This window comes from Halomonas sp. 25-S5 (assembly GCF_029889845.1).
GTDB lineage: Bacteria > Pseudomonadota > Gammaproteobacteria > Pseudomonadales > Halomonadaceae > Halomonas.
This window is the reverse complement of sequence record NZ_JARANV010000009.1, coordinates 1-57113: the sequence shown is the minus strand read 5'-3', so window position 1 is coordinate 57113 and position 57113 is coordinate 1. Positions and strand designations below refer to the sequence as shown.

Here is a 57113-nt window from a genome sequence, read left to right as displayed (position 1 = left end):
GATCAGCGCGCGGGTCAGGCGATCCAGCCGCCAGTCGCCGAACGCCACCACGCGGGCCTCGGCCGGGTCGGGCGGCCCCTGGCCGGCCCGGGCGCGACGCAGTACCGCCTTGATCCTCGCCAGCAGCTCGCGAGGGTTGAAGGGCTTGCCCAGGTAGTCGTCGGCACCCAGTTCGAGGCCCAGGATGCGGTCCGTCTCGTCGGCGCTGGCGGTCAGCATGATGATCGGCACGTCGCTGTCGCGACGCAGCTCCCGACAGAGGGTGAAGCCGTCGTCACCGGGCAGCATCAGGTCCACCACCAGCAGGTCCGGCGTCTCGTCAACCAGCAGCGCGCGCAGCGCCGGGGCGTCCTCGGCGGTCAGCGCGCGATAGCCGTGGCGCCCCAGGTAATCGGCCAGCAGCTCGCGGATCTCGGGGTCGTCGTCGACCACGATCAGGGTCACGGGCGTCGTGGTCATCCCCGGCCCCCGAAGCGCTCGAGCAGCCGCGCGGCCACGGCCTGGTCATCGTGATGGCCGATGCACTCGGCCCCGGGAACCCGGCCAGCCAGCTCGGGATGGGCGTTGGCCATGATATGGGCCTCGCCGGCCAGGGCGAGCATCTCGGTATCGTTGAGGTTGTCGCCGAAGGCCAGGCACGCCTCGGAGCCGAGTCCCAGGCGCTCGAGCAGCGCGGCGAGGGCGGTGCCTTTGTTCACGCCCTCGGCCATGATCTCCAGCGAGGTGGCCATCGACCAGGTCAGGTGCAGCCGCTCGCCATGGCGGGCGCGGATCGTCGCCGCAAGCCGCCTGACCTCGCCCGGGTCGCCGATATACAGCACCTTGCCGACCCCCTCGCCATCGAGCTCAGCGGGGTCGGCGACCCGGTAGCCGAAGCCGGTATGGGCATGCAGCGCCAGCAAGCCAGGCGCCTCGGCATCGATCAGCCACTCGTGCTCGTGGTAGAGGTTGAGGCGCACCTCGGGGGGGCGCGGCAAGGCGATCAGCGCCCGGGCCAGCGAGGCCTGCAGGTGGCGGGCACTGACCAGGCGATCCTCGCTGTCGTGGAGATAGGCGCCGTTGGTGCTGATCACATGCACCGGCACGCCCAGGCGCTCGCGGAAGCGCTGCATGTCCCGGAAGTGGCGGCCCGAGGCAAACGCCAGGTGGTGGCCCTGCCCGGCCAGGGCTCGCAGGGTGTCGACGGTCGTCGGGTGCAGGTCATGGTCGGCCCCGAGCAGGGTGCCGTCGAGGTCGGAGACGATCAGTCGTGGGGTCATGGAGCCTTCCGCATGTCGTGAAGTCTTCAAGGCTACCGAAGGCGCCCCCGCCTGTCTTCTCTGCCCGGTGCCGACCGTACCTGCCCCGGGGTGCGTGCGGCGGACGCCACCACCGCGCATCTGGCCGGGGCGCCATCGCAAGCGACTGATTCCGTTTGGTGCCCCGGTACGCCGTTTGGCGCTGGGGTCGCGAATCCGTATAGTAATCCCCCTACTCGCCAACCGATCGTGACCATGCTGCAGAACAACTCGGCTCTTGCCCAGCTCAAGCAAAAGATCCGCTCCAACACCCCTCGCGTCGAGGGCGTGATCAAGGCCTCCGACAGGGGCTTCGGTTTCCTCGAGACCGACGACGGCAACTCCTACTTCGTGCCGCCCCCCGCCATGAAGCTGGTGCTGCATGGTGACCGCGTCGAGGCCATCCTCCACGAGGAGGGTGACAAGACCTCGGTCGAGCCCGACACCCTGATCGAGACCGGCATGCAACGCTTCATCGCCCGGGTGCAGAAGCGCGACGGGCGCCTGGCGGTGATTCCCGATCACCCCTCGATGAAGACCGCCCTCAAGGCCCGCATCAAGCGCAGCCTCGATGAAGACAGCATCGCCGACGGCGATTGGGTGGTGGCCCGCCTGGTGCGCCACCCCCTCAAACCCGACGACCGCGCCTTCTTCACCCAGATCGACGAACTGGTGGCCAAGACCGACGACCCGGCCGTGCCGTGGCGCGTGACCCTGGCCCGCCATGCCCTGGAGCAGGAGTGCCCGGACGCCGGCGACGACTGGCCGCTGCGCGACGAGGGCCTGGCGCGCGAGGACCTGACCGCCGAGCCCTTCTTCACCATCGACGGCGAGAAGACCCGCGACATGGATGATGCCCTGCGCATCCGCTCCCGCGAGGATGGCGGCTGGTCGCTGACGGTGGCCATCGCCGACCCCACCGCCTACGTGGAGGAAGGGCATGCCGCCGACCTGGAGGCTCGCATCCGGGCCTTCACCGTCTACCTGCCGGGCCAGAACGTCACCATGCTGCCCGAGCAGCTGGCCGATGACCTCTGCTCGCTGTGGGAGGACAAGGATCGCCCGGTGCTGGCCTGCACCCTGGAGATCGGCGCCGACGGCAGCCTCGGCGACTATCGTTTCTTCGCCGCCACCGCGCGCTCCCATGCCAAGCTCGCCTATGACTGGATCTCCGACTGGCTCGAGGGCCAGGGCGACTGGGCGCCGGTTGATGCGATCGGCGAACAGCTCAAGGCCCTGGCGGCCATGACCGAGGCGCGCAGTGCCTGGCGGGCGGCCCACGCCCTGGTGTTCAAGGACCGCCCCGACTTCGTCTTCGACCTGGACGAGGCCGGCAACGTGCTGGACATTCGCACCGAGCATCGGCGCATCGCCAACCGCATGATCGAGGAGTCGATGATCGCCGCCAACGCCTGCTGCGCGCACCTGCTCGCCGAGCATGTCGGCCACGGCATCTTCAACGTCCACCGCGCCTTCGAGCCGGAGAAGGCCGAGGCCGCCCAGGAGTTTCTGGCCAGCCAGGACATCCAGGTGGAGCGCGAGCAGCTCACCGAGCTGCCCCGCTACACCGAGCTCAAGCGCGAGCTCGAGGGCCGCGACGACGCCTGGCTGGATGCCCGCCTGCGCCGCTTCCAGGGCTTCACCAGCATGTCCGCTCAGCCCGGCCCGCACTTCGGCCTGGGGCTGGCCGCCTATGCCACCTGGACCTCGCCGATCCGCAAGTACGGCGACATGGTCAACCATCGCCTGATCAAGCGGGTCCTCAAGGGCGAGCAGGCCCCGGCCGAAGCCAGCCAGCAGCTCACCGAGCAGCTCACCGAGCGTCGCCGGCTGAACCGCATGGCCGAGCGCGACGTCAAGGACTGGCTCTACGTGCGCTACCTGACCCCCGCCGCCGAGGCCCAGCAGACCTTCGAGGCCGAAGTCATCGCCGTCAACCGCGGCGGCATGCGAGTACGCCTGACCGCCAACGGGGCCACCGCCTTCATCCCGGCCCCGCTGATGCATAGCGATCGCAACAAGGTGGCGATCGACGACAAGGAGGGGCGTATCCAGATCGAGGACGAAGAGCGCTTCAAGCTCGGCGACGTCATCCGCGTGATGCTGACCGAGGCCCGCGAGGAGACCCGCTCGCTGGTGGGTCGCCCCGCGGACTGACCGCTCGGCAACGACAGGCAGCACTGGACGGCGACCCTCGGGTCGCCGTCTCGCGTTGCGGCTGTCGCACAACTGTCGCATGGCCCCCCTAGGCTGGCAGGGCATATCCACGCCAGGAGGGCTCCTTGCATATCGTCGACGTCACCATGTTCCACGCGCCTGCCAGCGGCGGGGTGCGCACCTACCTCGAGGCCAAGCATCGCGTGCTGGCCGCCCGGCCGGGCCTGCGCACCAGCCTGCTGGTGCCGGGCGCCGAGCGCGGCTCGCTCGGCGGGGTGCATACCCTCCCCGCCCCGCAGATTCCCCTTGGCCAGGGCTACCGCTTCCCGCTGCGCCGCCGCCCCTGGCGCGATGCCCTGATGACGATGGCCCCCGACCTGATCGAGGCCGGCGACCCCTATGTCACCGCCTGGGCCGCCGTGGACGCCGGCCAGGCCCTGGGGGTGCCCACGGTAGGCTTCTTCCACTCCGACCTGCCGAGGCTGATGGGCGATCGTTTCGGGGCCGGTGTCCGCCAGCGCCTGCAGCGCTACGTGGGCGACCTCTATGGCCACTTCGACAGCGTGCTGGCGCCCTGCACCGCCATGGCCGAGCGACTGGCCGACTGGGGCGTGGAACAGGTGCGAGTGCAGCCGCTGGGCGTCGACCTCGAGGCCTTCCACCCGCGGCACCGTGACCCGGGCCTGCGCCTGAAGCTCGGGCTGGGCGACCACCAGCGGCTGCTGGTCTTCGCCGGTCGTCGCTCGCCGGAGAAGCACATCGAGGTGCTGCTCGACGTGATGCAACGGCTGGGTGCCGATTACCACCTGCTGCTGATGGGGCCGGGGATGCCCAGTCGCGTCCCCGACAACGTCAGCGTCGTGTCCCGCTACTGCCCACCCAGCGAAGTCGCCACCGCCCTGGCCAGCGCCGATGCCATGCTGCATGCCGGCACCCGCGAGACCTTCGGCCTGGTGGCCCAGGAGGCCATGGCCTGCGGGCTACCGGTGGTAGCCGCGAGGGCTGGCGCCCTGAAGGAGTATGTGCCGCTGGGTGCCGGGGTCCTCTGCCGCCCACGTGATCCCGACGACATGGCCCGCGCCGTGCACGAACTCTTCCTCAATGACCCTGTCGCCATGGGCCGGCATGCCCGCCGACACGTCGAGCGCCACTTCGACTGGGAGCGGGTCATCGATGACCTGCTGGGACACTATCGGCAACTGCATCACGGCAGCGAGCGCCATGCCCTCCACCGAAACGGCTGATTCTCGCCGCTCCTTGCCGCGCTGGCGGCCACTGCATGGCCTGCTGATCGTATTGGCACTGATGGCGCCGCTCCTGGTTACCTCCGGGCTGGGTGGGCCCGGCACCCTGGAAGCAGTCGAGCGCTTCCCGCTGGGCGTACTCGCCCTGATGCTGCTGATGGCATTCGCCTGCTGGAACCTCAACGCCGCCCGGCTGCGCTTGATGCTGGCTGGCCGAGCCGGCCGGCTTGGGCAGCGTGGTGCGCTGGGCATCGAACTGGCGTCCAAGTTCGCCCTGTGTGCCACGCCCGGGGGCAGCGGAGGCCCGGCCACCCTGCTGGTCCTGCTGGCCCAGCGCGGCCTACCGGCCTCCAAGGGGGCCGCCGTCTTCCTGCTCGACCAAGGCTGCGACCTGCTGTTCTTCCTCGGCATGCTGTCGGGGCTGGTGGCCTACTCCCTGCTGGGCGACACCCAGTGGCCCCATCAAACACTGATCCAGATAGCCCTGGCCGCATTGGCCCTGGTGGCCGTGGGCGTGGCGCTGGCGATGGGCTACTTGCCAGGACTACTACGCTATACCGCAGCACCGGGTGCACGCTGGCTGAGCAGCTCTCGGCGCCGCTGGCTGGTCCGCCGCCTACTGACATGTCGGCAGGCACTGCGGGCCACATTGCGACTCCCCGTCACGACGCTGCTGGCGATACTGGTGCTCACCACGGCACATTGGCTGCTGCGTTACAGCCTGCTCTACCTGGCGGTGCTGGGCGCCGGAGGGCATGCCGACTGGTTATGGACCTTCCTGACCCAGATGCTGGCCATGGCCGCGAGCCAGTTCAGCTTTCTGCCCGGTGGCGCCGGGGCCGCCGAGCTAGGGGTCGGCGGGCTGCTGCTGCCGCTGATGGCGCGCGAACAGGCCGCCGCCGCGGTACTGGTCTGGCGCCTGGTCTCCTACCACCTTTATCTGGCTGCAGGGGCCCCGGCGTTTCTGTTCTGGGCCTATCGGCTGACGCGACGCACCTCGTCCGGACGAGCATGAGGGTCGTCTCAGTTGTTGATGGTCGGCTGAGCCGAGCTGTTGGCCAGCCACATACGCGAAAGGGCACCCGAAGGTGCCCTCTCGCATTGCCGCCTGCTGCCGGTGAACGGCTTACCAGCCGGTCGCTCCCTTCAGCGCGTCGCCGATCTCGGCCAGCGAGCGCACGGTCTTCACGCCTGCGGCTTCCAGGGCGGCGAACTTCTCGTCCGCGGTGCCCTTGCCACCGGCGATGATGGCGCCGGCGTGGCCCATGCGCTTGCCGGGAGGCGCGGTGACGCCGGCGATGTAGGAGACCACCGGCTTGGAGACGTTGGCCTTGATGTAGGCCGCGGCCTCTTCCTCGGCGGTGCCGCCGATCTCGCCGATCATCACGATCGCCTCGGTTGCCGGATCCTTCTCGAACTGCTCGAGGATGTCGATGAAGTTGGAGCCCGGGATCGGGTCGCCGCCGATGCCCACGCAGGTGGACTGGCCGAAGCCGTGATCGGTGGTCTGCTTGACGGCTTCATAGGTCAGGGTGCCGGAACGCGACACGATGCCGACCTTGCCCGGCTGGTGGATGTGCCCCGGCATGATGCCGATCTTGCACTCGCCCGGGGTGATCACGCCGGGGCAGTTGGGGCCGATCAGCCGCACGCCCAGCTCGTCGCACTTCACCTTGACGCCGAGCATATCCAGGGTCGGGATGCCCTCGGTGATGCAGACGATCAGCTTGATGCCGGCATTGGCGGCCTCGAGGATGGAGTCCTTGCAGAACGGGGCCGGCACGTAGATCACGCTGGCCTCGGCACCGGTGGCAGCCACGGCTTCCTTGACGGTGTTGAACACCGGCAGGCCCAGGTGCTCCTGGCCACCCTTGCCCGGGGTCACGCCGCCGACCATCTGGGTGCCGTAGGCGATCGCCTGCTCGGAATGGAAGGTCCCCTGTCCGCCGGTGAAGCCCTGGCAGATGACCTTGGTGTTCTTGTCGATCAGGATGCTCATTACTTGCCCTCCGCTGCCTTGACGACCTGCTGAGCCGCATCGGTCAGGCTGGTAGCAGCGATGATGTTCAGACCGCTGGAAGCCAGTTTCTCGGCACCCAGCTCGGCGTTGTTACCTTCCAGACGCACCACCACCGGCACGTTGACACCGACCTGCTCGACGGCACCGATGATGCCCTCGGCGATCATGTCGCAACGCACGATGCCGCCGAAGATGTTGACCAGCACGGCCTTCACGGAATCGTCGGAGAGGATAAGCTTGAAGGCCTCGGCCACGCGCTCCTTGGTGGCACCGCCGCCCACGTCGAGGAAGTTGGCCGGCTGGCCGCCGTTGAGCTTGATGATGTCCATGGTGCCCATGGCCAGGCCGGCGCCGTTGACCATGCAGCCGATGTTGCCTTCCAGGGCCACGTAGTTCAGTTCCCAGGCGGCCGCTTCGGCTTCGCGCTCGTCTTCCTGAGACGGATCGCGCATCGCCTGCAGGTCCGGGTGGCGATAGAGGGCGTTGCCATCCAGGCCGATCTTGGCGTCGAGGCAGTGGAGGTTACCCTCGTCGGTGACCACCAGCGGGTTGATCTCGAGCAGTGCCAGGTCCTTGTCGTGGAACAGCTTGGACAGGCCCAGGAAGATCTTGGTGAACTGCTTGACCTGGTTGCCGGTGAGGCCCAGGGCGAAGGCCAGTTCACGCGCCTGGTACGGCTGCGCGCCGACCAGCGGGTCGATCTCGGCCTTGAGAATCTTCTCGGGCGTCTCTTCCGCGACCTTCTCGATCTCCACGCCGCCTTCGGTGGAAGCCATGAAGACCACGCGACGGGTGCCACGATCGACCACCGCGCCCAGGTAGAGCTCGTTGGCGATGTCGGTGCAGGTCTCGACCAGGATCTTGGCGACCGGCTGACCATGCTCGTCGGTCTGGAAGGTCACCAGGTTCTTGCCCAGCCAGGACTCGGCAAAGGCCTGGGCCTCCTCCGGGCTCTTGATCAGCTTGACGCCACCGGCCTTGCCGCGGCCACCGGCGTGGACCTGGGCCTTGACCACCCACTTATCGCCACCGATCTTCTTGCAGGCCTCCGCAGCCTCCTCGGGGGTGTCGACGGCGAAGCCTTTGGAGACCGGCAGGCCATAGTCAGCAAACAGCCGCTTGCTCTGATACTCGTGAAGGTTCATCGATTCATGCCATTGGTTGCATGTGACTCGAACGATGACGCGGCTCGCGGCCTCTGGGCAGCGGTCGCCGTGTCACCACCGTTCGCCTCCGATACTTGGCCGGAAGCGATGCGCCACCTGCCGGTGGCGCTTGTTGTCCTTACTTCTTCTTCTTGCGGTTGGCCATGTGGATGGCATGGCCCTCCACCGCCAGGGCGGCCTCGTGCACCGCCTCCGACATGGTCGGGTGGGCATAGCAGGTCAACGCCAGGTCCTCGGCGCTGGAGCCGAACTCCAGGGCGATCACGCCCTGGGCGATCATCTCGCCGGCGTGCTGGCCGACGATATGCATGCCCAGCACGCGGTCGGTTTCGGCATCGGCGATGATCTTGGCCTGCCCCTCGGTGGCGTTGTTGGCCATCGCCCGGCCGCTGGCGGCGAACGGGAAGGCGCCCGTCTTGACCTCGATGCCCTTGGCCTTGGCCTCCTGCTCGGTGAGGCCCACCCAGGCCACTTCCGGGAAGGTGTAGATGACGTTGGGGATGGCATCGTAGTTCATCTCGGCCTTGTGCCCGGCGATGATGTCGGCAACCATGATGCCTTCCTCGGAGGCCTTGTGGGCCAGCATCGGGCCGCGCACGCAGTCGCCGATGGCGTAGACGCTCGGCACGCTGGTGCGGCACTGGTCATCGACGTGGAGGAAGCCGCGCTCGTCGGTCTCGATGCCCACGCCGTCGGCGATCACGCCCTTGGTATAGGGCTTGCGGCCGACACAGACGATCAGCTTGTCGAAAGTCATCTCCTGCTCGCCTTGGGCGTCGGCGTACTTGACGACCACCTCCTCGCCCTTGACCTCGGAGCCGGTGACCCGCGCGCCCAGCTTGATGTCCAGGCCCTGTTTCTTGAGCAGCTTCTGGGTCTCCTTGGCGATGGCCCCATCGACCATCGGCAGGAAGTCATCCATGGCCTCGAGCACTGTGACCTCGCTGCCCAGGCGGTTCCACACGCTGCCGAGCTCCAGGCCGATGATGCCGGCGCCGATCACACCCAGGCGCTTGGGCGTCTCCTGGAACTCCAGGGCGCCGGTGGAATCGACCACCAGGCCTTCCTTCAGCGGGGTCGGCGGAATCTCCACCGGCACGGAGCCGGCCGCGACGACGATGTTGTCGGCGTCATAGGTGGTGGCCTTGCCGTCCTGGTCGGTCACCTCGACCTGCTTGGAGGAGACCACCTTGCCGGTGCCCTCGATGGCCGTGACGCCGTTGGCCTTGAACAGACCGGAGATGCCGCCGGTCAGGTTCTTCACGATCTTGTCCTTGCGGGCCATCATCTTCTTGACGTCCATGTTGACGTCACCCGCCTCGATGCCCATGTCGGCGAAGTCGTGCTTGGCCTCGACGAACTTGTGGGAGGTCTCGAGCAGCGCCTTGGACGGGATGCAGCCCACGTTCAGGCAGGTGCCGCCGTGGACGACCTTGCCTTCCTTGCCGATCCACTTCTCGACACAGGCGACCTTCAGCCCCATCTGGGCGGCGCGGATGGCGGAGACGTAGCCGCCGGGGCCCGCACCGATCACGATCACATCAAACTTGTCAGCCATGTTGGCTCCTTCGTTGCTTGTCGCTGAAGAACGTAGTGGGTCCCGCGGCTCAGATGTCCAGCAGCAGGCGTGCCGGATCCTCGAGCAGCTCCTTGATGGTGACCAGGAACTGTACCGCATCCTTGCCGTCGATCATGCGGTGATCGTAGGACACGGCCAGGTACATCATCGGGCGGATCTCGACCTTGCCGTTTACCGCCATGGGACGCTCCTGGATCTTGTGCATGCCCAGGATCGCGGTCTGCGGCGGGTTGATGATCGGCGTGGACATCAGCGAGCCGAAGATGCCGCCGTTGGTGATGGTGAAGGTACCGCCCTGCATCTCGTCGATGCCGAGCTTGCCGTCACGGGCCCGCTTGCCGAAGTCGACGATGCCCTTCTCGACGTCGGCGATCTTCATGCTGTCGGTGTCGCGCAGCACCGGAACCACGAGGCCACGCTCGGTGGAGACCGCCACGCCGATGTCCTGGTAGCCGTGGTAGACGATGTCGGTGCCGTCGATGGAGGCGTTGACGTCCGGGAAGCGCTTGAGGGCCTCACTGGCGGCCTTGACGAAGAAGCCCATGAAACCGAGCTTGACGTCGTGGGACTTGAGGAAGGTGTCCTTGTACTGGGCCCGCAGGTCCATCACCGCGCCCATGTCCACCTCGTTGTAGGTGGTCAGCATGGCGGCGGTCTGCTGGGCCTGGACCAGGCGCTTGGCGATGGTCTGGCGCAGGCGGCTCATCGGCACGCGTTTCTCGGGGCGCTCGCCTTCCACTGCCGGAGCGGCCGCGGCGGCCGCAGCCTGGCCACCGCCGGCCGGCTTGGCCCCTTTCTTCGCGGCCCCTTTCTTCGCGGCGCCTGCCTTCACCGCCCGCTGCACGTCTTCCTTGAGGATGCGGCCGCCCTTGCCGGTGCCCTCGATGGCATTGACGTCGAGGTCGTGCTCGGCGACCAGCTTGCGCGCCGCCGGGGCGAGGATCTTGTCGCCCACCTGCTCGTCGCTCGCGCCGTCGTCGGCGGAGGCCGCAGCCTTGCCTTCACCGGTCTCCGGGGCGGCATCACCGCCGGCGCCTTCGCTGAAGGTCGCCAGCACCTGCTCGGAGGTGACCTGGCTACCCTCCTCGGCCTTGATCTCGGTGAGCGCACCGTCGGCCGGGGCGACGACCTCGAGCACGACTTTGTCGGTCTCGATCTCGGCCAGCACCTCGTCGCGCTTGACCGCCTCGCCGACCTGCTTGTTCCAGCTGGCCACGGTGCCTTCCTGGATCGACTCGGGGAAGGTCGGCGCCTTGACCTCGTGGGTCTTGCCGCCGGGAGCCGGCTTGGCCTCGGCGTCGTCCTTCTTCTCGGCCTTGGCGTCATCCTTCTTCTCGGCCTTGGCATCGGCCTTCTTGGCCTCAGGCTTGTCTCCGCCCTCGGCCTTGCCCTCGCCGATCCTGCCCAGCACCTGCTCGGACTCCACGGTGTCGCCCTCTTCCACCAGCGCCTCGCTGAGGGTGCCGGCCTCGGGGGCCACGACCTCGAGCACTACCTTGTCGGTCTCGATCTCGACGATCAGCTCGTCACGCTCGACGCTGTCGCCGGGCTTCTTGTGCCAGGCCGCCACACTGCCCTCGGCGACGGATTCCGGAAAGGTGGGTGCCTTGATATCGGTAGCCATGTCGTATCCCTTGTCTGTTCTCTCTCGTCCCGGTGGGCGCCTCAGAGGTTGAAGGCGTCTTCCACCAGCTGGCGCTGCTGTTCGGTATGCACGGACATGTAGCCCGCCGCGGGTGCCGCGGATGCCGGGCGACCGGCGAACTTGAGCTTGCCGCCCAGGCCGTCACGCAGCATGTCGGCCACGGCCCGCATGTGGTGCTGGCTCGAATACCAGGCGCCCTGGTTGAGCGGCTCCTCCTGACACCACACCACGTCGGTCACATTGGTGTAGCCCTTGATGGCCTCCAGCAACTCCTCCTTGGGGAAGGGGTAGAGCTGCTCGATGCGCAGGATCGCCACATCGTCGCGGGCGTTCTCCTCGCGCCAGTTGGCCAGGTCGTAGTAGACCTTGCCGGCGCAGAGGATGATGCGCTCTACCTTCCCGGCCTCGAGGTTGCCCTGGTCGGGGAGCACCATCTGGAAGCTGCCATGGGCCAGCTCGTCGAGGGTCGAAGTCGCCGACTTGTGGCGCAGCAGGCTCTTGGGTGTCATCACCACCAGCGGCTTGCGCAGCGGGCGGATCACCTGGCGGCGCAGCAGGTGATAGATCTGCGCCGGGGTGGTCGGCACGCAGACCTGCATGTTGTGCTCGGCACACATCTGCAGGAAGCGCTCGAGACGCGCCGAGGAGTGCTCCGGGCCCTGCCCCTCGTAGCCGTGGGGCAGCAGCATGGTCAGACCGCACAGCCGTTCCCACTTGGTCTCGCCGGAGGAGATGAACTGGTCGACCACCACTTGGGCGCCGTTGAAGAAGTCGCCGAACTGGGCTTCCCAGATCACCAGGTGATTGGGAGCGGTCGTCGCGTATCCGTACTCGAAAGCCAGCACCGCCTCTTCCGAGAGGAAGGAGTCGTGGATGGTGAAGCGCGGCTGGCCGTCGGCCATGTACTGCAGCGGCACATAGGCCTTGCCGTCCTTCTGGTTATGCACCACCGCATGGCGGTGGGAGAAGGTGCCGCGACCGACGTCCTGGCCGGTGAGGCGCACCGGGTGGCCATCGTCGAGCAGCGTGGCGTAGGCCAGGGTCTCGGCAAAGCCCCAATTGACCGCCAGGCCACCGGCCTGCATCTTGCGCCGGTCGTCGTAGATCTTGGCCACCTGGCGCTGCACCTCGACCCCGTCGGGGATCTCGCACATCTTGCCGGCGAGACGCTGCAGACGCTTCATGTCCACGGTGGTATCGGCATGGCCGGTCCATTCGTGGCCGAGATACGGCGTCCAGTCGACGAACAGCGACTTGTTGGGCTCCTGCACCAGGGCGTTGGCCACGTGGTTGCCGGCCATCAGGTCGTCGCGGTACTTCTCCATCATCGCCTTGGCGTCGTCGTCGCTGAGCAGCCCCTGGCTGACCAGCCGCTCGATGTAACGGGCCCGCGAGGACGGGTGATCCTTGATCTTGCTGTACATCATCGGCTGGGTGCCGGAGGGCTCGTCGGCCTCGTTGTGGCCGCGGCGGCGATAGCACACCAGATCAATGACCACGTCATGATGGAACTGCTGGCGATAGTCCAGCGCCACCTGGGTGGCATGCAGCACGGCATCGGGGTCATCGCCGTTGACGTGGAAGATCGGCGCCTGGACCATCTTGGCGATGTCGGTGCAGTACTCGGTGGAGCGCGAGTCCAGGGGATGCGAGGTGGTGAAGCCCACCTGGTTGTTGATGACGATGTGCACCGTGCCGCCGGTCTTGAAGGCACGGGTCTGGGACATCTGGAAGGTCTCCATGACCACGCCCTGGCCGGCGAAGGCCGCGTCGCCATGGACGTTGATCGGCAGCACCTTGTTGCCGACCGGGTCGTCGCGACGGTCCTGCCGGGCGCGCACCGAGCCCTCGACCACCGGGGCAACGATCTCCAGGTGGGACGGATTGAACGACAGCGCCAGGTGCACCTCGCCGCCCGGCGTCATGACGTTGGAGCTGAAGCCCTGGTGGTACTTGACGTCACCCGAGCCGCGCTCGATGACCTTCTTGCCGTCGAACTCGTCGATCAGGTCCGAAGGGTTCTTGCCGAGAATGTTGACCAGCAGGTTGAGGCGGCCGCGGTGGGCCATGCCGATCACCACTTCCTTGGTGCCGTAGCCGCCGGCGCGCTGGATCAGCTCGTCCATCATCGGGATGAAGGCTTCGCCGCCCTCGAGGCCGAAGCGCTTGGTCCCCGGGAACTTGGAGGCCAGGTAGCTCTCCAGGCCCTCGGCGGCGGTCAGCCGCTCCAGCATGTGCTTGCGCACGTCCGGGCTGAACTTGGGTGCCGAGCGCACCGACTCGAAGCGCTGCTGCAGCCAACGCTTCTCCTCGGTGTCGACGATATGCATGATCTCGCAGCCGATGGAGCGGCAGTAGGTCAGCTCCAGGGCATTGACGATCTCCTTGAGCGGCGCCTTGTCCATGCCCAGGAAGAAGGAGCCGGTCTGGAACTCGGTATCCAGGTCGGCCTTCGAGAGCTGGTGGAAGGAGAGGTCGAGATCGGGAACAGGAGTGGGGCTGCGCAGGCCGAGCGGGTCGATGTCGGCTTTCTGGTGCCCACGGAAGCGATAGGCGTTGATCAGCTGGAGAACCTTGACCTGCTTCTTGTTCTCGCCACTGTCGGCAACGGCCTGGGTAGTACGCCGATGACGGCCCAGCTGGTAGAACTGCTCGCGGATCGGAGCAAGCGGGACATCGTGGCTGGCCCCGCCCTCGGGTCGCGGCAATTGGTCGAAGTACTGGCGCCATTCGTCGGGAACGGCGGAGGGATCATCGAGGTACTGTTCGTAGAGCGCTTCCACATAGTGGGCATTGCCACCACTCACGTGGGAGGAGCGCCACATCAACTCCATTATGCCTTGTTGCATCTCTTGGTCACCCTGCACTGATGGGGTGGTATCGGCGCCGACACGACTCGACCGCATCGACATCGGTGGTGCCCTACCGGAGGGAGGGCATCCTGAATTCCATGGTCAAGAGCCGGTGCCCAGGGCACCGGCTCCATGCATCACGCTCCGCACCGGGCTCGGCTGCGACTTCTCGCCGCAGCCCGAGAGCGGTGGACATGATAACAATCTGGACGCCACGATTTAAGTGGCATCGGCCAGCAGCATCTCACGGATCTTGCCGATCGCCCGCGTCGGGTTGAGCCCCTTGGGGCAGACCGCGACGCAGTTCATGATCCCACGGCAGCGGAACACGGAGAACGGGTCCTCGAGCTCTGCCAGGCGGTCATGGGTGGCGGTGTCACGGGAATCGGCGAGGAACCGATAGGCCTGCAACAGGCCGGCCGGACCGACGAACTTGTCCGGGTTCCACCAGAACGACGGGCAGGCGGTCGAGCAGCAGGCACACAGGATGCACTCGTAGAGGCCGTCGAGCTTGTCGCGCTCCTCCGGCGACTGCAGGCGCTCGATGGCCGGCGCCGGCTGGTCGTTCTGCAGGTACGGCTGGATGCGCTCGTACTGCTGGTAGAACAGCCCCATGTCGACCACCAGGTCACGGATGACCGGCAGGCCCGGCAGCGGACGCAGGGTCAGCTTGTTGCCCTTGACCACCTCGGAGAGCGGGGTGATGCAGGCCAGGCCGTTCTTGCCATTCATGTTCATGCCGTCGGAACCGCATACGCCCTCGCGGCAGCTGCGGCGAAAGGCCAGGCCATTGTCCTGCTCCTTGGCCAGGTGCAGGACGTCGAGCACCATCAGGTCGCGGCCCTGGGTGTCGACCTGAAACTCCTGCATGTAGGGTGCAGAGTCGGTTTCCGGGTTGTAGCGGTACAGGGATACCTGAAGCTTGGACATCGTGACTACCCCTTCAGTAGGTGCGGACTCAGTAGGTGCGGATTTTCGGCTCGAACATGTCGACGGTCTTGGGTGCGAAGTTCACATCGCGCTTGCCCAGTCGCTTGTCGGCCGGGAAGTAGAGCGAGTGCTTCAGCCAGTTGACGTCGTCGCGGTCCGGGTAGTCGTAGCGGGAGTGGGCGCCACGGCTCTCCTTGCGCTCCAGGGCCGCGATGGCAGTGGCCTCGGCCACTTCCATCAGGTTGTCCAGCTCCAGCGCCTCGACGCGCGCGGTGTTGAAGGTGTTGGACTTGTCCGGCAGGTAGGCGTTGGCGATGCGGCTGCGCAGCTCATCAAGGCGCTTGACGCCCTCGACCATGTTCTTCTCCTCGCGGAACACGCCGAAGGAGGTCTGCATGATGTCCTGCAGCTCGCGCTTGAGCTCGGGGACGGTCTCGCCGCCCTCGGATGCGTTCCAGCGCGTGATGCGCTTCATGGCGGATTCGACATCGGACTCGGAGGCGTCGAGGTACTCGATGCCCTCGTTGAGGGCGCCCTCGATGAACATGCCGGCCGCACGGCCGAACACCACCAGGTCGAGCAGCGAGTTGCCGCCCAGACGGTTGGCGCCGTGGACCGACACACAGGCCGCCTCACCGCAGGCGAACAGGCCGCCCACGATCTGATCGTTGCCGTCGGCGTCCTGCATGATCGCCTGGCCGTGCACGTTGGTCGGGATCCCGCCCATCATGTAGTGGCAGGTGGGGACGACCGGGATCGGCTCCTTGGCCGGGTCCGCGTGGGCAAAGGTCTTGGAGAGCTCGACGATGCCGGGCAGGCGCTTGCCGAGGACGTCCTCGCCCAGGTGATCCAGCTTGAGGAAGACGTGGTCGCCCTTCTCGCCGCAGCCACGGCCCTCGAGGATCTCCATGACCATGGAGCGCGCAACCACGTCGCGACCGGCCAGGTCCTTGGCGTTCGGGGCGTAGCGCTCCATGAAGCGCTCGCCGTCCTTGTTGATCAGGTAGCCACCCTCGCCGCGGCAGCCCTCGGTCACCAGGGTGCCCGCACCGTAGATGCCGGTCGGATGGAACTGCCACATCTCCATGTCCTGCATCGGGAAGCCAGCGCGCAGCGCCATGCCGATGCCGTCACCGGTGTTGATCAGGGCATTGGTGGTGGAGGCGAAGATGCGCCCCGCCCCGCCGGTGGCCATGACGGTGGCCTTGGACTTCACGTGCACCACTTCGCCGCTCTCGATGTCCATGGCGATGCAGCCCACCACGTCGCCGTTGGCGTTCTTGACCAGGTCGACGGCGTACCACTCGTTGAGGAAGGTGGTGTTGTTCTTCAGGTTGTTCTGATAAAGCGTGTGCAGCAGGGCGTGGCCGGTACGATCGGCGGCTGCACAGGTCCGCGCCGCCTGGCCGCCCTTGCCGAAGTCCTTGGACTGGCCACCGAACGGGCGCTGGTAGATGCGGCCGTTGTCGAAGCGGGAGAACGGCAGGCCCATGTGCTCGAGCTCGAACACCGCCTTGGGGCCCTCGGAGCACATGTACTCGGAGGCGTCCTGGTCGGCGATGTAGTCACCGCCCTTGACGGTGTCGTACATGTGCCAGCGCCAGTCGTCGTCGGGATCCGCGGAGGCGATGGCACAGGTGATGCCGCCCTGGGCTGAGACGGTGTGCGAGCGGGTCGGGAAGACCTTGGAGAGTACCGCGGTCTTCTTGCCGGACTTGGCCAGCTCGAGGGCGGCGCGCAAGCCGGCGCCGCCCCCGCCGATGATGATGGCGTCGAAAGACAGGCTACGCATGGTGGACATGAATCAGGCTCCCCACAGAACGGTGATGCCCCAGACCAGGAACACGAAGATGGCCAGGATGATGATGAGCTGGACGGCGATACGCACGCCGGTCGACTTGAGATAGTCAGTGGTCACGGTCCACAGGCCGACCCAGGCGTGGGCACCCAGCGAGATGAAGGCCAGCAGCGAGAAGATGCGCATCCAGGTCTGGGTGAAGAGACCGCTCCAGGCCGCGTAGTCCAGGCCGGGGCTGAGCAGCAGGAAGCCGACGATAAAGAGGGTATAGAGCGCCAGGATGACGGCAGAAACGCGCTGGAGCAGCCAGTCGGAGAGACCGCTGCGCCCGAGATTCGTGATGTTGGTTACCATACCCAGACTCCAGCCAGAATGATCAGGACCACGCTCACCACCACGGTGATCTGCGCTTTCTTGACGCCCCCCTCGAGGGTCACGCCGATATCCATGTCCATCAGCAGGTGCTTGATGCCGGCCACGAAATGGAAGGCCAGAGCGGACAGCAGCCCCCAGGCGATCAGCTTGGCCAGGAAGTTGTGGGCCAGGGTGTCACTCACGGCCGCGAAACCGGCCGGCGAGGAGAGCGACGTGTCGAGCGCCCAGAAGGCGAAGATCAGGCCGATGAAGAGGATGACGCCGGTGATGCGATGAGCGATCGACGTCAGGGCGGGAAGGGGAAACTGTATCGTGGACAGATCCAGATTTACGGGTCGTTTGCTATTCACGGCTCTACACACTCTCTTGGCCCGCTGTTCGGTCGTCGGACAAGGCCCGAGCGGGCGGTGGTTTCGGGAAGGGACACGATCGTGGCCGAGTTGGACACGATCACCGGTTCCTGCCAGTCGCGCGCTAAGATTATAGGGACATCCCCCTGCCATGACAAATGGACACAGAACGTACTCGACCATGGTGGAAGGCCGATTTCTCGGCGCTGGCGGCGTTTACCCAGGCACCTGGAGGCGTTGACCGGGGCCATGACGCGCCGCCATGGTGCAGAGCACCATTTTCTCTACAATAACCATCCATTTAACAGGCTAATGTACAACACTGACCGCACAATGGTGGAATTGACAATCGCTGGCACGCTTCTATAGTGGGCAAACCTTTTCGCCGGTACCATCAGCGAAATAACGACTTATCGCCCCACCATGAACTCGAGAGGAGGCCAGCATGGCTGACAGGAAAGCGACATTGACGGTAGACGGTCTAGAAACGCCGATCGATCTGCCGATCTACTCTGGCACCCTCGGCCCCGACGTCATCGACGTTCGTGGCCTCAGTGCCGAAGGCCTCTTCACCTATGACCCCGGCTTCATGGCAACCTCCTCCTGCCAGTCGGCGATCACCTTTATCGATGGCGGCAAGGGGGTGCTGCTGCACCGCGGCTACCCGATCGATCAGCTGGCCAAGGAATCCAACTTCGTCGAGCTGTGCTACCTGCTGATGTTCGGCGAGCTGCCCGACGACACTCAGTACGCCGACTTCAAGTCCCGCATCACCAACCACACCATGGTCCACGACCAGATCAACAACTTCTTCAAGGGCTTCCGCCGCGACGCCCACCCGATGTCGATCCTGTGCGGCGTGGTCGGTGGCCTGGCCGCCTTCTACCACGACCACCTCGACATCAACGTGCAGGAGGACCGCGAGATCAGCGCCATCCGCCTGATCGCCAAGATGCCGACCATCGCCGCAATGTCCTACAAGTACAACATCGGCCAGCCGTTCAACTACCCGCGCAATGACCTGAGCTATGCAGAGAACTTCCTCTACATGATGTTCAGCAATCCTTGTGAGCCGTACAAGATCAACCCGGTCTACGCCAAGGCCATGGACCGCATCTTCATGTTGCATGCGGACCACGAGCAGAACGCCTCCACCTCCACGGTGCGCCTGGCAGGCTCCACCGGCGCCAATCCCTTCGCCTGCATCAGCGCCGGTATCGCGGCCCTCTGGGGCCCAGCACACGGCGGCGCCAACGAGGCGGTGCTGAACATGCTCGACGAGATCGGCGACGACTCCGAGGAGAACATCCAGCGCTTCGTTGACAAGGCCAAGGACAAGGAAGACCCGTTCAAGCTGATGGGCTTCGGCCACCGCGTCTACCGCAACTTCGACCCGCGCGCCAAGGTGATGAAGGAGACCTGCGACGAGGTGCTGGCCGAGCTGGGCCTGGCCGACGACCCGCAGCTGAAGATCGCCAAGCGCCTGGAACAGATCGCCCTGGAAGACGAATACTTCATCGAGCGCAAGCTCTACCCGAATGTCGACTTCTACTCCGGCATCATCCTCAAGGCCATGGGCATCCCCAAGAACATGTTCACGGTGATCTTCGCCGTGTCCCGCACCATCGGCTGGATCTCCCACTGGCACGAGATGATCAGTGAGCCGTACAAGATCGGCCGCCCGCGTCAGCTCTACACCGGCCATGCTCAGCGCGACTACCCCACCCGCTAAGCGCCGACAGCAGCGCTCACGCCCGCACCACCAGGAAGGCCGCCCGAGGGCGGCCTTCCGCGTTTTCGGGCCACGGCGGCCGCTCTTTGGCTTAGTACCGAAACACCAGAACCTTCATTTATTCAGGTTGACTTTATTACGGAATCGCCCTCTCCTCCGGCGCCGCCCGTTTTCCACACATTCTGTGGATAAGCCTGTTAAAAACCTCTCGAAAAGGTCGCAGAATCGCCATGAGAGGCGGGGCCGGCTTAGATTGATCAATTTTTGATCTATTGTAAACTATTGAAATAAAAGAATTAAATCGGGAGGCCAGTAACCATGCGGGTTCGCGGCGAGACTGTGCACAGGTCGACCCGAGGGGTACGGAAAAGTGGACAAGTCAAGGGGCATGTCAAGCCGATATCGACCTGATTGCCAAGGCCGCAGCGACGGGCCATCCGGACACGTCGAAACGCCAGGCGAACACGCAGGCCTGCTGATCAGGAAAAAGCATGAGAAAGGGTAACGCGGAGAAGGTGGCGTCCCATAGGGGGTTCGAACCCCTGTTACCGCCGTGAAAGGGCGGTGTCCTGGACCACTAGACGAATGGGACGCAGCATCCTCGATGGCGAGATAATGGTGGAGCCTAGCGGGATCGAACCGCTGACCTCGACACTGCCAGTGTCGCGCTCTCCCAGCTGAGCTAAGGCCCCGTATCTCTCGAAGACGGGGCGTAGGTTACTGATAAGCCCCGCCTTCGTCAACCCCCTCGTGCTTCGCACGAGAGTTTTAAGCTATAAGCCTGAAGCTGGAAGAAGGTCATCACCTATGTCGGTGCTCCTGCCAGGCCTCGGCAACGTCGCTACTGTCCTTGCCGAGGTTTTCTTAAAGCTTACAGCTTACGGCTTACAGCTCTCTGTATTCCTTCTCGAAGCGCTTCGCCTGCTTCTTCGAGACGCCGCCCAGCACCTCGATGGCGTGGCGCAGGCGTGCCCGGGTCATGTCGGAGCCGAGGATCGCCATGGCATCCATCACCGAGGTGCTCGAGCTGGAGCCGGTGATGGCGATGAACACCGGGGCCAGGAAGGCCTTCATCTTCAGCTCGAAGTGGCCGGCCAGCGTCTTGACCTCTTCCAGCAGCGCCGCCTTGTGCCAGGCCGGTACGCCCTCGAAGCGCCACACCAGGAACTGCAGCAGTTTGAGCAGTTCCTCGCGGGAGAGCTTGACCTCGTCGAAGCTCTCCTCCTCGATGGCCGGCAGGCCCGAAAAGAAGTGACCCGCCAACGGCACCACCTGGGAGAGCGTCTCAACCCGCGGGCGCACCTGGGGCAGGATCCGGCTGACGTACTCCTCGTTGAAGGCCCACTCCATCAGCGCCGCGAGGAAGGCCTTGTCGTCGAGCTCCTCGCGGATGTATACGCCGTTGAGCCAAGTCAGCTTCTCCAGGTCGAACACCGGCCCGCCCAGCGACACGCGCTGGATATCGAAGTGGCTCATCATCTCGTCGAGGCTGAACTTCTCGCGCTCGTCGGGCATCGACCAACCCATGCGGCCCAGATAGTTGATCACCGCCTGGGGCAGGAAGCCCATGCGCCGGTAGTAGTTGATGGAAGTCGGGTTCTTGCGCTTGGAGAGCTTGGACTTGTCGGGATTGCGCAGCAGCGGCATGTGGCAGAGCTGCGGCATCTCCCAGCCGAAGTACTCGTAGAGCAGCTGGTGCTTGGGCGCCGAGTTGATCCACTCCTCGCCGCGCAGCACGTGGGTGATGCCCATCAGGTGGTCATCTACCACGTTGGCCAGGTGGTAGGTGGGCATGCCGTCAGACTTGAGCAGGATCTGGGCATCCACCTGGGCCCAGTCGACCTCGATCACGCCACGCAGCATATCGTCGACCACGCAGCTGCCAGTGGCGGGCACCTTCATGCGTACCACGTAGGGCCAGCCCTCCTTCTCGCGGCGCCCCTGCTCCTCAGCGGGCAGGGCGAGATCGGAAGGCTTGAGGGCCAGGTGCATGCCGGCGGCCTTGCGCGCCTCGCGCAACTCGTCGAGCTCCTCGCTGGTGCGGTAGCACCTGAAGGCATGGCCAGCCTCGACCAGCTGGCGGGCGTACTCCCCGTAGATGTCGCCGCGCTCGCTCTGGCGGTACGGGCCATGGGGGCCACCCACGTCGGGGCCCTCGTCCCACTCCAGCCCCAGCCAGCGCAGCGAGTCGAGGATCATCTGCTCGGATTCGGCGGTCGAGCGCACCCGGTCGGTGTCCTCGATGCGCAGGATGAACTGGCCGCCATGCTGGCGGGCGAAGCAGAGGTTGAACAGGGCGATATAGGCGGTGCCCACATGGGGGTCGCCGGTGGGTGACGGCGCGATACGAGTACGTACGGTCATGTCGTCCTTGGTCCTGTCGATGGTGTGGGGCTTGCCCTGCCGGGCGGGCGAATGCCCGCATTATACGCACCTGGCCGGCGCCGGGCAGCCGTGGCCGGGAATAGGGCAGAATTAACGTTGATGCGTGCCCTTGCACGCCAAGAACCGATCACAGATGATCAGCCAACTCATTTACCCACAGGATGCTGCAATGGATACACTCGGCCCGCGGATCAAGGAACTTCGGCTGGAGGCCAAGCTCAACAAGGCGGCCCTGGCACGCAGGGTCGGGGTGTCCGATGTGACCATCTCCTATTGGGAATCCGGCGCCATCCGGCAGATCGGCCACGAGCGGCTGGTGGCCCTGGCCCAGGCCCTGAACTGCCCGCTGTCGCGGCTGCTCGAGGAAACGGGCGCTCAGGCCTCGCCGCTCTACCTGCGCAGCCGCCCGCCGCTGCCCTGGCAGGATGGCCGGCAAAAGGGCATCGACCTGCCGATCGAGATGGTGCCCGGCCAACGCTGGGACGGCGACTGCCACCTGGTCACCCCCGCCCCGGGCGAGCACTTCGACTTCCTCGCCGCGGGGGATCTGGTCGCCATCGCCCCCAGCGACATCTTCCGCCAGCCCGGTCTCTATCTCATCGACGATGACGGCACCCTGGCCATCCGCCGGGTCGACCAGGCCGCCACCGGCGAGCTGATGTTCCATCGCGAGAACAGTGACGAAGCCATGCCCTGGACCCCGGCCTGCCGCCTGGTCGGCAAGCTGGTGGCCCACTGGCGCGTCCAGCCGCTGTGAGGGATCACTCCACTTCCATCACTTCGACGTGATCGAGGGTGCGGCGCGTCTCGCTGCCTACCAGGAAGCGCTGGCTGTAGCTGGCCACCCGCCCCAGGCCATGACGTGACTGCTGCACCAGGGGCCCGCTGAGATGCTCATTCTGCCCGCCCAGGCGCTCACGCACCGACCGCGGCTGCACGCTTCCCTCCTGCACATCGACCGTGACGCGATAGCCGCCATCCGGTAACCCGCTGCCGGGCCCGAAGGGGCCGGCCACGAAGCCACCCTCCTCCACCGACACGCGTTCGCGCCAACGCACCCCGCTGAGCTCGCGCTCCACGAAGACCTGCAAGCGGGTCGTCTCGGGCAGATTGGTCTCACCCTCCACCGTCAGGCGCCGGTCGCTGCCCAGGCGAGACGAGACATCGATCATCACCGTCTGGTCGAAGGGCGGCACCTCGGGTGCCTCGGGCGCTGCCTCCGGCGGCGGCTCGCGGCTCTCGGCCGCGGTGCTCGTCTCGGCCGGCTCGGACGCGGCCTCCTCCTCGCCACCATTGCAACCGGCCAGCCACACCAGCAGCAGGCCTGCCCCCATTGCTCGATACCACGCTGTCATGCACGCCTCCCGCCCAGTCGATGAGAGGCCAGACTACCATCATTTTCGGCCACGACGCGTGCGCTCAGGGCCGCTCGGCACAGTCGTGACAGAGCGTGGTATAGGGCACCGCCGCCAGCCGGCGAGCATCGATGGGCTCGCCGCACTGCTCGCAGAGATCGCCCTCGCCGTCGTCGATGCGCTTGAGCGCATGCACTACCTGGCGCAGTTCGTCCTCGGCCTCCTGCTGCAGAGCCTCGATCACGTCATCGTTCTGCAGCTCGATGGACTGGTCCTCCATGTCCTTGTCCAGCGGACCGCCCCGCTGCTCCTTGTGGGCCTTGTAGCGGTCGAACCGATCGATCAGCTCGTCGCGCAACGTCTCCAGTTCCTGCTTCCGTTCTGCCATGACGTCGTCTCCTGTCATTGCCGGCAGTGCCGAAGGGGCACCGCCCTGCTCCCTCTCTCAAGCCATGCCCAAGGCGTCATAACCCTCCTGGGTAAGGCTGACGGACTCGGGTGCGTCGCTGCCCCGCGTCCGATCGACCGTGATCAGTCCCCTGGCTTCCAGGTCGTCGATGTCCTCCATTACCTCCTCCAGCAGGCTGTCCTCGCCCGGGTGACCGAAGGGGGCGGCCAGCGCCCCGCCGTGCTGCAGCACGCGGGCCAGCAGCTCCATCTGATGCTCGGTGAGATCGCCGCTCATGCTCTGCTCCTCCTGATGGTGATGTGAATATCGATCAGTATGGACGAAGGACGCCAGGTGCGGCCTCTGCCTCCTCCCCTGCCATGTCGGGATGGAGGAAACATCACACAAGGCATTGACGGCGGGCGCCAACCGTGACACTGTAGCGCCAGTTGGTTAGCAAGATGCATATTGTCAGTAGTAGTCGAATCCTTTCGGTTGTCTGGTTATATCCCCTTGTTTGACCCACTAGCACTCGGGGCATTACCCGGTAATTCGTAACAAGCGCATAGCGCGAAAGGAGACAGAATATGTCTACTGGCACAGTCAAGTGGTTCAACGACGCAAAAGGCTTCGGCTTCATCACCCCGACCGACGGTGGCGATGACCTCTTTGCCCACTTCTCCGAGATCAAGGCAGACGGCTTCAAGTCCCTCCAGGACGGCCAGCAGGTCTCCTTCGATGTGGTTCAGGGCAAGAAAGGCCTGCAGGCTTCGAACATCGAAGTCATCTGATCGCCGATCAGACAGACCTATCGCGTCGCAAGACGCCGAGCACCAAGGCCCGCTGATGCGGGCCTTGGTGTTTCTGCGTGTCGGGTTTCGTGCACCAGGCAAGGACCGCCAGGCTTGCGGGCATATCACCCTGCCAGCATTGGCCAGAAATTGACCAGTGCTGGTAGAATACCCGCCTTCCCGACCGACACTCCCGTGATGCCGATGCTCCAGCTCGACCGCACCTTCTCCGTGGCCCCCATGATGGATTGGAATCCACGCCAGCAATACCGGGCATCACAGCCTTCCTGTAGCAAATTCGCAGCAACGCGAAACAGTTTCCCCCTCTCTGAGCCATCGGCCGCGACGCCTGAGCGTTGCGCGTTGGTATCATTTGGCGCTATCATTGTCGAATGAAGACCAAGCACCGCAAGACCCTGGCGGCCATCTATCGTCATCCCACAGCCAGCGGGATCGTGTTCGCCGACATCGAGGCGCTTGTCGTTGCCCTGGGCGGCGAGGTGCGGGAAGGCGACGGGTCGCGCGTCGCCTTCGAGCTTGGCGACGCTGGCCGGCTCTACCTGCACCGCCCCCACCCCGGCAAGGAGGCCAAGAAGTATCAGGTCGAGGACGTGCGCGCCTGGCTGGACGAGAGAGGAATTAGACCATGACCAACGTGATCAAGTATCAGGGCTACACCGCCCGTATCGAGTTCGACGCCGAGGATGAAGTGTTTGTCGGCCACGTGCTCGGGATCGCCGACCGCATCAGCTTCCACGGCGAGAGCGTCGCCGAGCTGACCGACGCCTTTCATGTGGCCGTCGATCACTACCTGGAGGACTGCCGCGCCACTGGCCGCGAGCCTCTCAAGCCGGCATCCGGCCGGGTGCTGCTGCGCATCCCTCCCGAGGTGCACGCCGCTGCCAGCATCGCCGCGCAGGCCTCCGGCAAGAGCCTGAACCAGTGGGCCGCCGACGCCATCGCCCGTGCCGCCGGTGAAAACGGTTCGCACCCAGGACATTGAGCCCGGGATACCACCATGACCGCCGAAGATGGTCAGAAATGACCCCGTCTTGCTAGAATGCCGGTCCTTCCCCGCACATACCCCGTGATATCGAATGCCCCAGCTCGACCGTACCTTTTCCGTGGCACCCATGATGGATTGGACGACCCGCGACTACCGCACGTTTGCCCGGACCCTGACCCAGCGCGCCCTGCTCTACACCGAGATGGTGACCACCGGCGCCATCCTGCACGGTAGCCCGCGCTCGCGCTTCCTTGGCCATGAGGCGGTCGAGCACCCGCTTGCCCTGCAGCTGGGCGGCAGCGACGCCGTTGAACTCGCCGAGTGCGCCGCGATCGCCGAGGCGTGGGGCTTTGATGAGGTCAACCTCAACGTCGGCTGCCCCAGCGACCGGGTGCAGAACAACCTGATCGGCGCCTGCCTGATGGCTCACCCCGAGAAGGTCGCCGCCGCCGTGCGCGCCATGCGCGATGCGGTGTCGATCCCGGTCACGGTGAAGTGCCGCATCGGCATCGACGACCAGGACGAGGATGCCGATCTCGAGTGCTTCATCGCCACCGTGGCCGACGCCGGCTGCGATACCTTCATCGTGCATGCGCGCAAGGCGTGGCTCGAGGGGCTCTCGCCCAAGGAGAATCGCGACGTGCCGCCGCTCAACTATCCGAGGGTGCACCGCCTCAAGGCGAGCCGGCCTGAGCTGCATATCGGCATCAACGGCGGCCTGAAGACACTCGACGCCTGCCGGGAACAGCTCGAGCTCGTGGACAGCGTGATGGTCGGTCGCGAAGCCTACCAGAACCCCTGGCTGCTGGCCGGCGTCGACGAGGCCCTCTACGGCGTGCCGGGCCCGGCAGAGAGCCGCCACACGGCGGCCCGCGCGCTGCGCCCCTATATCGCCCACCGCCTCGCGGAGGGCGCCAAGCTCAACCACGTCACCCGCCACCTGCTGGGGCTCTTCCAGGGCCAGCCGGGGGGACGCAAGTTCCGCCGTCACCTCTCCGAACATGCCCATCGCGAGGGCGCGGGCCTGCCGGTCTTCGACGACGCCCTGGGCCTGGTCGCCGAGCGCGAGGCTGCCGCCGAGGTCGCCTGAGACTCAGTAAAGCGCATCGGGCGGTGGCTCAAGGCTGGAATGGAAGCTCTCCACGGCGTTCTCAGCCTCCTCGATGGCATCGAAGCGGGCGATATGGAACAGCGCCTCGCCCTCGTTGGCCAGCGGCAGCCGCCCCATGCCAATGACGATGCCGTCGGCCATCGCTCGCACCCCCTCTTCGGCGTTGCCGAAGGGGTCGGCGACCTTTCCCAGCAGATCGCCCTTGGCCACTCGGGCGCCGAGCCGCACCCGGGGGCGCAGGATGCCGTCGATGGGCGCCCGGGCCCAGCTCGAGCCGTTGGCGACCTCCGCCGCCGGGGGCGCGCGGCGGCGGCGCTCGCCGGTAAGCATGCCGAGCCGGCGCATCACTCGCAGCACGCCGCGCACGCCGGGGGTGATCGCCCACTCGTCGAAGCGCAGCGCCTCGCCGGCCTCGTAGGTCAGCACCGGGATACCCTTGTTCTGGGCGTAGTGGCGCAGGCTGCCCTCGCGCAGCTCGGCGTTGAGGATCACCGGCGCCCCGAAGGCGTTGGCCATGCGCTCGGTCTCACCCCCGGGCGTCAGCTGGGCGCGGATCTGCGGCAGGTTGGTGCGGTGGATGGCGCCGGTATGCAGGTCGATGATGTGGGTGGCGTGGTCGACGATCTGCTCGCGGAACAGCGCCGCCACTCGCCCGCCCAGCGAGCCCGACTCGCTGCCCGGGAAGCAGCGGTTGAGGTCGCGGCGGTCCGGGAGGTAGCGGCTGTGCTGCACGAAGCCGAAGACGTTGACGATCGGCACGGCGATCAGGGTGCCGCGCAGCCCCTGGAGCTGCTTCGAGCGCAGCAGGCGGCGCACGATCTCCACGCCGTTGATCTCGTCGCCGTGAATCCCGCCGCAGACCAGCAGCACCGGGCCCGACTGCCGGCCGTGCACCACTTCCACGGGAATGTAGAGCGGGGCATGGGTATAGAGGCGCGCCACCGGCACGTCGATCTGGGTACGCGAGCCTGCCGCCACGCGGGTACCGGCGAGTTCGAAGGGGGCACGGGCCATGGGCGCTCCTTGCGTCACAGAACGGTGTTTTTCGTGACTTCCTTATACGCCACTGCCGCGCCGAAAACGAGCCCGGGCGGCATGACCTGACCGGCACGTCGCTATCCATACAATGGTGTATGTAAAAGGCGAGACGACTCGCGTAGACTATGACAATCACCAGAACGCTGGAGAGCCCGCTTTCATGGCCAGACGCACCAAGGCCGAGGCCGCCGCTACCCGGGAAGCCCTGCTGGACGCCGCCGAGGAGGTCTTCCTCGAGAAGGGCGTGGCACGCACCTCCCTGGAACAGATCGCCCGTCACGCCGACATGACCCGCGGCGCCATCTACTGGCACTTCCGCAACAAGGCCGACCTCTTCCAGGCCATGCTGCAGCGCGTGCGCATACCCTTTCAGGAGCTGGTGGAGGAGATCGGCGACCCCAGCGTCACCGAGCGTCCCCTCGAGGCGATCCGCCTGGCCTGCCTCAAGGGCTTCGAGCGCCTCGAGCAGCCCCGCTACCGGCGCGTGCATGCCATTCTCATCCATCACTGCGAGGTCTTCGGCGACATCGACCCGCTGACCATGCAGAACGAGATAGCCGAGGAGGCCTGTGGCGCCCTGACCGACTATTTCGTCTGTGCGGCCCGCCAGGGCCACCTGCGCCCGGGGCTCAACCCGGAAGTGGCCGGCGAGCTGCTGCAGGCGATGCTCGGCGGGCTCTTCCATGACTGGCTGCGTAATCACGAGAGGTTCTCGATCGTCGAGCGCGGCACCCTGCTGCTGGACGCCCAGCTGGAACTAATGCGTGCCCCGGCGTCAGGATGAGACCGCGGCACCAGCTCTTCCCTGGCCCCGCCCCTGGCGCAGGCGCAGCCGGCTGAGGTGGGCCCGTGCCTCACGATACTCGACCTCCGGTACGCTGCGGTAGGCGTCCTCCCCGGCCACATACTTGACCAGCACCCGACGCTCGCCGACCTGCGGCAGGTTGCCGGGCTTGCCGTGCAGGCGCACCTGCCATGCCGGGTCGCCTACCAGTCTCGCCGTGGCCCAGCCATCGGCATCCGCCTCTTCCCTCACCTCCACCTTCTCGCCCAGCAGGCAGCGCCGCTGTTGCGGGGCATGGCGATGGAACCAGTGATGCAGGCCATGGCACAACGCCGCGGCCAGCGGCGAGGCGAGCGCGAAGGCCCCCCATAGCACCCCTACCCCGACCGGGATACGGAACAGCCCCAGCGGCAGCCAGCGCAGCACGGCGAGCTCCACCCCCAGGGTGATGCCCCCCGCCAGCATCAGCAGCACCGTCAGCGCGAAGGAGGCCGGCACCCCGGCGAAGCCGAGCGCCACCAGAGTACTGGCCAGGTGGTCGCCCTTGAGGCTGTCGTGCTCAAAGCACTCCACCGGCGCCAGGCGCCAGGCTACCAGCAGCCAGTAGAGGGCGGCGAGGCCCAGCAGCGCGCTGAACACCACCACCGGGAAGCTCAGGGCAATCTGACGTACGGTTTCCATGCGGCACCTCCCGGCAATACTTTGCCAACGAATGAGTCTCTCTTTACAGCGTAGACCATGGGGGGAGTGGAACGCACCGCCCTGATGTGAGTCATGGACCGGTTCGCAAGTGCACAGGATGACCCTTGATAAGAGAAGGAGCGCCCCCCAATCGGGCGCCCCTTCTGTTGCGTGCCAGTCATGGGGCCAGCACCCGGCGCTGGCCCCGGCCCTCACGGCTGATCGGCACCTGCCGGCCGGCGATGCTCGGCGCCACCTCCCAGCACCTTGCGCCGGAGCCAGTCGGAGACCGCCGCGATCATGGCGTAGAAGCTCGGCACGAAGAAGCTGCCCAGCACCGCCACGCTGGCCATACCCACCGCCACCGTGGTACCGATATGGTGGCTGCTGGTATCGCTCGCCCCGGTGGCCATAGCCAGCGGCAGTGTGCCGAAGATAAACGCCAGCGAGGTCATCACGATGGGCCGGAAGCGCAGCCGGGCGGCGGTGATGGCCGCCTCGCGGATCGACTTGCCCTGCTCCTTGCGCTGCAGCTCGGCGAACTCGACGATCAGGATGGCGTTCTTGGCCGCCAGCCCCACCACCACAAGCATGCCGATCTCCACATAGACACTGGTATCCAGCCCACGCAGCACGATCCCGCCGATGCCGCCGAGGAAAGCGAATGGGGTCGCGGTGAGGACCGCCAGCGGCAGCGACCAGCTCTCGTACTGGGCCGCCAGAATCAGGAACACCATTAGCAGGCCGAAGACGATCGCCAGGTTGGCGGTGCTGCCCATCTGGGTCTCCTGGTAGGCGGTGCCGGTCCAGCCCATGCCCCAACCTTTGCCGAGCGTCTCCTGAACGATCTCCTCCATGGCGGCGACCGCCTCGCCGGAGCTGTAGCCCGGGGCCGGGCCGCCCTGGAACTGGGCGCCCAGGTAGACCCCGAAGCGCGACACCACCGCCGGCTTGGCCTGGCGCTCGAGGGTCACGAACTCGGAGAGCGGGATCCGCTCGCCGTTGCCGCCGCGCACGAAGACGTTGTTGATGTCATCCGGGGTCCGGCGGAACTCGTCCTCGTTCTGCAGGTAGACCTGGAAATTGCGGTTCTGGTAGCTGAAGTAGTTGACGAAGCCGTTGCCGAAAGTGTTCGACAGGGTGGCGTTGAGGTCCTGTAGCGCCACGCCGTAGCTGAGCGCCTTCTGCTGGTCGATCTCAGCCCGGTAGCTCGGCACGTTGACGTTAAAGGTAGTGAACACCCGCTGCAGGGCCGGGTGCTCGCCCGCCGCCTGCATCACCTGCATCGAGGCCTGGAAGAGCTCCTGCGGGGTCACACCCTCGAAGGACTGCAGGTAGCCGGTGAAGCCACCGGTGGTGGAGAGCCCCATGATCGGTGGCATGTTGAAGGCCCTGGCCGAGCCGCCCGGCACTTGGGCCCCCAACTGCATCACCTGCCCCACCAGCCCCTGGGCGGTGATCTCACGCTCCGCCCAGGGCGCCATGTCGATGAACATCACGCCACGGGCGGTGTTCACCGCACTGGAAAGGATGTCGTAGCCGGCGACCGCTGCCACGTGGTTGACTCCCGGGACCTCCTCGATGCGCGAGCTCAGCACAGCCATGTAATCCTGGGTACGCGCCAGGGACGCGGAGTCCGGCAGCTGCACGCTGACCAGCACCATGCCCTGGTCAGTCTCCGGCACCAAGGACGAAGGCGTGATCTGGTACATCCACCAGGAGCCACCGATCACCAGGGCAGTGAGCAGCAGCGCTAGACCCCAGAAGCGCACCAACACCTTGACCACCCACAGGTAGGCGGCGGTGGTGGCAGCGAAGAGGCGATCGAAGAGGCGCAGCGGGGTATTGATGGCTCGCCGAAACGCCGTTTCGTTGCCGCTCGCCGGCTTGTGCTTGATGAAGATTGCCGATAGGGCCGGGGTGAAGGTCAGCGCCATCAGCGCCGAGAAGGCCACCGAGATCGCCACGGTCAGTGCGAACTGCTGGTAGATCTGGCCGGTGAAGCCGCCCAGGAAGGCCACCGGCACGAACACCGCGACCATGATCAGCGAGGTGGCGATGACCGGGCCGCCCACCTCCTTCATGGCGCGGATGGTGGCCTGGGTGACGGTGATCTCCTCGTTTTCGCTGAGTACCCGCTCGACGTTCTCCACCACCAGGATGGCGTCATCCACCACGATGCCGATGGAGAGCACCAGGGCAAACAGCGTCAGCAGGTTGATGGAGAAGCCGAACATGTAGAAACCGGCGAAGGTGCCGATCACCGAGACCGGCACCACTGACATGGCGATCACCGTGAAGCGCCAGTTCTGCAGGAAGATGAACAGGATCACGCCGACGATCAGGAAGGCCTCGGTGAACACATTGATCACCGTGTTGACAGAGGCATTGATGAACAGGGTGGTGTCGTAGGGCACCACCTGCTCGAGGCCGGGCGGGAAGCGCCCCTCCAGCTCGGCCATGGTCGCCTTGACTGCCTCGGCCGTCTCCAGGGCATTGGCCCCCGGCTGCTGGTTGATGATGATCGGCGACATGGCAGCGCCGTTCAGGCGGGCATCCACGCCGTAGAAGGAGGCACCCAGCTCGATGCGCGCCACGTCATGCAGGCGCAGCGACGAGCCATCCGGGTTGGTACGCAGGAATATCTCGCGGAAGTCGTCGACGTCGCTGAGCCGCCCGCCCGCGGTGATGGTGTAGCTGAAGGCGCGCGGCTCGCTCTGCGGCGTGGCCGCCAGGCTGCCCGCCGGCACTTCGGTGTTCTGGGCGCGGATGGCCGCGGCCACCTCGGTGGGGGTCAGGTCGTACTGGGCCAGCTTGTCCGGGTCCATCCAGATGCGCATGGCGAACTCGCCGCCACCCAGCACCTCGGCATTGCCGACGCCGGGTACCTGGCGCAGCTCGTCGAGGATGTTGAGGGTGGCGTAGTTCTGCATGTAGGTGCGGTTATAGTCACCCTCCGGGGAGATCAGTGCCACCAGCATCAGGATCGAGCTGGAGCGCAGCTCCACGGTGACGCCCTGGGCCTGCACGGCCTCGGGCAGCTGCGACAGCGCCCCCTGGACGCGATTGTTGACGTTGATGGTGTTGATGTCGCCGTCGGTGCCGATGCTGAACGCCACGCTGAGGCTCATGGTGCCGTTGTCGGCGCTGGTCGAGCTCATGTAGAGCATGTTCTCGACGCCGTTGATCGCCTCGGCCAGGGGAGCGGCCACCGTCTGGGCCACGGTTTCGGCATCGGCGCCGGGGAACTGGGCCTGCACCGAGACCGTGGGCGGCACCACACCGGGGTACTGCTCGATCGGCAACACCCGCATGCTCACCACCCCGATCAGCGTCAGGATGATCGCCAGTACCGTGGCGAAGACCGGCCGCTTGATGAAGAAGTTGGAGAACGGCATCAGCTTTCGCCTCCGTCGGCCTTATCAGACGCCGCCTCGGCGCCGGATGCCGTGTCAGCCTGGCCACCCTGCGCCGCGGCACCTTCCGGCGCGCCGGCGCCCTGCTGCCGCTTCCCGGTCTGCATGGCGCGCTCCATCAGCGCCTGGGCGTCGCCATCGAAGGGCTGGGGATCGATGTCCGTACCCGGTTCGATGCCGGCGGGGTCGCCCACCACTACCCGCTCGCCGACTTCCAGGCCGCCGCGGATGATCTGCCAGGGACCGGCCACCTCGCCCAGCTCCACGGTGCGGGCCCGGGCCACGCTCTCCTCGTCGAGCACGTACACCTGGGGGCCCATCAGCCCCTGGCCGATGGCGATCTCGGGTACCGCCAGCACGTTATAGCGCTTGAGCCCCTCCAGGCTGACCCGCACGAACTGGCCGGGCAGCACGCGGCCCTCCGGGTTGGCGAAGGTGGCACTGGCCTGGACGGTGCTGGTGGCTTCCTCCACCCGGGAGCCCAGGAAATCGAGGCGCCCCTCTAGTGTCGGGCTCTCGGCACCGTTATCGCCGGGCAAGCGCAACAGGGTGGTGATCGCCTCGACGGACTGCTCGCCTAGCTGGCGGCGCAGCTCGAAGGCATCGCGCTGGGGCAGCTGGAAGCGCACTTCCAGGGGATCGAGCGGAGTGATGGTGGCAAGCTCGATGCCACTGCTCACCAGATTGCCGACGTTGATCCGGCTGAGGCTAATCATCCCGGAGACGGGTGCGGTCACCTCGGCATAGTCCAGATCAATGCGGGCACTCTCAAGGGCGGCTTCGGCTTGTGCGACCCGGGCGCTGGCAACACGCATATCTGCCAGTGCCTGATCGTACTGCTGACGACTCACCGAGTTCTGGCTCAGCAGCCGCTCGAAACGCTCGGCGTCGCGCTGGGCCCGGGCGAGCTCGGCACGAGCGCTCTGCAGATCTGCCTCGCGCTGGTTGACCACGGCCTGGTAGAGGTCCGGCTCGATGGTGTAGAGCTTCTGCCCCTGCTCCACCAGCTGACCGGCCTCGAAGTGCCGCTGCTCGAGGAAACCCGTGACACGGGCCACCAGGGTAACCTCATCGTCGCTGCGCAGCAGCGACGGGTAGGACTTCTCCAGGGGGATATCCTGACGGGCGATGGTCGTCACTTCCACCGGATGCGGCGGCCGTTCCTGATTGCCGGCGGCCTGCTGGGGGGCATTGTCCTGGCCACAGGCAGCCAGCAACAGAGCCGCGGCCAGGACCAGCAAGTTCGTCCGGCCGTGTCGGAAAAACATTTTCATGGTGTCGGTCGTTCCCGTTGGCGTCGTCAGAGGTAAACGAATCTTACATCCATACATGTATGGATGTAAATATTAGGCTGCTAAACATCATTCCCGGGGACGCGGCGGCTCGCCGATCTCCATGGCCCCGTCGTAGCTATCACTATCTTCCGGTAGGGTGAAGGAGACGCTGCCGCCGTCCAGCCAGGCGTTGACCTCCTCCACGGCCGGCACGTCCAGGGTCCCGGACTGCTGGCGCAGGCTGAGCAGGTTGATCACGTAGTCGTAGCGGGCGCTGGCATGCTCGGCGACGGCGTTGTAGAGGTTCTGCTCGGCATTGAGCACGTCGACGATGTTGCGGGTGCCCACCTCGTAGCCGGCGCGGGTGGCGTCCAGGGCGCTCTGGTTAGAGACGATAGCCTGGGCGCGCGCCTCCACGGTGGAGACGTCGTTGCTGACCTGGGTAAAGCGCGACCGGACCTGCTGGACGGTATCGCGACGCTGGGACTCGAAGTCGTACTGGCTGGCCTCCAGCCGGTAGGTGTTCTGGCGGATGCTCGCCTGGGTTCGGCCGCCGGTATAGAGCGGCATAGTGGCACGCAGGCCGATCTGACTCATCGAGTTGTGCCCTTCCACCACATCGCTATCGCTGTCGTCGAACTGGTAGTTGGCGAAGGCGTTGAGCGTCGGCAAGCGCTGGGCGCGGGCGATCTCGACGCTGCTGCGCGAGACCTCGACACCGGCCAGACTCGCCAGCACCAGGGGGTTGTTCTCCATGGCCAGTTCGACCCAGTGATCACGATCGGCGGGGGTCGGCGGCTGGATCGGCATCTCGTCTCCGAGCATGTCGATGCGGGAATAGCGCTGGCCGGTCAGGCGCTCCAGGACCTCGAAGCGCACCTGCAGGTCGCTCTCGGCAGCGATGCGCTCGGCACGTGACTGGTCGAAGGCCGCCTTGGCCTCCTCCACCTCGGTGATGGCAATCAGCCCCACCTCGAACTGCTCGCGGGCCTGCTCCAGCTGGCGGCCGATGGCCCGCTCCTGGGCGCGCCGCGCCTCCAGCACCTCGTAGGCCCGCAGTATCTCGAAGTAGGCCGAGGAGACGTCGATCAACACCTGCTGCTCGGTGGCGGCCAGCTGATAGGTCTGCTGGTCGATCTGGCGCTCGGCCTGCTCGACCTCGCGGGAGTTACGGGCATCGAACAGCGCCTGGGTGGCCTCGAGGCTGAGCCTGGCCGTATTGTAAATATCGTCCCCGGCCGTCCCGCTACCGGAAACCGCGCCCGACCCGCGCTGGCTCTCGTACTGGCGGTTGTGGGTCGCATCCGCCGAGGCATTGACCTGGGGCAGCAGGTCACCGCGCTCCACATCCCGCCCTGCCGCGACGCTGTCGGTCTGTGACCGGGCCGAGGCCAGCTCGGCATTGTTCTCCAGGGCGTCCCGGGTGATGGTCAACAGATCGGCCGCCTGCAGGGGCGTGGCGAAGGCCGACGCGATCAGTGCCGGCAGCAGGGCACGACGAAGGGTGCGGTGACGAGTCATCGGGTCATCCTCGGTTTCTGGTCGGACAGCTTTACATACATTGTCGCATGTTTGGGTAACGAATCCACTGCCGAACCGTCGGGAATTGTGGATCCTTGACGAAAGCCCCGGGAAACTCCGCTATGCTGCCATGCAGCATAGCCCACTGAGGGAGAACGCCCATGGACGCTCTGGAACTCGTCAGGGTGAGAGAGCTCGAGATCGCCGTGCGCATCTGGCACCCCGAGGCACCGCGTACCGTCATCGCCTGGCACGGCCTGGCCCGCCACGGCGGGGACTTCGAGGACTTCGCCCGCGTGCTGGGCCCCGACTGGCGGGTCCTGGCCCCGGACACCCCCGGACGCGGGCTGTCGAGCTGGTCGCTCTACCCCGCCCACGACTATCTCTACGCCCACTACATGAAGGTAGCAGTGGCGGTGCTCGACCACTTCGGCCTCGAGCAGGTGCCCTGGGTGGGCACCTCCATGGGCGGGCTGATCGGCATGCTGATGGCCGCCGAGCCCGAGACGGCAGGGCGCATCGAGCGGCTGGTGCTCAACGACGTGGGCCCGGAACTCGACCCCGAGGGCCTGGCGAACCTGGCCAGCTACTTCGGCGTACCCCACCGCTTCTGCCGCTTCGGCAAGCTGGAGGCCGAGCTCAGGCGCCACTACACGGGCTTCGGCATCGAGGGCGACGACGCCTGGCGACGCCTCGCCCTGGGCAGCGCCCGGCGCCTGCCCGACGGCAGCTGGACCTACCACTACGATCCGCGCATCGGCGAGCAATTCGTCCTCGACACCCCCCGCGACACCTGGGCCGACTGGGCGGCGATCCGCTGCCCGCTGATGGTCGTGCGCGGCGCGGACTCGCCGCTGCTCAAGGCCGAGAGCGTGACCCGCATGACCGAGGCTCAGCCCGGCCTGGTCAGCCTCGAGGCGCCCGGCTGCGGACACGCCCCGATGCTCGACCGGAAAAGCCAGGTGCGCCCCATCGCCGCCTTCCTCGACCGGCCCCACCGCCGCGTGCTGCCTGGCGGTGTCGGCGGCGCCCTGGCCTGGTGGCAGCGCGGCCTGCGCTGGCTGAAGGGGGCCGGCGCAGGTTGAGCTAATGTAAAGGCACGCGGGCTGATACCATCGGCCACCATGACGCACCCGAGACGCCATTGCCCATGACCGAGCCGGGCCACATCGACCAGCAGGACGGCCGCCTGGCCATCGCCGGGGACTGGACCCTGGTGCACTACGCGACCCTGAAGCGCCAGGTCGAGCGCCTGGCGCAGGCCCGCGAGCCCTCCCCCGAGGGGGTCGATCTCGAGCGGCTCGCCGCCCTGGATACCGCCGGCGCCGTGCTGCTGATGGAGCTGGTCGGCGCCGGCCCCCTCGCCGCGATCGACGACTGGGCCCCCGACCTGCCGGCGACGCGCCGCACCCTGCTGCGCACTTTGGGCCAGGCCATGGCCGACAACCAACCGCCCGAAGCGCGCCGCGTCCGGCCGCTGAGGGACAGCCTGGCGCGGACCGGCCAGCTCATCGAGGGGCTCTGGCAGCAGCAGGGACAGCTGCTCGGCTTCATCGGCCTGACCCTCGCGACGCTGGCCGCCACCGCCTGGCGACCGAGCCGCTGGCGGCTCACCTCGGTGGTGGCCCAGCTGCACCAGACGGGCCTCAACGCCCTGCCCATCGTCGCCCTGCTGACCTTCCTGGTGGGCGCCGTGATCGCCTTCCTGGGCGCTACCGTGCTGCGCGACTTCGGCGCCACCATCTACACCGTCAACCTGGTCGCCTTCGCCTTCCTGCGCGAGTTCGGCGTGCTGCTCGCTGCCATCCTGCTCGCCGGTCGCACCGCCAGCGCCTTCACGGCCCAGCTCGGCGCCATGAAAGCCAACGAGGAGCTCGACGCCGTGCGCACCCTCGGCCTGGACCCCATCGAGCTGCTGGTGCTGCCGCGGGTGCTGGCGATGATGCTGACCCTGCCGATCCTCACCTTCGTGGGCATGCTCAGCGGCCTCCTCGGCGGCGCCCTGGTCTGCCTGCTGGCCCTGGACATCTCCCTCATCCAGTTCCTGGCCATCCTGCAGCGCGACATTCCCCTAGAGCACTTCCTGGTAGGGCTGTCCAAGGCGCCGCTGTTCGCCTTCCTGGTCGCGGTGATCGGCTGCCTGGAGGGCTTCAAGGTCAGCGGCAGTGCCCAGTCGGTGGGCGAGCACACCACCTCGAGTGTGGTGCAGTCGATTTTCGTGGTGATCCTGCTAGATGCGGTGGCGGCGCTGTTCTTCATGGAGATGGGCTGGTGAGCGTGGCACAAGCGCCGATGAGCGACGCACCCCTGATCCGGGTCCGCGGGCTGGCCAACCGCTTCGGCCAGCACAGCGTCCACGAGGATCTCGACCTCGACCTCTACCCGGGCGAGATCCTCGGCGTGGTCGGCGGTTCGGGCACCGGCAAGTCGGTCCTGCTGCGCAGCATCGTCGGCCTGCTGCGGCCCAGCGCCGGGCAGATCGAGGTGTTCGGCGAGGACCTCCTGGGTCTCTCGGCCCGGGAGCGCTCCCAGGTGGAGCGCCGTTTCGGGGTGCTCTTCCAGCGTGGGGCACTCTTTACCTCGCTGACCCTGCAGGAGAACGTCGCCCTGCCGCTGATCGAGCATATCGGACTCTCCCGCGCCGATGCCGAGACCCTGGCCCGGGTCAAGCTGGCGCTTGCCGGCCTGCCCGGGGAGGCGGCGATCCAGTATCCTGCCGAGCTCTCCGGTGGCATGATCAAGCGGGCGGCCCTGGCGCGCGCCCTGGCGCTCGACCCGGAGGTGCTGTTTCTTGACGAGCCGACGGCGGGCCTGGACCCGATCGGCGCAGCGGCCTTCGACCGCCTGATCCTGACCCTGCGCGACGCCCTGGGGCTGAGCGTCTTCCTGGTCACCCACGACCTGGACACCCTCTATACCGCCTGCGACCGGGTGGCCGTGCTGTCGCGTGGCCGGGTGCTGGTCGCCGATTGCCTTGACGTCGTCTCGGCCACCGACGACGACTGGATCCACGACTATTTCCATGGCCCCCGAGGCCGCGCCGCCCAGCGGGCGGCCCACCCGGTGGAGGAGCCCTGACGATGGAACCCCGCGCCCACCACGTGCTGATCGGGCTGTTCACGGTGATCACCCTGGGCAGCGCGCTGCTGTTCGCCCTGTGGCTCGGCAAGTCCAGCGTCGATCGCGACTATGCCTGGTACGAAGTCGGCTTCAACCGCGCGGTCAGCGGGCTCTCCGAGGGCAATGCCGTCCAGTACAGCGGCATCGAGGTCGGGGATGTGGTCAGGCTGCGCCTCGACCCCCGGGACCCGCGCCAGGTGCGGGCGCTGATCCGCGTCTACAGCGACGTCCCGATCAAGCAGGACACCCGCGCCAGCCTGGCGTTGGCCAACATCACCGGCACCATGAACATCCAGCTGCTTGGCGGCACCCCGCAGAGCCCCCGCCTGGAGGGCGACCGCGACGATCCCCCGCTGATCCAGGCCGAGCCCTCGCCACTGAGCTCGCTGCTCTCCAACAGCGAGGAGCTCTTCGCCCAGGTGGATCAGTTGCTGACCAATGCCAACCGGCTGCTCTCCGAGGAGAATGCCGAGAGCCTGACGCGCACCCTGGGCAACCTGGAGGTCGTCTCGCAGGCGCTTGTCGACCAGCGCGCTGCCCTCGGCGAGGCCATGGCGCGCTTCGGGCAGGCCGGCGAACAGCTCGAGGCGTCCCTCGAGAGCGTCAGCCGCCTGGGCGAGACCGCCAACGGGCTGCTCGACGAGGAGGGTCGCGCGACCCTGCAGAGTGCCCGACGCGCCATGCAGTCGCTGGAGGCCACTACCGCCCGGCTGGACCGGCTGACGGCCCGCCATGAAGGCTCCCTGGCGCGGGGCCTGCAGGGCGTGGGCGAGCTCGACCCGGCCATGCGCGAACTGCATGCCACGCTGCGCGCCCTCAACCGCCTGGTGCGGCGCCTCGAGGAGAACCCGGCCGATGCCCTGCTGGGCCGCGACGCGATCCAGGAGTTCACCCCATGAACCTACCCGCCATGCCACGACGCGCCAGGGCACTGCCGGGCCTGCTGATGGCCCTGCTGCTGGCGGGCTGCAGCCTGCTCCCCGAGCAGGAACCGCTGCGCCTCTTCACGCTGCCCGAACCGTCGATTTTGTCGTCTCATGAGGTCACCCGCGACCTCACCCTGCGGGTCGACACGCCGAGCGCCGGGTCGCCGCTGGATGGCCCGCGCCTGCTGGTCATGCCCTCCCCCGGGGAGTTCCAGGCCTATGCCGGGGCACGCTGGAGCGACGATGCCCCGCGGCTGCTGCGCGACCACCTGATCGCGGCCTTTCGCAACGACGGCCGCCTGGCCGCCGTGGTGGACGACGCCAGCCGGGCGCGCAGCGATGCCACCCTGGTGAGCCACCTGGGGGCCTTCCATAGCCGCTACCGCGAGGGCGCGCCCGAGATGGTGCTGCGCCTCGAGGTCCAGCTGCTCGACGAGGCCAGCCGCGAGGTGCTGGCCAGCCGCCGCCTCGAGGCGGTGGTGGCGAGCGACGGCGACAGCCTCAACGCCGTGGTCGCGGCCTTCGCTCGCGCCGCCGACCGGCTCGCCTTCGAGCTGGTCGACTGGACCGTGGCCCAGCTTGCCACGTCATGATGGCCATCCCATCGATGCAGAGTCTCGATACGTAACGTTAGCCGCTTAACCAACCATCAATCGTGGATGCGACAATATGAAGACAAGCCATAAAAGCAAGCTGATCAAGGGTCTGGCGGCCATTGCCGCTGTTGGCATCGCGGCCTGGCTGGTCTGGCGGGAACTGCAGCCCGAGGGTCCCGGCGAGGGCATCACCAGCGGCAACGGGCGCATCGAAGCCACCGAGATCGATATCGCCACCCGGGTCGCCGGCCGCCTCGACGAGGTACTGGTCGACGAAGGGGATTTCGTGGAGCCTGGCCAGATCGTCGCTCGCATGGATACCGACACCCTGGAGGCCGAGCTGGCCCAGGCCAGAGCACAGAACCGCCAAGCAAAGAATGCCCTGGAGACAGCCCGAGCCATGGTTGCCATGCGCCAGAGTGAGCTTGAAAGCGCACGAGCCGTGGTCAACCAGCGCCAGGCAGAGCTGAACGCCTCACGCAAGCGCTACGAGCGCTCGGCCAGTCTGGTGGAGCGTAATGCCATCTCTCGGCAACAGTTCGACGACACCCTGGCCGACTACCAGAGCCAGCAGGCCGCTCTGGCCTCGGCCAATGCCCAGGTGCTCTCCGCCCAGGCCGCTATCCGCGCTACTGAATCCCAGGTCATCGAGGCCGAGTCGCAGGTGGAAGCCACCCAGGCTGCGATCCAACGCATCGAGGCCGAGCTGGAGGACAGCAAGCTCAAAAGCGACCGCCTGGCTCGCGTACAGTTTCGAGTGGCCGAACCCGGCGAGGTGCTGGGTGCCGGGGGCAAGGTAGTCAACCTGGTCGACCTCACCAAGGTCTACATGACCTTCTTCCTGCCCACCAGCGAGGCAGGCCGGGTTGCCATCGGCGACGAAGTGCACCTGGTGCTGGATGCTGCCCCGGACTATGTAATTCCCGCCAGGGTCAGCTTCGTATCCAGCGTGGCCCAGTTCACCCCCAAGACCGTGGAAACCGAAAGCGAACGGCAGAAGCTGATGTTTCGCGTTCGCGCCCAGATCGATCCGAACCTGCTGCTCGAGCATATCGATCAGGTCAAGACGGGCCTGCCCGGCATGGCTTACCTGAAGCTCGACAGTGACGCCACCTGGCCCGAACACCTCAAGGTCAATGTCATTCCATGAACCAAGAGACGCAGCTCGTCGCCCAAGTCAGCACACTTACCTTGCGCTACGGCCGCACCATAGCCCTGGACGCGCTGGACCTGGCCCTGCCGGCCGGATGCATGGTCGGGCTGATCGGGCCGGATGGCGTCGGCAAATCCAGCCTGCTATCGCTGCTCGCCGGCGCCCGCAAAATCCAAGAGGGTACGGTCACGGTGTTGGGCGGCGACATGAGCAACAAACGCCATCGCAACGAGGTCGGCCCGCGCATCGCTTACATGCCACAAGGGTTGGGCAAAAACCTCTATCCGACGCTCTCCATCGAGGAGAACCTGCAGTTTTTCGCGCGTCTATTCGGCCACGGCGCCAGAGAACGTCGGCGTCGCATCGACGACCTGACCCGCAGCACCGGGCTACTCCCCTTCCTCGAGCGCCCCGCCGGCAAGCTTTCCGGCGGCATGAAACAGAAACTGGGGCTATGCTGCGCGCTGATCCACGACCCTGACCTGCTGATTCTCGACGAGCCCACCACCGGGGTCGACCCGCTGGCCCGCTCCCAGTTCTGGGAGCTGATCGCCCGCATCCGCGGCGATCGCCCGCAGATGAGCGTGATCGTCGCTACCGCCTACATGGACGAAGCCCAGCGTTTCGACCGGCTGGTGGCCATGGACGCCGGCAAGATACTCGCCACCGGTTCTCCCCAGGAACTACTGACACGCACCGGCAGCGACTCATTGGAAACCGCCTTTATCGAGCTGCTGCCGGAAGAGAAAAAGCGTGGCTACAAGCCGGTGGATATCCCACCGCTGGAACTGGATGACGGTGAAGCCGCCATTGAGGCTCAGGAACTCACCATGCGTTTTGGCGACTTCACCGCCGTCGACCATGTCAGTTTCCGTATCCGGCGCGGCGAGATATTCGGCTTCCTCGGCTCCAACGGCTGTGGCAAGTCGACCACCATGAAGATGCTCACCGGACTGCTGGCCGCCAGCGAGGGGCGAGCCTGGCTATTCGGTCAGGAGGTCGATCCTCACGACATCGCCACCCGCCGACGGGTCGGCTACATGTCGCAGGCCTTCTCGCTGTACGGCGAACTCACGGTGCACCAGAACCTGGTGCTGCATGCACGTCTGTTCCAGATCGCAAAGCAAGACATACCGGCAAGAGTCGCAGAGATGGTCGAGCGTTTCAGTCTCGATAACGTCCTCGACGCCCTACCGGAGAACCTCCCTCTGGGTATCCGTCAGCGGCTTTCCCTGGCGGTCGCGATGGTTCACAAACCCGAGCTACTGATTCTTGATGAACCCACCTCGGGGGTCGACCCCATTGCCCGCGATGCTTTTTGGCGCCTGCTGATCGAACTGTCGCGCCACGACCGGGTGACGATCTTCATCTCCACCCACTTCATGAACGAGGCCGAGCGCTGCGACCGCATGTCGATGATGCACGCAGGTAAAGTTCTGGATAGTGACACCCCGGCGGCGCTGGTCGAAAAGCGAGAAGCGGCGACGCTGGAGGACGCCTTCATCGGTTATCTGCTCGAGGCTGGCGCCGATCAGGAGAGTTCCACACAGGAGACCTCGCCCCAAGAAGCCGTCTCCCCTTCGGATACCCCACTCGTCGCCAAAGAGACGCATCACGGCGCACCACGCCACCGACGCTTCAGCCTGCAGCGGTTGCTCAGCTATATGTGGCGCGAAACCCTGGAGCTGCGCCGCGACCCGGTGCGCGCCACCCTGGCGCTGGTCGGCTCATTGATCCTGATGTTCGTGATAGGGTTCGGCATCAGCATGGATGTCGAGGATCTCAGCTATGCCATCCTCGACCGGGACCAGAGCTCCCTCAGTCACGATTACGCGCTGAACCTATCGGGTTCGCCCTACTATTTCAGCGAACGCCCACCGCTTGAGGACTATGCGGAGTTGGATCGGCGTATGCGCAGCGGAGAGCTGGCCCTGGCGATCGAGATTCCCCCGGGGTTCGGTCGCGACCTGGTGCGCGGCCGTCACGTCGAGATCGGGGCCTGGATCGACGGCGCCATGCCTCAGCGCGCCGAAACCGTGCAGGGCTATGTACAGGGCATCCACCAGCAGTGGCTTAAGGAGCAGGCAAGGCAATCCGGAGCCGCGACTGCTGCCGCAACTGCCAATATCGAGAACCGCTACCGTTACAATCCCGACATTCAGAGCCTGCCCGCCATGGTGCCTGTGGTGATTCCACTGTTGTTGCTGATGCTGCCGTCCATGCTCACCGCGCTCTCGGTGGTGCGTGAAAAGGAGATGGGGTCGATCATCAATCTCTACGTCACGCCGGTCACCCGCGCCGAGTTCCTGATCGGCAAGCAACTTCCCTACATCGGCTTGGCAATGATCAACTTTCTATTGATGGTTGGGCTTGCGATCACGGTGTTCGGTGTGCCGATCACCGGTAGCTTCCCGGCGCTGGCGCTGGCAGCTCTGGTGTTCTGTATCATCGCCACCGGCATGGGCCTGCTGGCCTCGACCGTCACCCGCAGCCAGATCGCCGCCATGTTCTTCACCATGATCGGCACGCTGATTCCCGCCATCCAGTTTTCGGGACTGATCGATCCGGTCTCGTCGCTAGAGGGTATCGGGCGCTTTATTGGCAACATCTACCCGGCAAGCCACATGTTCACCATCAGCCGCGGCGTATTCAGCAAGGGGCTGGATCTGCGCGACCTCATCGGTTCGTTCCTGTCGATGCTGCTGTCGGTACCCGTGATCATGGGCATGGCGATCACTTTACTCAACAGGCAGGAGAGCTGACATGCACAGGATTGCCAATATTTACCGCCTGGGCATCAAGGAGTTCTGGAGTCTATTGCGTGATCCAATAATGCTGGTGCTGATCGTCTACGTATTCAGCATTGATGTCTACACCACCGCCACGGCTATGCCCGAAACACTGAACAAAGCTCCTATCGCGATTGTTGATGAAGACGACTCGCCGCTCTCCACCCGGATTATCTCGGCCTTCTACCCACCCCAATTCGTACGCCCGAAAATCATCACCTTCCCGGAAATGGATTCTGGTATGGATGCCGGGCACTTCACCTTCGCGCTGGTCATTCCGGCCAATTTCCAGCGTGATGTACTGGCAGGACGTACACCCGACATTCAGCTCAATATCGATGCCACCCGCATGAGCCAAGCCTTTGCCGGCAACAACTATGTACAGCAGATCGTCATGGGCGAGGTCAACGAGTTCGTGAAGGGCTATCGTGCAAGCCCTGTTCCTCCCGTCGAGCTGAGACTACGGGCACGCTTCAATCCGAGCCTTGAAAAATCATGGTTCGGTTCGCTGATGTCAATCATCGACAACGTCACGATGCTCTCGATCATCCTGACCGGGGCAGCGCTGATCCGCGAGCGCGAACACGGTACCATCGAGCACCTGCTGGTGATGCCAGTGACACCAACGCAGATCATGCTGGCCAAGGTATGGTCGATGGGGGTCGTGGTCTTGCTGGCAGTAGCATTATCACTGACCTTCATCGTACGCGGCCTGCTTCAGGTACCGATAGAAGGCTCGGTAGCCCTGTTCCTGGCTGGTGCGGCCCTTCATCTGTTCGCTACCACCTCAATGGGCATCTTCCTGGCGACACTGGCCCGCAGCATGCCCCAGTTCGGCATGCTGATGATCCTGTTTCTGCTACCGCTGCAGGTGCTATCCGGAAGTGTCACGCCGCGCGAAAGCATGCCTGAACTGGTCCAGAACATAATGCTGCTGGCACCTACGACCCACTTCGTCGAGCTGAGCCAGGCCATTCTGTTTCGCGGTGCCGGCATCGGTGTCGTCTGGGGACAGTTTCTAATGCTATTGGTGATTGGCAGCGTACTATTCACCATCTCACTGGCTCGCTTCCGCAAGACCATCAGCCAGATGGCCTGAAGATGACGACAATCCCCCTTGGAGATGCTCTCAGGGCCGGCCTAGCCTCGGAAGCGCGCGAGCCCGGACGTTACCGGTTCAAAACCAGCGCGACAACATGAGGGAACCGAAGGTGTCTTGCGAATCCTGCTGGGTGAACTCATCGGTGCGCCAGGCATAAGAAAAGGAAAACTGCCAGCGGTCCCAGGTCAACGCCAAGCCGGCAAGGGCATCGCCTACCCACTCCTCACGCTCTACCGAGTGGCTTTCCGTAAAGGTGTTGCCGTCGAGCAGAAGATTATGGGCCATGTAGCGGCCTTCCAGAGATGCAAAGGCATACCAGCTAAAGCCCTGATCGGGATGGAAAGAGGCCCAGCCCCCTTGGGCGGGGGCAATGGCGGGAATTCCCAAGCTGCGCTCGAGGTTCTCCCCGAAACGCAGCCCCAGCCCAGTCGACGCATAGGTATATAGGTTCCCCACAGAAAACCCGGTTGCAGGACCATACTCCACCTGATAACCGTCAAGGCTGAACCTATCGATCCAGGCATGCTTGTAGGCAAGGTTGACGACCGGTTCATTATCGAGTTGGTGGTCCCAGCCTCGCGGTTCGGTGGACGAGACCAACTCATGATATTCACGCTGGATCCACTCGGCACCGGATGCCGGTCCGACAATGCCCACGTCCATATTGAGACTTCTGACTTCATGCCAGCCACGGTGCGGGATCTGATCGAACAGCGATACTCCCCCGAGAAGAAGCCCTGCATAGGGACGGTCATCCTCTATCAACCACGGAATGCTGATATCATCCGGCGTATATATCTGATGGCTGAGTCGGTATGCCCCACTCTCCATGCTGCTCCCTCGCCAGCCGGGCAACCGCTCGGCCAGCCCCCGCAGCCAGTGATCGTTGCCCGGTTCAAACGACCAGATGAGCTCAACCCCGTTGGAATAATGGCCGTCATCGCCATTATTGGAATAGCTATCGTTCTCGGACTTGAGCGTCAAGAGCCCCGACCCGGCAGCCGACACCGGCATCGATGCCACCAACAACACTGACCACCACACCGCTCCCCTGGCTTGCATGCAATGCTCCTGTCTGGCACCTGTAACAAACAACCATGAATGTATGTTCAGTAAACCTAGCAACACCGCCCATGAGGGTCAATGCCGTATTGATTACCGCTCAATTCTTTTACAGACAATCAGCATGCCCCGACTTCCAGGTGGTTCACGACTTCAGCATGGCCAGGTCCACCGCCGCGTAGTAGCGCGAGCCCACCGGCCAGCGCTTGCCGATGTGATGTTCGCAAAGGCTGACGATTTTGCCTCGATATGGCACAAGGAGGGTACACCCACAGCAGAGAGGAGCTGGGACCATGTACAAGCTGGCGTTTTTCGTGCCCGTGGCCGACGCCGAGTCCGTCAAGGAGGCCGTCTTCGCCACCGGGGCGGGACGCATCGGCGACTACGAGGCCTGCTGCTTCCAGACCCGGGGCACCGGACAGTTCCGGCCACTGGAAGGCGCCGACCCGCACATCGGGCGGGTCGGCGACCTGGAGCGGGTGGAAGAGCTGAAGGTGGAGCTGGTCTGCGAGGACGCCCTGATCGCTGAGGCGGTGGCAGCCCTGAAGACGGCCCATCCCTATGAGGAACCCGCCTACGACGCCTGGAAACTCGAGGCCTTGTGAGCCTTCCTGCGACGGTGGCCCCGACGCCAGGCGCCGGGTCCGCCGGTGGCTGAGCGCGGGCCGCGCTCAGCCTAGCCGTTCGGCGAGACGCGCCTCCAGGGTGCGCTGGTCCTCGTCGAAGCGGCGGATGCCCTCGGCCAGCTTGTCGTTGGCCATGGCGTCCTGGTTGTGGCCCCAGCGGAACGTGGGCTCGTCAAGCGGCGCGGGACGCTCGCCGACGGCGGGGATCTCCACGCCCCGGGCGACCTCGCCCTCCTCGGCCGAGAGCTCCTCAAGCAGCGCCGGCGAGATAGTCAACCGCGGGCAGCCGGCCAGCGCCAGCACCTGGCCGAGGGTGCGGAAGCTCGCCCCCATCACTACGGTGGCGTACCCGCCACGTCCGACCCGCGCGCAGACACCGCGCACGAAGCGCACCCCGGGGTCCTCGTCCGGCGCATAGTCACGGCCGGTGGCCTGCTTGTACCAGTCGGTGACCCGGCCGACGAAGGGCGAGACCAGGAAGACCCCGGCATCGAAGCAGGCCTGGGCCTGGGCATCGCTGAACAGCAGGGTCAGGTTGCACTGGATACCCTCCCTCTCCAGCACCTCGGCGGCACGGATGCCCTCCCAGGTGGAGGCGAGCTTGATCAGTACGCGATCGCGGCCCACGCCGCGTTGCTCGTAGGATTCGATCAACTCGTGTGCCTTGCGGATGCTGGCCTGGGTATCAAAGGAGAGGCGGGCCGCCACTTCGGTGGAGACACGGCCGGGCACGGCCTTGGCGATCTCGCTGCCCATGGCCACGGCGAGACGGTCCACGGCATGCTCGGCCTGGACCTGACGGTCGCGGGTCTCGGCCTTGACCGCGGCCAGCTCTTCCTCGATCAGCGCCTGGTAACCGGGCAGGTCGAAGGCCTTGAGGATCAGCGAGGGATTGGTGGTGGCATCGTGGGGCCGGTAGCGCTGGATGGCGTCCAGGTCACCGGTGTCGGCGACCACCAGGGAGCGGCGTTTCAGGGCATCGAGTCGTGTCGTCATGGAAGGCTCCAGAGAAGTGAGACGGTCATCAGGTCAGAACGGCATGGCGCTCGGCCAGCCGACGGCGATAGCGGGCATAGACCTCTCGATAGGCATCGACATTCGCCGGATCGGGCTCGGCTCGCGAACTTTCATCGAGGTGCACCAGGCGCGCGCAGAGATCGGCCAGCTCGCCGCCCTGATGGCACCAGGCCGCCTGCAGGGCGGCGCCCAATGCCGCGGCGTCGGCGATCTCGGGGCAGATCACCCGGCTGCCGGTGACGTCGGCCACCATCTGACGCCACACAGGGCTGCGCGAGCCACCGCCAATCAGCCGGATCTCGCGCAGTCCTTCGGCCAGGCGACCGAACTGATCCAGGCCATAACGCAGGCCCAGGGTGGCGCCCTCCACCACCGCCCGGCACAGGTTGGCCTGGGTGGTGTTGACGCTGGTCAGGCCGTCAAGGCTGGCGGTGGCCTCGGGCAGCATGGGCACCCGCTCGCCATTGAAGAAGGGCAGCAGGGTGGCGCCCTCGGCGCCGATGGGCGCAGCGGCCACCCGCTCGCCGAAGGTCACCAGGTCGAGACCCAACAGCTCGCGGATCCGCGTGGTCGCCGAGGTCACGTTCATGGTGCAGACCAGCGGTAGCCAGCCACCGTGGCTGGCGCAGAAGTTGGCGACCATGGCGTTGTCGGGCACCACCGGCTCGGGGGAGAAGGCGCACAGGGTACCGGAGGTGCCCAGACTCAGGGTCACCAGGCCCGGGCGGATGTTGCCGGTGCCGATGGCGCCGAGCATATTGTCGCCTCCCCCACTGGAAACCAACACATGGTCTGCCAGGCCCAGCTCGCGGGCCACTTCGGGGCGCAGCGTGCCGGCCGGTTCATGGGCGTGGATCAACCGGGGCAGCACCCGCTCGGGGTCGAGCTCCGGGGCAATCTCGGCGAGGACGTCGTGGCGCCAGCGCCGGGTACGGGTGTCGAAGTACCCGGTCCCCGAGGCGTCGCCGGCCTCGGTGACCCGCTCGCCGGTGAGCCAGAAATTGAGATAGTCGTGGGGCAGCAGCAGGCTGGCGACGCGCCGGTAGGCCTCGGGATGCACCTCGCGCAGCCAGGCGATCTTGGAGGCGGTATAGCCGGTCTGCAGCACCAGGCCAAGCTTGTCGAGGCAGCCCGCTTCGCCACCGAGGCGCTGGATCAGCGCGGCGTTCCAGGCCGCCGTCTCGGTGTCGCACCACAGCTTGGCCGGATGCACCGGCTCGCCCTGCGCGTCCAGGGCCACCAGGCCGTGCTGCTGGCCAGAGACGCCCAGGGCACGGATCGCCCGGGGGTCGATGCCGGTCATCGCCAGCACCTCTCCAAGGGCGCCGCGCAGCGCGGCGATCCACTCGCCGGGGTCCTGCTCGCGGCGTCCGCCCGCCCCCTCGTCCAGGCGATGCGGCCGGCTCGCCTCGCCAAGGACCCGTGCACGGTCGACATCAACCAGTACCACCTTGGTGCTCTGGGTCCCGCAGTCCACTCCGATGTACATCATAGGCTCCCGTGTTCGACCAGCGCTTCAAGAGTAGCCCGGGCCCCCTGGCGGTGCAGGCTTTCCAGCGCTTGGACATAAGCCTGGCGGAAGCGTGGGTCCTCGGCCAGGTCACCGAACAGCTCGCGGTTCTCGATAAAGGCAGTGGGATGGTCGTGGTTGCGGGCCGCAATGGCCATCAGCTCGTCCTTGAGGCGGTCGACCACGGTGATCGCCTCGCCCTGCTCATCGACGCCCTCGGCGTAGCGCGCCCAGCTCGCCACCACGGCCGCCGAGCGATGGAGTTCGCCACCGCTCTCGATCTGCTGGCGAATCACCGGCACCAGCCACTTGGGAATCCGATCCGAGCTCTCGGCGCAGAGTCGCGCCAGGGTGTCCTTCACCTCGGGGTTGGCGAACCGCTCGATCAGGGTCAGCCGGTAGTCTTCGAGGTCGATGCCCGGCACCGGCGCCAGGGTCGGCGAACCCTCATGGCGCATGTAGCCGAGCAGGAAGTCGACGAACAGCGGGTCCTGGCACACCTCGTGGGCATAGCGGTAGCCGGCCAGGGTGCCGAAGTAGGTCAGCGCCTGGTGGCTGGCGTTGAGCAGGCGCAGTTTCATCAGCTCGTAGGGCACCACGTCGTCCACCAGCTGCACGCCGACCCGCTCCAGCGGCGGGCGGCCGGCGACGAAACGATCCTCCAGCACCCATTGGGTGAAGGGCTCGCAGACCACCGGCCAGGCGTCCTCGACGCCGAAGCGTTCGCCCAGCTCGGCGATGTCGGCCTCGCTGGTGACCGGGGTGATGCGGTCCACCATGGCGTTGGGGAAGGCCACCGAGGTCTCGATCAAGGCGGCCAGTGCCGGGTCCCGGGCGCGGGCGTAGGCGGTGAAGGTCTCCCTGGCCACATCACCGTTGCCCTGGATGTTGTCGCAGGACATCACGGTGAAGGGGGCGATGCCACGCTCGCGGCGCCGCGCCAGGCCCTCGACGATCAGCCCGAAGGTCGTCTTCGGTGTCGCGGGATGCGCCAGGTCGTGGCGGATGTCGGGGTTGTCGAGGTCGAACTCGCCACTCACCGGATGGAAGTTGTAGCCGCCCTCGGTGACGGTCAGCGAGACGATGCGGATCGCCGGGTCGGCCATCCTCTCGATCACCGCCTCGGGGTCGTCGGGGGCGAACAGGTAATCCACCACGCTGCCGATGACCCGCGGCTCGCGGCGACCATCCGGGTGCTTGATCACCAGGGTATAGAGGTAATCCTGGGCGGCCAGGGCATCGCGCATGCGGCGATCCCCGGCCATCACGCCGACGCCGACGATGCCCCAGTCCAGGGCCTCGTCACGACTCATCAGCGCATCAAGATACATGGCCTGGTGGGCGCGATGGAAGCCGCCGACACCGAAGTGGACAATCCCCGGCGTGAGGTCACGACGGTCATAGTTGGGCAGCGCCACCTCGGCGGCCAGTTTGCCCAGGTTGTCGTTGTTGAGTCGGGTCATAGGGAGTCTCCGGCCGAGCCAGGCTCGGCTTGGTGGGCCCGGGGCATGGAGGTCAGCGCCACACTATGTCGGGCGGAATAGAGTGCGACTTGACCAGTCGCGCGTTGGGCATGTCCTTTTGTCGCGCCTTCTCCAGAGCGCTGACAGGATCCTGGCCCATATCGATCCAGCGCTCGAAGAGTCGCTGTTCCAGGACGTCGTCGGCCACGTCAAGCAGCACCCTCAGGTCGAAGAGGCCATGCAGCCCGGTCCAGGGTGCCTGGTCGAGCAGCAGGTAGTTGCCCTCGACGATAACGATGCGCTGCTCGAGGGTGATCAGCCGACCGCCAGCACGGGCCAGATCCAAGGGGCGGTCGAACACAGGCACCGCGACAGGCCGGTCGGAGCGGCGAATGCGCTCGAGGTCGACACGCAGTCCGTCGACATCGAAGGTGTGCGGCGCCCCTTTCACGGGCACCAGGTCATCGGGTTCCAGCACGGCGTTGTCGTAGTGGTAGCCATCCATCGGCACCACCGCGGCCTGGCCGGGCAGGCGGGCATTGATGGCCTCGCGCAGCCGCGCCGAGCGGTAGGACTTGCCACCCCCCGGCGGGCCGGCCAGGGCCACCAGGAAGCGCGAGCAGCCCTTGGCAGCCTGGATCAGCCGCTGTGCCATGGCATCGAGTTCGGGATTCATGGGACTTCCTCGGGTTCACATGACGGAGCATCATGATCACTCGCCGCATCGTTCTCGCCTACCATGGGAAGGCAGGTCGGCGGCATTCGTCCTCAGCTCATCCAGTTGCCGCCATCCACGTTGAGGGTCTGGGCGACCACATAGTCGCTGTCGTCGCTGGCCAGGAAGACCGCGGCGCCACCGTAGTCGTCGGGCCGACCCATGCGACCGGCCGGTACCGCCTCGCCCACCAGGCGCTTCTTCTCGCCGAGGGGGCGGCCCTCGTAGCGGGCGAAGAGCGCATCTACCTCCTCCCACATCGGGGTGTCCACCACTCCGGGGGCGATGCCATTGACGTTGATGCCGTGCCGGACCAGGTCCAGGCCACAGGATTGGGTGAGGCTGATCACCGCCGCCTTGCTGGCGCAGTACATGCTCACCAGCGCCTCACCACGGCGCCCCGCCTGGGACGCCATATTGATGATCCTTCCGCCCTGGTCACGCTCGACCATGGCCTTGGCGACGGCCTGGAGAGTGAAGAACAGGCCCTTGACGTTGACGGCGAACTGCTTGTCGTAGCTCGCCTCGGTCACCTCCAGCACCGGGGCCATGTCGAAGATGGCGGCGTTGTTGACCAGGATGTCGATGCCGCCGAAGCGTTCCTTGATCTGCTCGATCATGGCGTCGACCGAGGCCCGGTCACAGACGTCCAGACGCACGCCCATCACCCGCGCAACGTCGCCACCAGCCTGGTCGGTGAGGGAGTCTAGGGCCTCGTCGATGGCGCCCTGATCGATATCGGCGACCACGACATTGGCGCCTTCGGCCAGATAGCGCTGGGCGATGGCCAGGCCGATGCCTCGGGCACCGCCGGTGATAACGGCAATCTTGTCTTGAAGCTTCATGTTGTCATCCTTTTTGCTGTTGTGGGTGAGCGGGTCAATGGAAGAAGGGAGTCAGGGGTCAGGAGCGAACCGACTTCCGGCAGGTACCTCGCCACAGCTGAATCAGCTCGGCGAGGCCACTCATGTGTGTCAGTACCTGCCAGGCGCCGGCCTCCTGGAGGCGTTCGGCCTGGCCCGGCTGCACATGGCTGGCCCCGGTGAAGCCGATCACCGTCATGCCGGCAGCATGGGCCGCGGTGACACCCGAGACGCTATCCTCTACCACCAGGCAGTCCCCGGGGAGGCGTGCCAGCTCACCTGCCGCCAGGTGGTAGAGATCGGGGGCGGGCTTGGGACGGGCCACCTGGTCCGCCGTGAACACCGGCGACGCCTCAAGCAACCGATCCAGCCCGGTGGTCGCCAGGGAGGCCAGCACCCGCTGCCGGCGGCTGTTGGAGACCACCGCCTTGGGCAGGTCGATGGTGGCGATCGCCTCGGCCACCCCCGGCATGGCCTGGAGCTCGCGAACCAGTCGCGCCTCGATGGTGTCATCCACCAGGGCAGTGGCCGCCGGCGGCAGGCGATGCACGCTCAGCCCCTCCAGGTGGCGCAGGATGTTGCCCGTGGTCATGCCCAACGCCTGACGCAGTACCGTGTCGGCATCGAGGTCGGGCAACCAGTCGCCGAGCAGTTCCACCAGCGTCGCCTCGGCAATGGTCTCGCTGTCCACCAGCACGCCATCGCAATCGAAGATCAGGGTGTCCATGAGCACATCCGTCACAGGCTGTCGGCGTCGGAGGCGACGCGGTTGTCCCGGCGCGTCAGGCGCGCGAGGGGGTGCTGGTGCAGGCTGGGCAAGGCCAGGCCGCTGGCATCGAAGAGATGGGCCCGCTCCGGCTCGAAGCCGAAGCGCACCTTGTCGTGGACACGATGCGCCACGTCGCCATCGGCCATGATGGTGACCATCAACTCACCCATCTGCACGTATAGCGAGGTCTGGCCGCCCAGCCGCTCGAGGACCTGAATCTCCCCTTCCAGCGGCCCCTGGTCATCGAGCAGCAGGTGCTCGGGACGGACACCGAGTTCCAGGGCCGAATCGACCGCCAACTCGCTGCCATCCGCCGGTACGCTGCAGGTCCCGCCGCCGGGCAGCCGGATCTCGACCCCCTCGGCGTGAGTCCGCTCGAGCCCGACCTCCAGGAAGTTCATCTTCGGCGAACCGATGAAGCCGGCCACGAAGCGGTTGCAGGGATGGTGATAGAGCTCCATGGGCGAGCCCACCTGCTCCACCTCGCCGTCATGCAGCACCACGATCTTGTCGGCCATGGTCATGGCTTCGATCTGGTCGTGGGTGACGTAGATCATGGTGGCGTCAAGCTCCTCGTGAAGCCGCGCCAGCTCGATGCGCATCTGCACGCGCAGCGCCGCGTCGAGGTTGGAGAGCGGCTCGTCGAACAGGAAGATGCTGGGGTTGCGGACGATGGCCCGGCCGATCGCCACGCGCTGGCGCTGGCCACCGGAGAGCGCCTTGGGCTTGCGATCCAGCAGCGGTTCGAGCTGCAGGATCTGGGCCGCCTCGAGGACCTTCTGGCGGCGTTGCTCCTTCGGCACCTTGGCCAGCCGCATGCTGAAGCCCATGTTGTCTTCGACGGTCATGTGCGGGTAGAGCGCATAACTCTGGAACACCATGGCCAGCCCACGATCGGCCGGGCCGACGTCGTTGATGCGCTGCCCATCGATGACGATATCGCCGGAGGTAGCACTCTCCAGGCCGGCGATCATGCGCATCAGGGTCGACTTGCCGCAGCCGGAGGGGCCGACGAAGACCACGAACTCCTTGTCGTTGACCTCCAGGTCGATGCCCTTGATGACGTGAGTGTCATCGAAGCTCTTGGTGATCTGCTTGAGTTGTAGTGTTGCCATGGGGAAATTCCTTTACTTGACGGCGCCAAAGGTCAGGCCGCGTACCATCTGCTTCTGGGTCATCCAACCGAGAACGAGGATGGGGGCGATGGCCATGGTCGAGGCCGCGGAGAGCTTGGCCCAGAACAGCCCCTCGGGACTGGAGAAGGAGGCGATATAGGCGGTCAGTGGCGCTGCGTTCGATGAAGTGAGGTTGAGGCTCCAGAACGCCTCGTTCCAGCTCAGGATCACCGACAACAGGCCGGTGGAGGCGATGCCCGGCAGGGTCAGCGGCATCAGCAGGAAGAGCACTTCCTGCAGCGTGCTGGCGCCATCCATGCGCCCCGCCTCGAGGATGTCCTTGGGCATGTCCTTGAAGAAGGTGTAGAGCATCCACACCACGATCGGCAGATTCATCAGGGTGTAGACGATGATCAGGCCGGTGCGGGTATCGAGCAGACCCACGTCGCGGAAGATCAGGTAGATCGGCACCAGCACCCCGACCGACGGCAGCATCTTGGTGGAGAGCATCCACAGCAGCGTGCCCTTGGTGCGCTTGGTGGGCAGGAAGGCCATCGAGTAGGCGGAGGGGATGGCGATCACCAGCGCCAGCAGCGTCGAGCCGAAGGCCACCGCGACGCTGTTGAGCGCGTAGCGGGCATAGCCCGAGCGGTCTTGGACCGCCTGGTAGCTCTCCAGGGTCGGCGAGAAGATCAGGCTGGGATCGGCGATGGCCGCCGCTTCGGTCTTGAAGCCGGTCAGCACCATCCAGAAGATCGGGAAGAAGATCACGCAAGCGATCGTCCAGCCGAGCACGGCCAGGCCGAGCTTCCTGATGCCGGGCGAGGCCAGCAGGGAGGGCCGGGCCGCCAGCGGGATCGCGGCAGTCTCCGACCCGGGTTGCTTGGTTCTTGAAGTAGTCATGAGCGGCTCCCGTTGCCCTAATCTTCCAGGTTCTTGGCCACCATGCGGACCAGGAAGATGGCGACGATATTGGCCAGGATGATCGCGATCACCCCGCCTGCGGAGGCCATGCCGACGTCGAAGTCGAGCAGGGCACGGATGTAGATCAGGTAGGCCAGGTTGGTAGTGGCAAGCCCCGGACCGCCCGAGGTGGTCACGAAGATCTCGGCGAAGATGGTCAGCAGGAAGATCATCTCGATCATGATCACCACGCTGATCGCGCGCTTGAGGTGCGGCAGGGTGATGAAGAAGAAGATCGCCACCGGGCCGGCCCCATCCATGCGCGCCGCTTCCACCTGGTCCTCGTCTAGCGACTGCATGGCGGTGAGCAGGATCAACAGGGCGAAGGGCAGCCACTGCCAGGCCACGATGATGATGATCGAGGTCAGCGGCAGCGAGGAGAACCAGTCGACAGCCGGCAGGCCGAAGGACTCGGCGACCCAGGAGAGCACCCCGTTGGAGGGGTGCATCATCATGTTCTTCCACACCAGGGCGCTGACCGTGGGCATGACGAAGAACGGCGAGATGGCCAGCACCCGGGCGATGCCGCGCCCGGCGAACTCCTGCTGGAACAGCACCGCCAGCAGGGTGCCACCCACCACGGTGATCGCCAGCACCCAGCCGACCAGCAGCAGGGTCGTGCCCATGGCCGACCAGAGGGCGGGATCGGTGAACAGGTATCGGTAATTTTCCAGTCCGGCGAAGCCGGTCATGCCGGGCATCAGCAGGTTATAGCGCTGGAAGGAGAACTACAGGGTCATGCCCAGCGGCACCAGCATCCATATCAGTAGCAGGGTGACGGCCGGCGCCTGCAGCGACAGGGTCCTAAGACCCCCGACGGTGCGGCCGGAAGCGCGTGTCTTGTTCATGAGATTACCCGCGAAACCAGGTAGGGAAAGGGACCCGGCCGGGGCGACCCGGCCAGGAGCAGCTGAGCTGCGTCAGTCGTCGAGGTAGCCGGCACGTTCCATGGTGCGCTCGGTGGCCCGCTGGGCACTCTGCAGGGCCTGTTCGACGGTCGAGTCACCGGTCAGGGCCGAGGCCACCATCTGACCCACCCGGGTACCGATGGACTGGAACTCGGGGATGCCGACGAACTGCACGCCGATGTAAGGGCTCGGCTTCAGCGTCGAATCGGTGGGATCGGCGCTGCGCATCGCCTTGAGCACGAAGTCGGCGAAGGGTGCCGCGTCGCGGTACTGCTCGTTGGCATAGGTGGACTCACGGGTGCCGGGCGGCACGCTGGTCCAGCCCTCGGTCTCGCCGACCAGTTCGATATACTCCTGAGAGGTGGCCCATTGGATGAAGGTGCGCGCGGCCGCCTGGTTCTCGGAGGTGGCCGGGATCGCCAGCGCCCAGGACCACAGCCAATGCGAGCCCTTGGGAGTCTTGGCCACCGGTGCCGGTGCGAAGCCTACCCGGGTGGCGAAGTCGGGATCGTCGTAGAGCTTGCCGGCTGCCGAGGTCGCATCCACCCAGATCGCGCAATTGCCACGCGAGAACAGCGCCAGGTTCTCGTTGAAGCCGTTGGAACTGGCCCCGGGCGGGCCATAGTCGTTGAGCAGGTCGACATAGAAGCCGACTGCCTCCTGCCATTCGGGAGAGTCGAGCTCGGGGTTCCAGTCCATGTCGAACCAGCGTCCACCGAAGGTGTTGACCAGGGTCGAGACGAAGGCCATGTTCTCGCCCCAGCCCGGCTTGCCGCGCAGGCAGATGCCGGCCAGCTCGTTGTCGGGATCATTCAACTGGCCGGCCCAATCGCGCACCTCGTCCCAGCTCGGCTGCTCGGGCACCTCGATGCCGGCCTCGTCGAAGAGGTCCTGGCGGTAGTACATCATCGAGCTCTCGCCATAGAACGGCAGCGCATGCAGGGTGCCCTCATGGGAAAGGCCGTCGCGGACCGACTGCAGCAGGTCATCGACCTGGTAATCCGCGGGAAGATCATCAAGTGGTGACAGCCAGCCCCGCTCGGCCCAGATCGGGACTTCGTAGGTACCGATGGTCATGACGTCGAACTGGCCGCCGCCCGTGGCGATATCGGTGGTCATGCGCTGGCGCAGCACGTTCTCTTCCAGCACCACCCAGTCGAGCTCGATGTCGGGGTGGGCCGCCTCGAACTCCTCGGTGAGGCTCTGCATGATCACCATGTCGTTGTTGTTGACCGTACCGACCGTGATCTCGGTCTGTGCCTGGGCTTGGGAGGCGGCGGCGACGGCCACCGTCAGGGTGGCCAGCGGCAGGGCTCGGGTGAGCTTCATGATGGGCTCCTCTCGGGACTCGTGTTGTTGTGTGTCAGGCTAATTTGATCAATTTGATCATCGATCAATCAAATGATCGGACACGAGTCCACAAAAAGCAACCTGATTACTCATGTTGATCAGCCACCATTCCGCCAGCTTGTCCTATACTGAGGTTATATCCAGTAGAGGAGGTGACGTCATGGCACGCAACCCGATCCAGTTTCAGCCCG

The 57113-nt window shown here is 65.9% G+C and carries 49 protein-coding genes, 2 tRNA genes and 1 pseudogene (1 of these 52 running past the window's edge); 19 read left to right on the top strand and 33 right to left on the bottom strand.

Annotation, left to right across the window (positions count from 1 at the left end):
* Positions 1–459, bottom strand: partial view of a response regulator gene (locus OP498_RS08545; protein WP_280553246.1) — the 5' portion only. The gene continues 267 nt to the left of window position 1, outside the view; 459 of the gene's 726 nt are visible here — the first part of the coding sequence; the start codon lies at positions 457–459; its stop codon lies off the left edge, out of view.
* The gene (locus tag OP498_RS08540; RefSeq protein WP_280553245.1) at positions 456–1259 is read right to left on the bottom strand and encodes a Cof-type HAD-IIB family hydrolase; all 804 of its coding nucleotides are present in this window, start codon (positions 1257–1259) and stop codon (positions 456–458) included. Before OP498_RS08540 ends, OP498_RS08545 begins: the two co-directional genes overlap by 4 nt.
* A 234-nt stretch (positions 1260–1493) precedes the next feature.
* On the opposite strand from OP498_RS08540, the gene OP498_RS08535 reads away from it, so the two are divergent.
* The 3 genes from OP498_RS08535 (at position 1494) to OP498_RS08525 (ending at position 5693) form a co-directional block, all read left to right on the top strand.
* A complete protein-coding gene (locus tag OP498_RS08535; protein WP_280553244.1) occupies positions 1494–3434 on the top strand; it encodes an exoribonuclease II in 1941 nt (646 codons plus the stop codon).
* 125 nt (positions 3435–3559) lie between these two features.
* On the top strand, positions 3560–4678 hold the full coding sequence (locus OP498_RS08530) for a glycosyltransferase family 1 protein (protein ID WP_280547565.1): 1119 nt from the start codon (positions 3560–3562) through the stop codon (positions 4676–4678).
* Positions 4656–5693: a lysylphosphatidylglycerol synthase transmembrane domain-containing protein gene (locus tag OP498_RS08525; RefSeq protein WP_280553243.1), complete on the top strand. Its 1038-nt coding sequence runs from the start codon at positions 4656–4658 to the stop codon at positions 5691–5693. The genes OP498_RS08530 and OP498_RS08525 overlap by 23 nt, the downstream gene beginning before the upstream one ends.
* Before the next feature lie 111 nt (positions 5694–5804).
* On the opposite strand, the gene sucD is transcribed toward OP498_RS08525, so the two are convergent.
* The 9 genes from sucD to sdhC all read right to left on the bottom strand — a co-directional run bounded on the left by sucD (position 5805) and on the right by sdhC (position 17393).
* A complete protein-coding gene (sucD, locus tag OP498_RS08520; protein ID WP_280547562.1) occupies positions 5805–6677 on the bottom strand; it encodes a succinate--CoA ligase subunit alpha in 873 nt (290 codons plus the stop codon).
* Entirely contained in the window at positions 6677–7843 is a 1167-nt protein-coding gene (gene sucC / locus OP498_RS08515; protein WP_280553242.1) for an ADP-forming succinate--CoA ligase subunit beta, read from the bottom strand. Before sucC ends, sucD begins: the two co-directional genes overlap by 1 nt.
* Before the next feature lie 139 nt (positions 7844–7982).
* On the bottom strand, positions 7983–9422 hold the full coding sequence (lpdA, locus tag OP498_RS08510; protein WP_280553241.1) for a dihydrolipoyl dehydrogenase: 1440 nt from the start codon (positions 9420–9422) through the stop codon (positions 7983–7985).
* Between the two features lie 49 nt (positions 9423–9471).
* Complete coding sequence (odhB, locus tag OP498_RS08505) at positions 9472–11067, bottom strand: 2-oxoglutarate dehydrogenase complex dihydrolipoyllysine-residue succinyltransferase (RefSeq protein ID WP_280553240.1); 1596 nt, start codon at positions 11065–11067, stop codon at positions 9472–9474.
* A gap of 41 nt (positions 11068–11108) precedes the next feature.
* Complete coding sequence (locus OP498_RS08500) at positions 11109–13937, bottom strand: 2-oxoglutarate dehydrogenase E1 component (protein WP_280553239.1); 2829 nt, start codon at positions 13935–13937, stop codon at positions 11109–11111.
* Between the two features lie 222 nt (positions 13938–14159).
* A complete protein-coding gene (locus tag OP498_RS08495) occupies positions 14160–14870 on the bottom strand; it encodes a succinate dehydrogenase iron-sulfur subunit (RefSeq protein WP_280553238.1) in 711 nt (236 codons plus the stop codon).
* 28 nt (positions 14871–14898) lie between these two features.
* Positions 14899–16671, bottom strand: a complete 1773-nt coding sequence (sdhA, locus tag OP498_RS08490) for a succinate dehydrogenase flavoprotein subunit (protein WP_280553237.1) — start codon at positions 16669–16671, stop codon at positions 14899–14901.
* A 3-nt stretch (positions 16672–16674) separates the two neighbouring features.
* Positions 16675–17022, bottom strand: a complete 348-nt coding sequence (gene sdhD, locus OP498_RS08485) for a succinate dehydrogenase, hydrophobic membrane anchor protein (RefSeq protein ID WP_280547553.1) — start codon at positions 17020–17022, stop codon at positions 16675–16677.
* Positions 17016–17393 carry a succinate dehydrogenase, cytochrome b556 subunit gene (gene sdhC, locus OP498_RS08480; RefSeq protein WP_280553236.1) on the bottom strand — a complete coding sequence of 126 codons (378 nt, stop codon included), beginning with the start codon at positions 17391–17393 and terminating at the stop codon, positions 17016–17018. Before sdhC ends, sdhD begins: the two co-directional genes overlap by 7 nt.
* A gap of 445 nt (positions 17394–17838) precedes the next feature.
* On the opposite strand from sdhC, the gene gltA reads away from it, so the two are divergent.
* The gene (gene gltA / locus OP498_RS08475) at positions 17839–19125 is read left to right on the top strand and encodes a citrate synthase (RefSeq protein ID WP_280547550.1); all 1287 of its coding nucleotides are present in this window, start codon (positions 17839–17841) and stop codon (positions 19123–19125) included.
* Between the two features lie 516 nt (positions 19126–19641).
* Here gltA and OP498_RS08470 read toward each other — a convergent pair.
* From OP498_RS08470 to gltX, 3 genes are all read right to left on the bottom strand, one after another.
* Positions 19642–19717, bottom strand: a tRNA-Glu gene (locus OP498_RS08470).
* A gap of 24 nt (positions 19718–19741) precedes the next feature.
* Positions 19742–19817, bottom strand: a tRNA-Ala gene (locus tag OP498_RS08465).
* Between the two features lie 193 nt (positions 19818–20010).
* Positions 20011–21489 (bottom strand): glutamate--tRNA ligase, encoded by a 1479-nt coding sequence (gene gltX / locus OP498_RS08460; protein ID WP_280553235.1) that lies wholly within the window; start codon positions 21487–21489, stop codon positions 20011–20013.
* 190 nt (positions 21490–21679) lie between these two features.
* On the opposite strand from gltX, the gene OP498_RS08455 reads away from it, so the two are divergent.
* Positions 21680–22267 (top strand): helix-turn-helix transcriptional regulator, encoded by a 588-nt coding sequence (locus OP498_RS08455; RefSeq protein WP_280547543.1) that lies wholly within the window; start codon positions 21680–21682, stop codon positions 22265–22267.
* 4 nt (positions 22268–22271) lie between these two features.
* Here OP498_RS08455 and OP498_RS08450 read toward each other — a convergent pair whose 3' ends face one another.
* The 3 genes from OP498_RS08450 to OP498_RS08440 all read right to left on the bottom strand — a co-directional run bounded on the left by OP498_RS08450 (position 22272) and on the right by OP498_RS08440 (position 23550).
* Positions 22272–22865: a hypothetical protein gene (locus OP498_RS08450; RefSeq protein WP_280553233.1), complete on the bottom strand. Its 594-nt coding sequence runs from the start codon at positions 22863–22865 to the stop codon at positions 22272–22274.
* Positions 22866–22929: 64 nt separating this feature from the next.
* Positions 22930–23253, bottom strand: coding sequence for a TraR/DksA C4-type zinc finger protein (locus OP498_RS08445; RefSeq protein ID WP_280547541.1), 324 nt, complete (start codon positions 23251–23253; stop codon positions 22930–22932).
* A gap of 57 nt (positions 23254–23310) precedes the next feature.
* Positions 23311–23550, bottom strand: a complete 240-nt coding sequence (locus tag OP498_RS08440; protein ID WP_280547538.1) for a hypothetical protein — start codon at positions 23548–23550, stop codon at positions 23311–23313.
* Between the two features lie 290 nt (positions 23551–23840).
* Between OP498_RS08440 and OP498_RS08435 the strand changes: the two genes are divergently transcribed.
* The 4 genes from OP498_RS08435 (at position 23841) to dusA (ending at position 26140) form a co-directional block, all read left to right on the top strand.
* Positions 23841–24044: a cold-shock protein gene (locus tag OP498_RS08435; protein ID WP_089714596.1), complete on the top strand. Its 204-nt coding sequence runs from the start codon at positions 23841–23843 to the stop codon at positions 24042–24044.
* A gap of 392 nt (positions 24045–24436) precedes the next feature.
* Entirely contained in the window at positions 24437–24694 is a 258-nt protein-coding gene (locus OP498_RS08430; RefSeq protein WP_280553232.1) for a type II toxin-antitoxin system HicA family toxin, read from the top strand.
* Positions 24691–25047: a type II toxin-antitoxin system HicB family antitoxin gene (locus OP498_RS08425; RefSeq protein WP_280553231.1), complete on the top strand. Its 357-nt coding sequence runs from the start codon at positions 24691–24693 to the stop codon at positions 25045–25047. The genes OP498_RS08430 and OP498_RS08425 overlap by 4 nt, the downstream gene beginning before the upstream one ends.
* 94 nt (positions 25048–25141) lie before the next feature.
* Complete coding sequence (gene dusA / locus OP498_RS08420; RefSeq protein WP_280553230.1) at positions 25142–26140, top strand: tRNA dihydrouridine(20/20a) synthase DusA; 999 nt, start codon at positions 25142–25144, stop codon at positions 26138–26140.
* Positions 26141–26143: 3 nt separating this feature from the next.
* On the opposite strand, the gene OP498_RS08415 is transcribed toward dusA, so the two are convergent.
* Complete coding sequence (locus OP498_RS08415; RefSeq protein ID WP_280549704.1) at positions 26144–27175, bottom strand: succinylglutamate desuccinylase/aspartoacylase family protein; 1032 nt, start codon at positions 27173–27175, stop codon at positions 26144–26146.
* A gap of 184 nt (positions 27176–27359) precedes the next feature.
* Between OP498_RS08415 and OP498_RS08410 the strand changes: the two genes are divergently transcribed.
* Positions 27360–27983 carry a TetR family transcriptional regulator gene (locus OP498_RS08410; RefSeq protein WP_280549702.1) on the top strand — a complete coding sequence of 208 codons (624 nt, stop codon included), beginning with the start codon at positions 27360–27362 and terminating at the stop codon, positions 27981–27983.
* Here the strand turns inward: OP498_RS08410 and OP498_RS08405 are convergent.
* The 4 genes from OP498_RS08405 to OP498_RS08390 all read right to left on the bottom strand — a co-directional run bounded on the left by OP498_RS08405 (position 27975) and on the right by OP498_RS08390 (position 34875).
* Positions 27975–28664: a hypothetical protein gene (locus OP498_RS08405; RefSeq protein WP_280549700.1), complete on the bottom strand. Its 690-nt coding sequence runs from the start codon at positions 28662–28664 to the stop codon at positions 27975–27977. The two genes, OP498_RS08410 and OP498_RS08405, sit on opposite strands and share 9 nt — an antisense overlap.
* Before the next feature lie 212 nt (positions 28665–28876).
* Positions 28877–32062, bottom strand: a complete 3186-nt coding sequence (locus tag OP498_RS08400) for an efflux RND transporter permease subunit (protein ID WP_280549698.1) — start codon at positions 32060–32062, stop codon at positions 28877–28879.
* Entirely contained in the window at positions 32062–33354 is a 1293-nt protein-coding gene (locus OP498_RS08395; RefSeq protein ID WP_280549696.1) for an efflux RND transporter periplasmic adaptor subunit, read from the bottom strand. The genes OP498_RS08400 and OP498_RS08395 overlap by 1 nt, the downstream gene beginning before the upstream one ends.
* A gap of 87 nt (positions 33355–33441) precedes the next feature.
* The gene (locus OP498_RS08390) at positions 33442–34875 is read right to left on the bottom strand and encodes a TolC family outer membrane protein (protein ID WP_280549694.1); all 1434 of its coding nucleotides are present in this window, start codon (positions 34873–34875) and stop codon (positions 33442–33444) included.
* Between the two features lie 161 nt (positions 34876–35036).
* On the opposite strand from OP498_RS08390, the gene OP498_RS08385 reads away from it, so the two are divergent.
* From OP498_RS08385 to OP498_RS08350, 8 genes are all read left to right on the top strand, one after another.
* Positions 35037–35960, top strand: coding sequence for an alpha/beta hydrolase (locus OP498_RS08385; RefSeq protein ID WP_280553229.1), 924 nt, complete (start codon positions 35037–35039; stop codon positions 35958–35960).
* Between the two features lie 65 nt (positions 35961–36025).
* Entirely contained in the window at positions 36026–37150 is a 1125-nt protein-coding gene (locus OP498_RS08380; protein ID WP_280553228.1) for an ABC transporter permease, read from the top strand.
* Positions 37151–37167: 17 nt separating this feature from the next.
* Positions 37168–37953, top strand: a complete 786-nt coding sequence (locus OP498_RS08375; RefSeq protein WP_280553277.1) for an ATP-binding cassette domain-containing protein — start codon at positions 37168–37170, stop codon at positions 37951–37953.
* Between the two features lie 2 nt (positions 37954–37955).
* Positions 37956–38894 (top strand): MlaD family protein, encoded by a 939-nt coding sequence (locus OP498_RS08370; RefSeq protein WP_280553227.1) that lies wholly within the window; start codon positions 37956–37958, stop codon positions 38892–38894.
* On the top strand, positions 38891–39514 hold the full coding sequence (locus OP498_RS08365; RefSeq protein WP_280553226.1) for an ABC-type transport auxiliary lipoprotein family protein: 624 nt from the start codon (positions 38891–38893) through the stop codon (positions 39512–39514). The genes OP498_RS08370 and OP498_RS08365 overlap by 4 nt, the downstream gene beginning before the upstream one ends.
* Before the next feature lie 76 nt (positions 39515–39590).
* The gene (locus tag OP498_RS08360; RefSeq protein WP_280553225.1) at positions 39591–40667 is read left to right on the top strand and encodes an HlyD family efflux transporter periplasmic adaptor subunit; all 1077 of its coding nucleotides are present in this window, start codon (positions 39591–39593) and stop codon (positions 40665–40667) included.
* On the top strand, positions 40664–43432 hold the full coding sequence (rbbA, locus tag OP498_RS08355; protein ID WP_280549682.1) for a ribosome-associated ATPase/putative transporter RbbA: 2769 nt from the start codon (positions 40664–40666) through the stop codon (positions 43430–43432). Before OP498_RS08360 ends, rbbA begins: the two co-directional genes overlap by 4 nt.
* A gap of 1 nt (position 43433) precedes the next feature.
* Complete coding sequence (locus OP498_RS08350; protein ID WP_280553224.1) at positions 43434–44558, top strand: ABC transporter permease; 1125 nt, start codon at positions 43434–43436, stop codon at positions 44556–44558.
* A gap of 78 nt (positions 44559–44636) precedes the next feature.
* Here the strand turns inward: OP498_RS08350 and OP498_RS08345 are convergent, their stop codons facing one another.
* Positions 44637–45623 (bottom strand): lipid A deacylase LpxR family protein, encoded by a 987-nt coding sequence (locus OP498_RS08345; RefSeq protein WP_280553221.1) that lies wholly within the window; start codon positions 45621–45623, stop codon positions 44637–44639.
* A gap of 293 nt (positions 45624–45916) precedes the next feature.
* Here OP498_RS08345 and OP498_RS08340 point away from each other — a divergent pair, with 293 nt between their 5' ends.
* The gene (locus OP498_RS08340; protein WP_280553220.1) at positions 45917–46228 is read left to right on the top strand and encodes an NGG1p interacting factor NIF3; all 312 of its coding nucleotides are present in this window, start codon (positions 45917–45919) and stop codon (positions 46226–46228) included.
* Positions 46229–46294: 66 nt separating this feature from the next.
* On the opposite strand, the gene tal is transcribed toward OP498_RS08340, so the two are convergent.
* The 10 genes and pseudogenes from tal to OP498_RS08290 form a co-directional block, all read right to left on the bottom strand.
* Positions 46295–47245 carry a transaldolase gene (gene tal, locus OP498_RS08335; protein ID WP_280553219.1) on the bottom strand — a complete coding sequence of 317 codons (951 nt, stop codon included), beginning with the start codon at positions 47243–47245 and terminating at the stop codon, positions 46295–46297.
* 28 nt (positions 47246–47273) lie between these two features.
* Positions 47274–48755: a xylulokinase gene (xylB, locus tag OP498_RS08330; protein WP_280549676.1), complete on the bottom strand. Its 1482-nt coding sequence runs from the start codon at positions 48753–48755 to the stop codon at positions 47274–47276.
* The gene (locus tag OP498_RS08325; protein WP_280553217.1) at positions 48755–50239 is read right to left on the bottom strand and encodes a mannitol dehydrogenase family protein; all 1485 of its coding nucleotides are present in this window, start codon (positions 50237–50239) and stop codon (positions 48755–48757) included. Before OP498_RS08325 ends, xylB begins: the two co-directional genes overlap by 1 nt.
* A 52-nt stretch (positions 50240–50291) precedes the next feature.
* On the bottom strand, positions 50292–50915 hold the full coding sequence (locus OP498_RS08320) for a nucleoside/nucleotide kinase family protein (protein WP_280553216.1): 624 nt from the start codon (positions 50913–50915) through the stop codon (positions 50292–50294).
* A 92-nt stretch (positions 50916–51007) separates the two neighbouring features.
* The gene (locus tag OP498_RS08315; RefSeq protein WP_280553215.1) at positions 51008–51799 is read right to left on the bottom strand and encodes an L-iditol 2-dehydrogenase; all 792 of its coding nucleotides are present in this window, start codon (positions 51797–51799) and stop codon (positions 51008–51010) included.
* 58 nt (positions 51800–51857) lie between these two features.
* Positions 51858–52544: an HAD-IA family hydrolase gene (locus OP498_RS08310; protein ID WP_280549670.1), complete on the bottom strand. Its 687-nt coding sequence runs from the start codon at positions 52542–52544 to the stop codon at positions 51858–51860.
* Between the two features lie 11 nt (positions 52545–52555).
* On the bottom strand, positions 52556–53701 hold the full coding sequence (ugpC, locus tag OP498_RS08305) for a sn-glycerol-3-phosphate ABC transporter ATP-binding protein UgpC (RefSeq protein WP_280553214.1): 1146 nt from the start codon (positions 53699–53701) through the stop codon (positions 52556–52558).
* A 12-nt stretch (positions 53702–53713) separates the two neighbouring features.
* Positions 53714–54604, bottom strand: a complete 891-nt coding sequence (locus tag OP498_RS08300; protein WP_280549666.1) for a carbohydrate ABC transporter permease — start codon at positions 54602–54604, stop codon at positions 53714–53716.
* Positions 54605–54621: 17 nt separating this feature from the next.
* Positions 54622–55512, bottom strand: a pseudogene (locus OP498_RS08295) (sugar ABC transporter permease).
* 72 nt (positions 55513–55584) lie between these two features.
* On the bottom strand, positions 55585–56901 hold the full coding sequence (locus OP498_RS08290; RefSeq protein WP_280553213.1) for a sugar ABC transporter substrate-binding protein: 1317 nt from the start codon (positions 56899–56901) through the stop codon (positions 55585–55587).
* Positions 56902–57113: the final 212 nt, after the last annotated feature.

Bases quoted from the DNA above. Each gene is read 5' to 3' on its own strand.
- OP498_RS08310 (WP_280549670.1), bottom strand. From the start codon at position 52,544: ATGGACACCCTGATCTTCGATTGCGATGGCGTGCTGGTGGACAGCGAG.
- OP498_RS08365 (WP_280553226.1), top strand. From the start codon at position 38,891: ATGAACCTACCCGCCATGCCACGACGCGCCAGGGCACTGCCGGGCCTG.
- gltA (WP_280547550.1), top strand. From the start codon at position 17,839: ATGGCTGACAGGAAAGCGACATTGACGGTAGACGGTCTAGAAACGCCG.
- sucD (WP_280547562.1), bottom strand. From the start codon at position 6,677: ATGAGCATCCTGATCGACAAGAACACCAAGGTCATCTGCCAGGGCTTC.
- sdhD (WP_280547553.1), bottom strand. From the start codon at position 17,022: ATGGTAACCAACATCACGAATCTCGGGCGCAGCGGTCTCTCCGACTGG.
- OP498_RS08370 (WP_280553227.1), top strand. From the start codon at position 37,956: ATGGAACCCCGCGCCCACCACGTGCTGATCGGGCTGTTCACGGTGATC.
- OP498_RS08450 (WP_280553233.1), bottom strand. From the start codon at position 22,865: ATGACAGCGTGGTATCGAGCAATGGGGGCAGGCCTGCTGCTGGTGTGG.
- OP498_RS08535 (WP_280553244.1), top strand. From the start codon at position 1,494: ATGCTGCAGAACAACTCGGCTCTTGCCCAGCTCAAGCAAAAGATCCGC.
- OP498_RS08375 (WP_280553277.1), top strand. From the start codon at position 37,168: ATGAGCGACGCACCCCTGATCCGGGTCCGCGGGCTGGCCAACCGCTTC.
- OP498_RS08315 (WP_280553215.1), bottom strand. From the start codon at position 51,799: ATGAAGCTTCAAGACAAGATTGCCGTTATCACCGGCGGTGCCCGAGGC.
- OP498_RS08290 (WP_280553213.1), bottom strand. From the start codon at position 56,901: ATGAAGCTCACCCGAGCCCTGCCGCTGGCCACCCTGACGGTGGCCGTC.
- OP498_RS08325 (WP_280553217.1), bottom strand. From the start codon at position 50,239: ATGACCCGACTCAACAACGACAACCTGGGCAAACTGGCCGCCGAGGTG.
- OP498_RS08345 (WP_280553221.1), bottom strand. From the start codon at position 45,623: ATGCAAGCCAGGGGAGCGGTGTGGTGGTCAGTGTTGTTGGTGGCATCG.
- lpdA (WP_280553241.1), bottom strand. From the start codon at position 9,422: ATGGCTGACAAGTTTGATGTGATCGTGATCGGTGCGGGCCCCGGCGGC.
- OP498_RS08380 (WP_280553228.1), top strand. From the start codon at position 36,026: ATGACCGAGCCGGGCCACATCGACCAGCAGGACGGCCGCCTGGCCATC.
- OP498_RS08445 (WP_280547541.1), bottom strand. From the start codon at position 23,253: ATGGCAGAACGGAAGCAGGAACTGGAGACGTTGCGCGACGAGCTGATC.
- sucC (WP_280553242.1), bottom strand. From the start codon at position 7,843: ATGAACCTTCACGAGTATCAGAGCAAGCGGCTGTTTGCTGACTATGGC.
- sdhA (WP_280553237.1), bottom strand. From the start codon at position 16,671: ATGTCCACCATGCGTAGCCTGTCTTTCGACGCCATCATCATCGGCGGG.
- OP498_RS08500 (WP_280553239.1), bottom strand. From the start codon at position 13,937: ATGCAACAAGGCATAATGGAGTTGATGTGGCGCTCCTCCCACGTGAGT.
- OP498_RS08540 (WP_280553245.1), bottom strand. From the start codon at position 1,259: ATGACCCCACGACTGATCGTCTCCGACCTCGACGGCACCCTGCTCGGG.
- OP498_RS08410 (WP_280549702.1), top strand. From the start codon at position 27,360: ATGGCCAGACGCACCAAGGCCGAGGCCGCCGCTACCCGGGAAGCCCTG.
- odhB (WP_280553240.1), bottom strand. From the start codon at position 11,067: ATGGCTACCGATATCAAGGCACCCACCTTTCCGGAATCCGTCGCCGAG.
- OP498_RS08360 (WP_280553225.1), top strand. From the start codon at position 39,591: ATGAAGACAAGCCATAAAAGCAAGCTGATCAAGGGTCTGGCGGCCATT.
- OP498_RS08390 (WP_280549694.1), bottom strand. From the start codon at position 34,875: ATGACTCGTCACCGCACCCTTCGTCGTGCCCTGCTGCCGGCACTGATC.
- OP498_RS08320 (WP_280553216.1), bottom strand. From the start codon at position 50,915: ATGAATCCCGAACTCGATGCCATGGCACAGCGGCTGATCCAGGCTGCC.
- OP498_RS08300 (WP_280549666.1), bottom strand. From the start codon at position 54,604: ATGACTACTTCAAGAACCAAGCAACCCGGGTCGGAGACTGCCGCGATC.
- OP498_RS08385 (WP_280553229.1), top strand. From the start codon at position 35,037: ATGGACGCTCTGGAACTCGTCAGGGTGAGAGAGCTCGAGATCGCCGTG.
- OP498_RS08350 (WP_280553224.1), top strand. From the start codon at position 43,434: ATGCACAGGATTGCCAATATTTACCGCCTGGGCATCAAGGAGTTCTGG.
- OP498_RS08425 (WP_280553231.1), top strand. From the start codon at position 24,691: ATGACCAACGTGATCAAGTATCAGGGCTACACCGCCCGTATCGAGTTC.
- OP498_RS08455 (WP_280547543.1), top strand. From the start codon at position 21,680: ATGGATACACTCGGCCCGCGGATCAAGGAACTTCGGCTGGAGGCCAAG.
- OP498_RS08435 (WP_089714596.1), top strand. From the start codon at position 23,841: ATGTCTACTGGCACAGTCAAGTGGTTCAACGACGCAAAAGGCTTCGGC.
- rbbA (WP_280549682.1), top strand. From the start codon at position 40,664: ATGAACCAAGAGACGCAGCTCGTCGCCCAAGTCAGCACACTTACCTTG.
- OP498_RS08405 (WP_280549700.1), bottom strand. From the start codon at position 28,664: ATGGAAACCGTACGTCAGATTGCCCTGAGCTTCCCGGTGGTGGTGTTC.
- OP498_RS08430 (WP_280553232.1), top strand. From the start codon at position 24,437: ATGAAGACCAAGCACCGCAAGACCCTGGCGGCCATCTATCGTCATCCC.
- OP498_RS08495 (WP_280553238.1), bottom strand. From the start codon at position 14,870: ATGTCCAAGCTTCAGGTATCCCTGTACCGCTACAACCCGGAAACCGAC.
- xylB (WP_280549676.1), bottom strand. From the start codon at position 48,755: ATGTACATCGGAGTGGACTGCGGGACCCAGAGCACCAAGGTGGTACTG.
- OP498_RS08400 (WP_280549698.1), bottom strand. From the start codon at position 32,062: ATGCCGTTCTCCAACTTCTTCATCAAGCGGCCGGTCTTCGCCACGGTA.
- OP498_RS08340 (WP_280553220.1), top strand. From the start codon at position 45,917: ATGTACAAGCTGGCGTTTTTCGTGCCCGTGGCCGACGCCGAGTCCGTC.
- dusA (WP_280553230.1), top strand. From the start codon at position 25,142: ATGCCCCAGCTCGACCGTACCTTTTCCGTGGCACCCATGATGGATTGG.
- OP498_RS08415 (WP_280549704.1), bottom strand. From the start codon at position 27,175: ATGGCCCGTGCCCCCTTCGAACTCGCCGGTACCCGCGTGGCGGCAGGC.
- OP498_RS08440 (WP_280547538.1), bottom strand. From the start codon at position 23,550: ATGAGCGGCGATCTCACCGAGCATCAGATGGAGCTGCTGGCCCGCGTG.
- gltX (WP_280553235.1), bottom strand. From the start codon at position 21,489: ATGACCGTACGTACTCGTATCGCGCCGTCACCCACCGGCGACCCCCAT.
- OP498_RS08395 (WP_280549696.1), bottom strand. From the start codon at position 33,354: ATGAAAATGTTTTTCCGACACGGCCGGACGAACTTGCTGGTCCTGGCC.
- tal (WP_280553219.1), bottom strand. From the start codon at position 47,245: ATGACGACACGACTCGATGCCCTGAAACGCCGCTCCCTGGTGGTCGCC.
- OP498_RS08525 (WP_280553243.1), top strand. From the start codon at position 4,656: ATGCCCTCCACCGAAACGGCTGATTCTCGCCGCTCCTTGCCGCGCTGG.
- ugpC (WP_280553214.1), bottom strand. From the start codon at position 53,701: ATGGCAACACTACAACTCAAGCAGATCACCAAGAGCTTCGATGACACT.